The sequence below is a fragment of the Streptomyces sp. NA02950 genome (genome assembly GCF_013364155.1).
Classification (GTDB): domain Bacteria; phylum Actinomycetota; class Actinomycetes; order Streptomycetales; family Streptomycetaceae; genus Streptomyces.
Genome location: NZ_CP054916.1, coordinates 5,702,342 through 5,760,012, shown reverse-complemented (window position 1 = coordinate 5,760,012; position 57,671 = coordinate 5,702,342). Strand labels below are relative to the sequence as shown.

The window sequence follows — 57,671 nt, the reverse complement described above, 5'->3', positions numbered from 1 at the left end:
GGCCAGGAACTCCCGTACCGGTCAGGTGTGGGTGCGCAGCAGCGTCCGCATGGTGCGCATCGCGACCGAGAGATTGGCCAGGTCGAAGGTCTCCGACACCTGGATCTCATCGAGGGTGGTGCGCGCCCGCTGGAGGATCGCCGCGTTCTTCTGCTCCCACGCCTTGAACCGCTGCTCGGGCGTGGAGCCGCCGTTGCCCACCGACAGGACGTCGGAGGTCAGGGCGGCCTGGGCCGCGTACAGGTCCTCGCGGATGGAGACACGGGCCATGGACTGCCACCGGTCCGCGCGCGGCAGTTCGATGATCCGGTCCATCAGCTGGCTGATCCGCAGCCGGTCGGCCAGGTCGTAGTAGACCTCGGCGACCGCCAGCGGCTCCTTGCCGGTGCGGTCCGCGATGGCCACGATGTCCAGCGTCGGGAAGGCCGAGGAGAAGCCGGCCACCCGGATGGCCAGGTCCTCCGGAACCCCGGCGGCGGTCAGCTCGTCCAGGATCCGCTGGTACCACTCGATGTCGGCACCGCGCAGCAGCTTGGGCAGCTGGGCGCGGACCTCGGCCACCCGCTCGCCGAAGAACCCGATGGTCTCGGCCAGCTCCAGCGGCTGCGGCCGGTTGTTGAGCAGCCAGCGGGTGCCGCGCTCGACCAGACGGCGGGAGTGCAGCCGCATCCGGGTCTGGATCTCGGCCGCGACCACCGTGTCCAGCGACTCGACCTCGTCCCAGATCTCGCCCAGTTCGAAGATGGCGCGGGCCGCGGTCTGGGCGCGCACCACCTCTTCGGTGGAGGCCCCGGTCTCCTCCCGCATCCGGTGCAGGAAGGTGCTGCCGGCCGTGTTGACGGTGTCGTTGACCAGCACCGTGGTGATGATCTCCCGGCGCAGCGCATGGCCGTCGATGTGCTCGGGGAACTGCCGGCGCAGTGCCTGCGGGAAGTAGGCGTGCAGCAGCCGCTGGAGGTACGGGTCGTCGGGGAGCCCGGTGGTGATCAGCTCCTCGGCCACCGTGATCTTGATGTAGGCCAGCAGCACGGCCAGTTCGGGCTGGCTCATCCCGCGCCCGGCGGACAGCCGCTCCCGGATCTGGCGGTCGCTGGGCAGGAACTCCAGCGCCCGGTCCAGGCGGCCCTCCCGGGTCAGCCGGCGCATCAGCCGCTGATGGGCGTGGAGCAGACTGGGGGCCTGGGCGACGGAGTTGGCCAGGGCCACGTTCTGCGCGTAGTTGTTGCGCAGCACCAGCGCGCCGACCTCGTCGGTCATCTCGGCGAGGATCTTGTTGCGCTGCTTGAGCGTCAGATCGCCCTCGGTGACCAGCGCGTTGAGCAGGATCTTGATGTTCACCTCGTGGTCGGAGGTGTCCACACCGGCGCTGTTGTCGATGGCGTCGGTGTTGATCTTGCCGGCGTTCCCTGCGAACTCGATCCGGCCCAGCTGGGTCAGCCCCAGGTTGCCGCCCTCACCGACGACCTTGACCCGCAGATCCTGGCCGTCCACCCGGATCGTGTCATTGCCCTTGTCGCCCACCTCGGCGTTGCTCTCGGTGGACGCCTTGACGTAGGTACCGATACCGCCGTTCCACAGCAGGTCGACCGGGGCCTTGAGGATGGCCTTCATCAGATCGGCCGGGGTCATCTTGGCGACCCGGGACTCGATGCCCAGGGCGGCCCGTACCTGCGGGGTGATCGGGATGGCCTTCGCCGACCGGGGGTGGATGCCGCCGCCCGCGGAGAGCAGCTCGGCGTTGTAGTCCTCCCAGGACGAGCGCGGCAGCTCGAACAGCCGGCGGCGCTCGGCGTAGGAGGTGGCCGCGTCCGGGTCCGGGTCGAGGAAGATGTGCCGGTGGTCGAAGGCGGCGATCAGCCGGATGTGCTCACTGAGCAGCATGCCGTTGCCGAACACGTCACCGGACATGTCGCCGACGCCGACGACCGTGAAGTCCTCGGTCTGGGTGTCGTGGCCAAGCTCCCGGAAGTGGCGCTTGACCGACTCCCAGGCGCCGCGGGCGGTGATGCCCATGCCCTTGTGGTCGTAACCGGCCGAACCGCCGGAGGCGAAGGCGTCGCCCAGCCAGAAGCCGTACGCCTGGGCCACCTCGTTGGCGATGTCGGAGAAGGTCGCGGTGCCCTTGTCGGCGGCGACGACCAGGTAGGTGTCGTCCCCGTCGTGGCGGACGACGTCCCGCGGGGGCTCGACCTCACCGGCGACCAGGTTGTCGGTGATGTCCAGCAGACCGGAGATGAAGGTCCTGTAGCACTCGATGCCCTCGGCCAGCCAGGCGTCCCGGTCCACCGAGGGATCCGGCAGCCGCTTGCCGACGAAGCCGCCCTTGGCGCCCACCGGCACGATCACCGTGTTCTTCACCATCTGCGCCTTGACCAGGCCCAGGATCTCGGTGCGGAAGTCCTCGCGCCGGTCGGACCAGCGCAGGCCCCCGCGCGCGACCTTGCCGAACCGCAGGTGCACACCCTCCACCCGCGGGGAGTAGACCCAGATCTCGTACGCCGGGCGGGGCGCGGGCAGATCCGGCACGGCCTGCGGGTCCAGCTTGATGGACAGGTAGTCGTGCGGTGTGTCCTGGCCGTTCTTCTGGAAGTGGTTGGTGCGCAGGGTGGCCTTGATGAGGGTGAGGAAGGAGCGCAGGATGCGGTCCTCGTCCAGCGAGGCCACCTGGTCCAGCGCCGCGTCCAGCTCCTCCAGCAGGGCATCGGTCAGCTCGGTCCCGGCCCGCTGCCGCTCGGGCGACATCCGCGCCTCGAACAGCGACACCAGCAGCCGGGTGGTGTGGACGTTGTTGCGGAGGGTGTCCTCCATGTACGCCTGGCTGAAGGTGGATCCGGCCTGCCGCAGGTACTTGGCGTAGGCGCGCAGCACCATCGCCTGCCGCCAGTCCAGACCGGCGCCCAGCACCAGCTGGTTGAAGTTGTCGCTCTCGGCCTGGCCGGTCCACACCGCGGCGAACGCGTTCTGGAAGCGCTCACGGGCGTCGTCGGCGAGGGCCTCGCCCTCACGCAGGGGCAGCCGCAGCCCGAAGTCGTAGATCCAGGCGGTGGTCTTGTCCGCGCAGCGCAGCTCGTACGGGCGCTCGTCGACCACCTCGACACCGAGGGTGTTGAGCACCGGCAGCACGGCGGACAGCGAGACCTGGGCCCCGGCCCGGTAGATCTTGAACCGGCGCTCGGCGTGGGCCGCGCCGACCGGCTCGTAGAGGGAGAGCGCGAAGTCCTTCTCGCCGGCCTTCAGCCGCTCCACATGCTGGAGGTCGGCGACGGCGCCGCGCGGTGTGTGGTCCGCCTTGTAGCCCTCGGGGAAGGCGTGCTGGTAGCGGCGGAGCAGCTCGGCCGCGCGCTCCTCGCCGACCTCGGAGACCATGGCCTCGGCGAAGCCGTCGGCCCACGAGCGGGCCGCCTCGATCAGCCGGTTCTCGATCCGCTCGACATCGGAGTCGGTGAGGTCGGGCAGCTCGCTGCCGGGCTGCACCCGGACCACGAAGTGCAGCCGGGAGAGAACCGATTCGGTGTGCAGGGCGGTGAAGTCGACCGGCGGGCGGCCGCTCAGCTCCTCCAGCAGGATGTCGGTCAGCCGCAGCCGCACATCGGTGGTGAAGCGGTCACGCGGCAGGTAGACCAGGGCGGAGTAGTAGCGCCTGTACTCGTCCTGACGCAGGAACAGCCGCAGCCGGCGGCGCTCCTGGAGGTAGAGCACGCTGGTCACGATGGAGCGGAGCTGGTCGACCGGGGTCTGGAACAGCTCGTCGCGCGGGTAGGTCTCCAGGATCTGGAGCAGGTCCCGGCCGTCGTGGCTGTTGGGCGCGAAGCCCGCGCCCGCCAGCACCTCGTCGACCTTGCGGCGGATCACCGGGACCCGGCGCACCGACTCGGTGTACGCGGCGGACGAGAACAGCCCCAGGAAGCGGCGCTCGCCGATCACATTGCCCTCGGCGTCGAACTTCTTCACGCCGATGTAGTCGAGGTAGGACGGGCGGTGGACGGTGGCGCGGCTGTTGGCCTTGGTGAGCACCAGCAGCTTGTGCTCACGGGCCTTGGCGCGGGCATCGGCGGGCAGCCGGTTGAAGGAGGGGGACACCGGCGCGGCGTGGGCGCTCTCGCCGTCGTCCTTGTGGGTCGGGTCGGAGCGCAGGATGCCGAGGCCGGTGCCGGGCACCGCGCTCAGCACGTCCTCCTCGCCCCCGGCCTCGGTGGGCGCCTGGGTCAGCTCGTACTCGCGGTAGCCGATGAAGGTGAAGTGGTCGTCGGCGAGCCAGCGCAGCAGCTCACGGGCCTCCTCCACCTCCTGCTCGCGCACCTCGGTGGCCTTGGGCTCCGTCGGCAGCGCCTCGGCCAGACGGAGCGCGGAGTCGCGCATCTTCTCCCAGTCCTCGACCGCCTCGCGGACATCGGACAGGACACGCAGCAGATCGGCGGTGATCTGCTTCAGATCGCCGCGGTCGGTCTCGCGGTCGGTCTCGACATGGATCCAGGACTCCACCACCGCGTCGTGCGGCAGCTCCCGCCCGAGCTTGCGCTCGAAGGAAGCGTCCAGCAGCTCGATCAGCTTGCCGGTGATGTCACGGCGCACGATCACCTGCGGGTGGATCACGACATGAATGCCGCGGCCCTGGCGGGTGAGCTCATTGGTGACCGAGTCGACCAGGAACGGCATGTCGTCGGTGACCACCTCGACGACGGAGTGGCTGCACGTCCAGCCGTGCTCCTCGACGGTCGGGGTGTGCACCCGCACGTTCGCCGTGCCCTGCGGCCGCGACTCGGCGAGCCGGTAGTGGGAGAGCGCCGCGCCGAAGACGTCGACCGGGTCCCGGTCGGCGAGGTCCTCCGGGGGGGTGTGCAGGTAGTAATGCTGGAGGTAGTCGTTCAGGGTCTCCGGTCCTGGGCCCTGAACCGGTGTGTGCCCCCCGGCAGGGCTGTTCTCAGCTACCCGGGCGGCCCGCGTGAGCAACTCGGCCTTGGCTTCGTCCAGCTTGGTCTGCATGTCCTCTGGCTCCTGTCGCGCGCCTTTGCGTGACATCGATGGCGGTGGCATGACGCCGCGACGCGGTGAATCCGGTCTCAGACGACGGTATGCCGGATCGGGGGATGGCCGGGGCGTACTCGGCCGTAAGTGACCAAGACCCCACGCGGCACAGGTCAGCGGCGGCTCTCGCCCGGTGGCGCCCCGGGCTCGGAGCGAGGGCCCCATTGCCCTCTCGGACTATCGCGCTGATCACGCAGTAAGGCTATCGCTCCTCCCCAGGGGCTCGTCATGAGCCGTTCGTGTACAAAACCGGGCCCGGAAGTTTGACGGATTGGACAGCGACGCAGGGGGCGCACGGCCCCATGGCGTGCCCTCTTGGCAAAGGCGCCCCGCCCCGGGCACCGTGACCTGCACGGAGATATGCCTGCAAACTGGAGGTGGGCGGCATGGCCGCGAAGATCCTGCTGGTGACCGGTGACGCGGCCGAGTCGCTGGAGGTGCTCTATCCGTACCAGCGGCTGCGCGAGGAGGGGTACGAGGTCCACATCGCGGCCCCGGCCCGCAAGACGCTGCGCTTCGTGGTCCATGACTTCGAGGAGGGCTTCGACACCTACACCGAGAAGCCGGGCTACAGCTTCCCCGCCGACCTGGCCTTCGCCGAGGTCGACCCGGGCGACTACATCGGTCTGGTGATCCCGGGCGGCCGGGCCCCGGAGTATCTGCGCAACGACGCCGAGCTGCGCAAGATCTGCAAGGCGTTCTTCGACGCGGACAAGCCGGTGGCCCAGATCTGCCACGGCCCGCTGCTGACGGCGGCCGTCGGCGGCCTCAGCGGTCGCCGGGTCACCTCGTATCCGGCGCTGGAGCTGGACATGCAGGCGGCGGGCGCGGAGTACCAGGACACGGAGGTCGTGGTGGACGGCACGCTGGTCTCCTCGCGCGCCTGGCCGGACCACTCGGCGTGGATGCGGGAGTTCCTGTCGGTGCTGCGGGCGAAGTCGCCGGCGATCTGAGGGGCGGTCCGAGGAGTGAGGGGGCGGGCGGGGGCGCGCGAGCGGGCGCACCGAAGCAGAGGGGAGCTCTGGAGGCTCCCCTGCTCAGCCGTCGGACGGGTTGGAAGGGTGAGCCGGTCCGGACGGGTAGGCCCCGTCGGCCCCGTCGGCGAGGAGCTCGGCCTCCCGTACGGCCTCGGCGAGGGTGTCCACGACCGGCACCCCGGCCGTCTGGAGGCTGGCCCGGCTGTGCGAGCCGCCGGTGTAGAGCACGGCGCGGGCGCCCGCGTGCCGGGCCGCCACGGCGTCGTCCAGGGCGTCCCCGATCACCACGACGCGGTGCGGGGGCACCCCCTCGAGCGCGGAGAGATGCCGCACCATCTGCTCGGCCTTGCCGGTGTTGCTCTGCCCGAGCCGGCCGTCGACCCGGGTGAAGTGGCGCTCGATGCCGTGGGTACGCACCAGGGGCATCAGATGCTCATGGGGCGCGAGGGAACACAGTGACTGGGTGAGCCCCGCCTCCTGCCACTCCACCAGCAGCTGCCGGGCGCCGAGCGCGAGCCCCGCGGTCGCGGCGAACGCCCCGTAGTGCCGGTGGAACGCCTCATCCATGACCTCCCACTCCTCGTCGGTGGGCAGGCGTCCCATCAGGCGCTCGTAGAAGCGGGGAACGGGCACGCAGTACAGCTCGCGGTAACGCTCGATGGTGATCGGCGGCAGACCGACCTCCGCGAAGGAGGCGTTCGTCGCCAGGATCACGGCGTCGATGTCGTGGAACAGCGTGCCGTTCCAGTCCCACACGATGTGGGTCACGTGCTTCTTCCCCATCCCACGACCGTACCGGGCGGAGTCAGCCGATGAGATGCGGAATTTCCTGCCGGGCGTACCAGAGCAGCTCATGGTCCTCCGCGCCGTCCACCGTGAACTGGGCGTCGTCGTCACCGAGGTCCGCGGCACCGAGCGCCTCGGCGGCGGCGGTGATGTCCGCCTGGGCCTCATCGGCGTCCATGTGCACCGCGGCGACCTTGGCCAGCGGTACGGCGGTGGCGATCCGCACCTCGCCCAGCGAGGACTGGTCGAGCCCGCGGTCCGGGTCCGCGACCGCCTGCCCGTCGGCCACGTCCACGGCCACCACGACCCGACGCCGGGCCGCCTGCCGGTCGACCGCGAGCGCCCGCAGCGACGCCTGAGCGGCCCGGCTGAGGGCGGCGTACTCCAGCTCCTCGATGTCGTCGGAGACGTACCACTCGCGCAGGGCGGGCGTGACGGCATAGGCGATGACCGGCCCCGGCCCCAGTTCGCCCGCCTTGTACGCCTCGGCGAGACCGGAGAGGGTCAGGGGGACGTAGACGCGCATGGCTGCCGCTTTCGTGAGTGACCGTTCGGGTCCAGCCAGCATACGTTCGCCCCACCCTCCGGGGACGCCCCAAACCCCGACCACGCCCCGGTAACACGCCCCCGGCGCGGCTCGGGGGTCTCGGGGAACGCCCGGCGCGGCTCGGGGGTCTCGGGGAACGCCCGGCGCGGCTCGGGGGGTTTCGGGGAACGCCCGGCGGAGCCCCTGAGATCACCGCGCCGGGCATGCCCCGGCCCGCCGCCGGCCCCGCGGTCCGGGCAGGACGCCTCACGGGTGGGCCCCGCGCCCGCACACGCAGGGCCCCGCCCCGGCAGAACCCCGGGGCGGGCCATCGGTCCGCCCCGCCGGACGATCAGCGGGATGGCGCCCCGAGGGCGGCGGTGGCGCCCGTGACGCCCCGCGCCCCGCGGGCCGCCGCCCATAAGGCCCGCCGCCGTCCCCCGCCGGAGGCCGGGGTGGCGGGCGCGGAGCCTGCCAGGTCCGGGGCCGCCGGACCGCGAGACGGACGGTGCGGATGGACGGTGCGGATGGACGGTTGCCGTACCCCTTTGGAGGTACGGCCGTGACCGCGGGCCGGTCGCGGACGGCCGCGGCTTCCCGCACGCGGCGCGGGTGCGGTGGGGGCCGTCACCCGGATAGGTGAACCGCCACGGCCGCCGCGGAGGCCCCGGCACCGCGTTGCGGGGCGGCAAAACGCGTCGGTAGAAGACTCCCGACGAAGAAGCTACTGCCCGGTATCCACCGGGCCCGGCACGGCGGCGGTGAGGCATATGCGCGAGACCGGAGTCAGCGAGGAGAGCCTGCGACGGCGAGGTGGCGGTGCGGGGCGGAGCGGGCCGCCGGGGCGGCGGGACTCACGTCGGCCCCGCGCCACCGCCGCCGTGTCCCGCACCGCGGCCGCCGCCGCGCAACGCCGGGAGCGGGAACGGCTGCCCCGCTACTGGTTCGCCCATCAGCTGGTGCTCACCCTCAGCGGCCGGCGCCCCGTCCACACCCTCCTCGGGCACACCCTCCCCGCCGCCTACGACCTGCTGGTCGAACTCGCCCCGCGGGCTCCGCTGCGCCCCGCGGACAGCCGTGCCGCGGCGCCCGTCGTACAGCGCTGCGGGGAGTACCGGCCCCGGCACGGGGTGATCGAGGCGTTCGCCCGGATCGCCTCGGGCGACCGGCTCAGCGCGCTCGCGTTCCGGCTGGAGCTCGGCGCCGACGCCCGCTGGCGCTGCGCCGCCATCGACCTCGGCCCGACCGTACCCAGCGCGGCCACGCCTGTATGAGCCCTTACGGGCCCGCTCCGGCCCCGCGAGCCCCCGGCTGGACCCCGCCCGGTACACCGACCGGGTACAACCGGTACCCCGCCCGGTACACCGGGCGGGGTACCGGGCCTACAGCACGCGCTCGGGCCCGCAGCCCGCCCCCAAGGCTCCCCCGGTACCAATCCCCTCCGTCCCGGCACGGGACAGCCCCCCGTACGAGCCCCGCCCAGCACGCCTGGGGGCCGACTGCCCAGGGGCCACACCCCGGCCCCGCCCGCCCCCCAGCGCAGCCCGGTCGCCCGGGAGCCCGCCGTATGAGCCCTGACCGGCCCGCTCCGGCACCGAGGCCCCGCGCCCGGCAGGCCGAGGGGCTCGCCGCGATACCAACCCCATCCGTCCCGGCACGGGACAGCCGGCTGACCACACCCGGTGCAAGCTCCCGGTCCCGGCGGCCCCGGGACGCCCACAGGGGCCCACGCCAGCCGCCGCGGCTCGGGGCCACCGTGCGAACCGCGCCGACACCGGCCGTATGGCCACCCCCGCATACGGCCGGCGGGCCGGGGCCCTGGGCCCCGGCCCGCCGGCCGTCGTCATCACATCCGCGCGCCCGTCACTTCTTGCGGCGGCGGCCGCCCTTGTTGGCCTTGCGGCGCTCGGCGCGGGTCAGGCCGTCCGCCTCGGAGCGCGGCGCCGGAGGCGTGTCACCGTTGGTGAAGTCGCCCTCGACCACGCCGCCCTCGCCGTCCACCGTCGGGGCGGAGAAGTGCAGCCGGTCCGGCCGCTGCGGGGCCTCCAGGCCCTTCGCGCGGATCTCCGGACGCGCCGCCGGGGCGCCGGAGGCCGCACCCGCCGGGACCGCGTCCTGGACGTCCGCGGCGACCTCGGCCCGCGCCGCCTCGTCCTCGACCGGGACCTCCTCGACCTGCTGCTCGACCTGGACCTCCAGGTTGAACAGATAGCCGACGGACTCCTCCTTGATCCCGTCCATCATGGCCTGGAACATGTCGAAGCCCTCGCGCTGGTACTCCACCAGCGGGTCCTTCTGGGCCATCGCGCGCAGCCCGATGCCCTCCTGGAGGTAGTCCATCTCGTAGAGGTGCTCGCGCCACTTGCGGTCCAGGACCGACAGCACGACGCGCCGCTCCAGCTCACGCATGATCTCGGACCCGAGCTGCTCCTCACGGGCCGCGTACTGCTCGTGGATGTCGTTCTTGATGGACTCGGCGATGAACTCGGACGTGATCCCGGCGCGGTCGCCCGCCTCGTCCTCCAGCTCTTCGACGGTCACCGCCACCGGGTAGAGCTGCTTGAACGCGCTCCACAGCCGGTCGAGGTCCCACTCCTCCGCGAAGCCCTCGACGGTCTCCGCCTGGATGTAGGCGTCGATCGTGTCGTTCATGAAGTGACCGACCTGCTCCTGGAGGTCCTCGCCCTCCAGCACCCGGCGGCGCTCGCCGTAGATGACCTCGCGCTGCCGGTTCAGGACCTCGTCGTACTTCAGAACGTTCTTACGGGTCTCGAAGTTCTGCTGCTCGACCTGGGACTGCGCGGAGGCGATGGCACGGGTGACCATCTTGTTCTCGATCGGGACGTCGTCCGGAACGTTCGCCATCGCCATCACGCGCTCGACCATCTGCGCCTTGAACAGCCGCATCAGATCGTCGCCGAGCGAGAGGTAGAAGCGGGACTCGCCGGGGTCGCCCTGACGGCCGGAGCGGCCGCGCAGCTGGTTGTCGATCCGGCGCGACTCATGGCGCTCGGTGCCCAGCACATACAGTCCGCCGAGCTCCTTGACCTCCTCGAACTCGGCCTTGACCGCCGCCTCCGCCTTCTCCAGGGCGGCGGGCAGCGCGGCGGCCCACTCCTCGGAGTGCTCCACCGGGTCCAGACCGCGCTGGCGCAGCTCGGCCTCGGCGAGGTCGTCCGGGTTGCCGCCCAGCTTGATGTCGGTACCGCGGCCCGCCATGTTGGTCGCGACGGTGACGGCGCCCTTGCGGCCCGCCTGGGCGACGATCGTCGCCTCCCGGTCGTGCTGCTTGGCGTTGAGCACCTCGTGCGGCACACCGCGCTTCGCGAGCTGCTGCGAAAGGTACTCGGACTTCTCCACGGAGGTGGTGCCGACCAGGACCGGCTGGCCCTTCTCGTGCTTCTCGACGATGTCCTCGACGACCGCGTCGAACTTGGCCACCTCGGTGCGGTAGATGAGGTCGGACTGGTCGATCCGGGCCACCTCGCGGTGGGTCGGGATCGGCACCACGCCCAGCTTGTAGATCTGGTGAAACTCGGCGGCCTCGGTCATGGCCGTACCGGTCATCCCGGAGAGCTTGCCGTAGAGGCGGAAGAAGTTCTGGAGGGTGATGGTGGCGAGGGTCTGGTTCTCGTCCTTGATGTCCACCCCTTCCTTCGCCTCGATCGCCTGGTGCATGCCCTCGTTGTAGCGGCGGCCCGCAAGGATACGGCCGGTGTGCTCGTCGACGATCATGACTTCGCCGTCCATGACGACGTAGTCCTTGTCCTTCTTGAAGAGTTCCTTGGCCTTGATGGCGTTGTTGAGGTAGCCGACCAGGGGGGTGTTGACGGACTCGTAGAGGTTGTCGATGCCCAGCCAGTCCTCGACCTTGGTGACGCCCGACTCGTGGATGCCGACCGTGCGCTTCTTCTCGTCGACCTCGTAGTCGCCGGTCTCCTCCTGGCCCTTCTGCGGGTTGGCCGCCTCACCCTTGGTCAGCCGGGTGACCAGCTTGGCGAAGTCGCCGTACCACTTGGTGGCCTGGTCCGCCGGACCGGAGATGATCAGCGGCGTACGGGCCTCGTCCACCAGGATCGAGTCGACCTCGTCGACGATCGCGTAGTTGTGGCCGCGCTGCACCAGCTCGTCCTGCGACCACGCCATGTTGTCGCGCAGGTAGTCGAAGCCGAACTCGTTGTTGGTGCCGTAGGTGATGTCGCAGTTGTACTGCTCGCGGCGCTGCGCCGGGGTCATGTTGGCGAGGATGCAGCCGACGTCCAGACCGAGGAACTTGTGCACCCGGCCCATCCACTCGGAGTCGCGCTCGGCCAGGTAGTCATTGACCGTGATCAGGTGGACGCCCTTGCCGGACAGCGCGTTCAGATACGCCGGGAGGGTGCCGACCAGGGTCTTGCCCTCACCGGTGCGCATCTCGGCGACGTAGCCGAGGTGGAGCGCGGCGCCACCCATCAGCTGGACGTCGTAGTGACGCTGGCCGAGCACCCGCTTGGCGGCCTCGCGCACCGTGGCGAACGCCTCCGGCATCAGGTCGTCGAGGCTTTCGCCGTCCGCGTACCGCTGCTTGTACTCGTCGGTGAGGGCGCGCAGCTCGGCGTCGGAGAGGGACAGGAAGTCCTCTTCGATGGAATTGACCTGGTCCGCGATGCGGTGCAGCTTGCGCAGGATCTTTCCTTCGCCTGCACGCATGAGCTTGTTGAGAACGGACACGTAGGCTGGCTCCTTGCCGGTCGGGCCTGGCGGTCGGGTGCGCTTGCGCGGCATTGTCAAGGGGCGCAGGCCCCGCCGCAACGGCCATCGTAAGACAGACCCCGCCACGCCGGGAGGTCCGTCACCACGAGGACCAGGTGTCACCTCACCGGTTCAACGCTCGAGACCTCCTCCAGGTGCCCCGATTCACGAAAACCGCTCGCGGTGAGTGACGGGAGGAACGCAGACTCGGCGGGATGGAGCCTGTCACCCTCATCACAGAGCGCCTTGTGCTGCGCCCCTTCCGCGCCTCCGACGCGGACGCGGTCTTCGCGGCATGTCAGGACCCCGACATCCAGCGCTGGACCCCGGTGCCCTCCCCGTACGAGCGCGGGCACGCGGAGGACTTCACCGGGCGGACCTCCCCGGACAACTGGCGGGGCGATATCGCGTACGACTTCGCGGTGCTCACCAAGGGTGACGGCACGCTGGTGGGAGCCATGGGGCTGGTACGGCTGGAGCGGCTGCACGGCCCGGCGCACCAGGCCGAGCTGGGCTACTGGACGGTGCGGGAGCAGCGGCGGCGCGGCTACACCGGCGAGGCCGCGCGGGCGGTGGCGGAGTGGGCGTTCACCGCGCTGGGGGTGGAGCGCCTGGAGTGGTGCGCCGAGGCCGGGAACGAGGGCTCGCGGGCGGTCGCGCTCGCGGCGGGCTTCCGGATGGAGGGGACGGACCGGGCGCGAATCGTCCACCGGGGGACACGGCGGGACGCGTGGCGGGGCGCGCTGCTGCCCTCGGACCGCGGTCTGCCGTCGGCCACCCCGTATCTCCCCCACCTCCCGGCGCGGCCGTCGGACGAACCGTCGGCGGTCTGAGGCGGGCCGGACGCGGGCCGGGGGCTCTGTCCGCGGGGTGCCTTCTTCGGTGCGCGCGGGGTGCCTTCCACGGGGGCGCTGTCAGTGGTGCCCACTACCGTGACGCGCATGACGAATGCCGCGCCCGGGTCCGGAGCGGACCACAAGCCGGAGACCGCCCTGTCCGCCGACGAGGCGCGCCGGATCGCGCTGCGCGCCCAGGGGCTGCTGGGCGCCCCCGACCGGCGCGGCGGAGTGCGCGGTGTGCTGCGCCACCTGGGCGCGGTGCAGCTGGACACGATCTCGGTCCTGGCCCGCTCGCATGAGCTGATTCCCTACGCACGGCTGGGCGCGGTCGGCCGCGCGGCGGTCGAGTCGGCGTACTGGAGCGGCGCCCACGCCTTCGAGTACTGGTCGCATGCCGCCTGTGTGCTGCCGATCGAGGAGTGGCCGCATTTTGCGTTCCGGCGCCGCGCCTACCGCACCCGTCCGCACTGGCACCACGATCTGCCGGACGGGGCGTACGAGACGGTGGTGAAGCGGCTGCGCGCGGAGGGCCCGCTGACCGCGACCGAGCTGGGCGGCGCCAAGAACGGCGGCCTCTGGTGGGACTGGTCGGCGACCAAGGTCGCGGTGGAGCGGGCGCTGATGTTCGGCGAGGTGGTGTGCGCCGAGCGGCGCGGCTGGAAGCGGGTGTACGACCTGGCCGAGCGCGCGGTGCCGGACGCCCTGCTCCATGACGAACTGGACGACGCGGAGTGTCTGCGGCGGCTGGTACGGCTGGCCGGGCAGTCCCTGGGGGTGGGGACGCGTGCGGACATCGCCGATTACCACCGGCTCAAGGGCGAGCAGGTGGACGCGGTGATCGCGGACTCCGGTCTGGTGCCGGTGGCGGTGGCGGGCTGGGAGAAGGCGGCGTGGGCCGATCCGGAGGCGCTGGCCACCGCACCGCGCGGGCGGCACCGCACCACTCTGCTGTCGCCCTTCGACTCGCTCATATGGGACCGGGCGCGTACCGAGCGGATCTTCGGCTTCACCCACCGGCTGGAGGCGTATGTGCCCAAGCCCAAGCGGATCCACGGCTATTTCGCGATGCCACTGCTGTCGGGCGGGCGGCTGCTGGGCCGGGTGGACCCGGCGCGGGAGGGCCGGACGCTGGTCGCCCGGCAGGTGTCGCTGGAGTCGCCGAAGGCGGTGGCCCCCATGGCGGAGGCGCTGCGGGAGGCGGCCGGATGGGTGGGCTGCGACTCGGTGCGGATCGAGCGCGTCGACCGCCCGGAGCTGGCCGCGCCGCTCACGGCGGCGCTCGGCGACTGACCGCCCCGCCCGGGGCGGTCCGGCTCACCGGATCTCGAGGATCTTCTCCCGCATCGCATAGACCACGGCCTCCATCCTGGAGTGCAGCTGCAACTTCTCCAGGATGTTGCGGACATGGTTCTTCACGGTGTTCTCGCTGATGAACAGCTCCTTGGCGATGTCCCGGTTGTTCATCCCGGTGGCGACCAGCTTGAGCACCTCCAGCTCACGGTCGGTGAGCCTGGGCGCGGGCACCAGCCGCCGCTCGTCGGTGCGCTGGATCATCGACTTGAACTCGGTCAGCAGCTTGGCCGCCATGGACGGGCTGATCTGCGACTGGCCGTCGGCGACCGCCCGGATCGCGGTGGAGACCTCGTCGGTGGAGATCTCCTTGAGCAGATAGCCCGTGGCCCCCGCCTTGATGGCGTCGTAGAGGTCGGCCTCCTCATCGCTGATCGTCAGCATGATGATCTTGGCGCTCGGCGCCACCTCCTTGATGGAGGTACATGCCTCGATCCCGCCCCGCTTGGGCATCCGCACGTCCATCAGGACGATGTCGGGGAGCAGATCCGCCGCCTTGTCCACGGCCTCGGCGCCGTCCCCCGCCTCGCCGACGACCTGGATGTCCTCCTCCTGGGCCAGCACGATCTCCAGCCCACGCCGGAAGAGGGCGTGGTCGTCCACTACGAGGACCCGAATCGGCTCCTTGCGCGACTCGCCGCGCGACTCGTCCCTGTCCGAGGCGATGCCATGATCATCGCCGTCGTCGGAGACGGGCCCGAAGCTGTCCGCCATCGTTCCTCCCCCTGAAGGCCATGGCCCTTGCGGTCTGCACTCTGCGGTGTTCGGTGCGGTACGGCATCAACCAGTCCTCTCGCTACGCCGGTTGGCCGTTCGAGGGGCCATGATTTCATGCCCGGGCGGCGGAATGGTCCCGCCGTGGTCGCACGGAGGAGCCCCGGGGGGCGCATTGGCGCTCCGGGGCATCACATCGTCCACCCCCGTATGCGTCGGCGGCTGAATCCGTGGCGTGTGCACAGCCATGGGTACGTAACTACTGGGCTGTTGCACTCAATTCCGCCGGCCCCGTGTGGTCGGTTGTGCACCCCCCCGTCGGTCGCGCGGGATCGCGCGGCGCCTGCCGCGCGATCCCGGCGTGATGCCTTCGCCCCGAGCGGCAGGTCAGCCGCCGAGGGCGCCACCCGCGCCGCCGGGCTCCTCGCCGACGAACGCCTCCGGCTGAAGATGAATCACCCCGTAGTCATAGCCATGGCGCCGGTAGACGACGCTGGGCCGGTTGGTGTCGGAGTCGACGAACAGATAGAAATCGTGCCCGACCAGCTCCATCTCGTAGAGAGCCTGGTCAAGCGTCATCGGGGCGGCGGCGTGCGTCTTCTCCCGGACCACCAGCGGACCTTCACCCTGCACCTCGAGGGGGCCCATCCGGGTGGTGGGGACGGTGTCCACGGCCGTGCGCTGTGCTGTGATCTCGCCATGCCCGTTGATACGCGCCGCGTTGGGGACGGTCACAGCCACATCGCTGGCCGGGATGCGGCCGTTGCCCCGGCGGGTGTGGCGCTTGTCGTGCTGCTTGCGCATCCGTGCCTCCAGCTTGCCGGCCGCCAGGTCCAGCGCTGCGTACGGATCGGCTGCCGCGGCCTCTGCCCGGATCACCGGACCACGGGAGCGGAGGGTGATCTCCACTCGGTCCGAGCGGTCGGCCTGCCGCGGGTTGTGCTCTTTGGACACCTCGACGTCGAGGCTGATCACCTTGCCGTCGAGCTTCTGGATCTTGTCCAGCTTCAGCTTCTCGGCCACGTGCTTACGGAACCGCTCGGGCACATCTGTTTTCCGGCCCTTGACGACGATGTCCACGCAGAACTCCGTTCCCGGGTGGCTCCGGACTCGGCCGGAGCTCCATCCCTTTGTGCACCAGGCCCCGGCGTCTTCCGGAGCCACCGACTTGGCGGTTTCGACTCCTCCTTCCCACGGGGAAGAACTCCACCCCACTTGATGCACGGCTCATGAGAATGCAGGCAAAACACGCCAAGCGGATTTGTGAGTCATAGCACTAGCCATTCCTCACAACCGAACATAGCTCGCCCGGACGGATGTCGGCACCCCCTACCGGCACGTACCTCCGATCAGGTGCTTTGCTGCCCTCACCACCTGCAACGATGTGGCTTCGTATTCAGTTCCGGTTGCTGCAATCGGGGGGTGCCGCCACCACCGCCGCCCCGACGACCAGGCCATCTGCCGCCGACACCGCCCGCGCCGCCTCCGCGAGCGAGGCGCCGGTCGTCATCAGGTCGTCCACCAGCACGGCCGGGCCCCTGGACAGCAGCCGCCCGCCGCCGGGGACCACCCCCAGCGCACCCGACACATTCACCAGTCGCTGTCGCGCGCCCAGACCCGACTGGTCGCGTACCGTGCGCCGCTGCCGCAGCACCGAGGGAACCCGCACCGAGCACCCCTCACCGCGCAGCACGCCCGCCGCCGCGAGCGCGATCCGCCGCGCCGGGTCATGGCCCCGGGCCCCCACCGCACGCCGCGCCGACGGCACCGGCACCAGCAGCAGCGGCCCCTCAGGGGCCCGCACCGGTCCGGCCCGCACCGATCCGCCCGGAAGGGGTCTCCCCCGTGGTCTCCCCGCCCGGTGGCACACCGTGCGCACCGCGCCCGCCAGCGCCTCGCCCAGCGGCCCCGCCAGCCTCAGCGCACCCCGCTCCTTGTGCGCCAGCAGCACCGCCCGGACCTCGTCCGCGTACTCGGCCGCCGCATGGACCACCGGCAGCCCCGGCGGCACCGGGCTCGGCTCCACCCGCCGCGGCCCGGATCCCCGCAGCACACCCCCGCATCGGTCACACAGAGTGCCGCCCGGCCGACCGCATCCCGCGCAGTCCACCGGCAGCACCAGGTCGGTCATCTCCTGCCACCAGCCCCGCATGGGTCCACTGTCCCGGCGGCCGGGCCGGTGCGCCACCCCCTGTGGACAACCACGCGGATGTGGACAACCGGCCACCCCCGCCCGGTGGACTCGGCTACCCACGGCCGCGTGACCTGCCCCCGCCCACAGGCCCCCGCACCGCCGCCTGGCCCTCTCTAGCCCGGGTAGACCGGGGCCGTACCGTCCTCGTCCACCGTCTTCCAGTCGGCGTTCGGCAGCAGCCGGACGATGCCGTTCTCCCTGGTCTCGGCGATGAGCGGCCGAGTCTGGTCCTCCGAGGCGGTGATCGCCTCCACCCCGTTCGGACCGGGCACCTCCGGAACGTCCGCCGGGGAACCGTCCGTCTCCACGTACTGGAGCTGCTGCACACCCGCCGACTCCCGGCCCGCGACCACCAGCCGGCTGTCACCCGCCCAGGAGACCGTGTCGACGTTCTCCAGCTTGGGCGCCACCGTGTGCACCCCCTGCACCGACAGCTCCGGGGCGTCCGCGGTGCCCCGCCGCTCGATCCGGCCCAGCCGCAGGGTGGTGTGGCCCGCATGCTTGACCAGCATGGCGATCCGGGTGCCGTCCGCCGACACCCGCAGCGCCGTGATCCGGCCACCGCCCAGCTTCGGCAGCCGGACCTCGTCCGCCGGACCGGTGCCGCCGCGCAGCCGCAGCAGCCTCGGCCGCTCGGGATCCCGGTCGGCCACCCACAGACCGCCCAGACCGTCCCAGCTCGGCGCCGACAGCCCGTGCTCCGCGCTGCCACCCTGGCTGTGCAGCCGAGCCTTGCCGCGCTCGGCACCGGACGCCAGCTCCGTCACATACAGCGACCGGCCGTCCGCCGTGACGCCCGCGGCGTCCCGCTCGTCGCGCGAGACCGCCACCGATCCGAGCCCCGCGCCATCGGCGCCGAACGGGCCCGCCACCGGCCGTGGCCGGTCCTCGTCGTCGGACAGCCGCACCATCCGGTGGTCGGCGTCCACGAAGTACTGCTGCTGACGGGGCTGGCCATTGACCCGGTCCGGCGCATAGGCGCGCGCCGCGTCGCTCGACAGCGAGCACAGCTCCGAACCGTTCCGCCGCTCCAGCTTCACCGCGCTGACCTCGGACGATCCCTCGCCCAGATTCTGGACCGTGAACAGCGTCTGCGCCGCCATCCGCACACAGCGGCTCCGGCTGATGTTCGCCGCCCGGTCGTTCAGCCGGACCTTCAGCGCGTTCGAATCGTCCATCGACAGCTTCTCGCCACTCTCCCCGAGGGCCGCACCGGGCGGGAAGGAGGTGCTGACCACCGGATCCAGCCAGCCGGTCGGGCCGTCCAGCAGCGCCTTCACCGTCGAGGTGACCGGATCGATACGCCGCCGCAGATAGACCGGATCGGCCACCAGGACGTCGTCCCCCACCCGCGATTCCTCGGCATCCGGACCCAGCTTGGCGAAGTAGTACTTGTTGACCGAACGGTAGATGCGCTCGAAGTCCGACTCGCCGAGCACCAGCCCCGGCGGCGGCCCGTCGATCCGCCACTCCGAGCCGCGCAGCGTGAGGTGGATGCGCTCCTCGTAACGCGCCTCGTCCGGCTTGTAGGTGTGCGCCGCGTCCACGCTGGCGATCCGCTTGCCCGACAGCACCACCGTCTTGCCGCCGCCGTTCCGGTCGCCCGGGTCGGTCTCCACCCGCACGTCCGGCGCCTGCTCCAGCACCGTGGTGCGCGCGAACGGATCCCAGCTCCTGGCCGCGCCCTTGGTGAGGTACTCCTTCGCCGTGCCGAAGTTCTCCTCGTCGCTCGTCGTGGCTTCCAGGAAGCCGGAGACCAGCTCGGTGGGCTGCTCGCCCTTGCCCGGGCTCACCCCGTACACCCGGACCTGCGAATCGACGTCCGAACGCGGCGAGGAGTCGACCCGCCGCACATCCCCGCTGTCCGGCATGGAGGCACAGCCGGTCAGCAGCAGCGCACCGCAGGAAATCAGGGTGGCCGTGCTCAGGCCCCAGCGGCGACGGACGTGGTGACGGTCGGCACGGTCAGCGCCCACGAGGGCGGCCCTCCCCTTCGTTCGGTGTCGTCGGCCGGACCGCCGACGAGCCCTGCGGCGCCTCCTGCGCACCGCGCACCACCCGTGCGCCGCTCCCCGGCAGCGCCGTCGGGTCGGCGGACGGCGCCGGAGCCTCGACGGGCGGCAGCGGCAGCTCTCCGGAGGGCAGCCCGGAACGCGGCTGGGCGGGCACCGACGCCAGCCGCTCCGCCGCGGGCCGCGCCGGAGCCGCATCGTCCGGACGGCGGTTGCGCCGGGAGTCCTCGGGCTCCAGCGGGATCGGGGAACCACGCAGGGTGTCGCTGGTGGTACGCGGCAGCGTCAGCCGGAACTGCGAACCGCCGCCCGGCTCGCCCCACGCCTGCAGCCAACCGCCGTGCAGCCGCGCGTCCTCCACCGCGATCGACAGCCCGAGACCGGTGCCGCCGGTGGTACGGGCACGGGCCGGATCGGCCCGCCAGAAGCGGTTGAACACCCGGGTCGCCTCGCCGGGCTTGAGCCCGACGCCGTAGTCCCGTACCGCGACCGCCACCGCGCCGCCCGCCGTCGCGAGCCGCACCACCACATCCCGGCCCTCGCCATGCTCCACGGCGTTGACCACCAGATTCCGCAGCACCCGCTCGACCCGGCGGGCGTCCGCCTCGGCGATCACCGGCGCCTCGGCGCCCCGCACCACGATCCGGGTGCCCTTGGCCTCGGCGAGCGGCTCGGCCCCGTCGACCACCCGGTGCACCACATCGCGCAGATCGATCGGCTCGGCCTCCAGGGCCGCCGCTCCGGCGTCGAACCGGCTGATCTCCAGCAGATCGGCGAGCAGCGACTCGAAGCGGTCCAGCTGACCGCGCAGCAACTCCGCCGAACGCGCGGTCGCCGGATCGAAGTCCTCACGCGCCTCATGGATCACATCGGCCGCCATCCGCACCGTGGTCAGCGGGGTACGCAGCTCATGGGAGACATCCGAGACGAAGCGGCGCTGCATCCGGGACAGCTCCTCCAGCTGCTGGATCTTGAGCTGGAGGTTCTGCGCCATCTTGTTGAACGACTCACCGAGGCGGGCGATGTCGTCCTCGCCGGTGACCTTCATCCGCTCCTGGAGCAGCCCGGCCGCCAGCCGCTCGGAAATCCCGGCGGCCATCCGCACCGGGGTGACCACCTGCCGGACCACCACCCAGGCGATGGCGCCGAGCAGCACCACCACGAACACCCCGGCCGTGGCCAGCGTGCCCTTCACCAGGCTGAGCGACTTCTCCTCCTGGGTGAACGGGAAGAGGTAGTACAGCTGGTACGCGTCACCGTGGTTGTCGTCCAGCCGCTTACCGATGATCACCGCGGGCTCGGCCTCGCCCGGCCCGGCGTGCACGATCTTTCCGTACCGCTCGTACGGCGCCGTCCCCTCGTCCACCTGCTTGCGCAGATCGGCGGGGACGCTGTCCGGCCGGACATCGCCGGAAGCACGCGGCCCGCGGCTGGCCACATACGGCGTCTCGCCCGAGTCCGAGCTGAGCGCCACCACGGAGTACGCGCCCTTGCCACCACTGGCGAGCTGCTCCACCAGCGCGTTCAGCCAGGCACCGGAATCCTGGACACCGCGGCCGGAGGCCCCGGCGCCGTCCTGGCCCCGGTCGCTCATGCGGTCGGCCACCTGCTCGGCCACCTCGAACCCACCGGCGGCCTGGCCCTGGGCGGCATGCCGCTTGGCGTCCAGCAGACCGTTGCGCACCTGACCGATGACCACCAGGCCCAGCAGGATCACCACGCCCAGGGACATCAGCAGGGTGGTGGCTACCACGCGCAGCTGGATGTTCCGCCGCCACAGCCGGGCAGCGGGCAGCAGGGGACGGTGCACCCACCGCCCGAACAGCCGGATCAACGGGTGGGCCGGCCCGCCGGACGCCCCGTCGGGCAGCAGATGCCCGCCGCTCCACAACCTTCGGAACAGCGGTATCTCACCCGCCGGGTCGGGGCGCCCCGCACGGGCGCCCTCCGGAACCCCGCCCCCCGGTCCACCGGACTGCGGAGCCGTACCACCACGCGACATCTCAGCTGGGTCCGGCCTTGTAGCCGACACCGCGCACGGTCACCACGATCTCCGGCCGCTCCGGGTCCTTCTCGACCTTCGACCGCAGCCGCTGCACATGCACATTCACCAGCCGGGTATCGGCGGCATGCCGATAGCCCCACACCTGCTCCAGCAGCACCTCACGGGTGAACACCTGCCACGGCTTACGGGCCAGGGCCACCAGGAGATCGAACTCCAGCGGTGTCAGCGCTATCGACTGGCCGTCGCGCTTCACCGAGTGCCCGGCCACGTCGATCACCAGATCGCCGATGGCCAGCTGCTCGGGCGCCGGCTCCTCGGAGCGCCGCAGCCGCGCCCTGATCCGGGCCACCAGCTCCTTCGGCTTGAACGGCTTGACGATGTAGTCGTCCGCGCCGGACTCCAGCCCGACCACCACATCCACGGTGTCGCTCTTGGCCGTGAGCATGACGATCGGCACCCCGGACTCGGCCCGGATCAGCCGGCACACCTCGATACCGTCCCGGCCGGGCAGCATGAGATCGAGCAGCACCAGGTCGGGTTTGGCCTCGCGGAAGGCGGCTAGGGCCTTGTCCCCGTCCGACACGAACGACGGTTCAAAGCCTTCGCCGCGCAGCACGATGCCGAGCATCTCTGCCAGTGCGGTGTCGTCGTCGACGACAAGGACGCGTCCCTTCATATCGACATCATCCCATTACCCGATCGTGACCTGCCGCACAGCTCCGCGATGCCGTCCCCGGTGACCGGCGAGACGACGCCGTCCTCGGTGACGATCGCCGTCACCAACTCCGGTGGTGTGATGTCAAAGGCCGGATTGTGGGCCTGTGTTCCCAGGGGTGCGACCGGCACTCCGGTGCCCGCCTCGGACCCGGCACCCGGAGCATGCGGAATTGTGATGTCTGTCACCTCATAGCCGGGGCGCTGCTCGACCTCGATCGCGGCGCCGTCAGGAGTATCCAGGTCAACGGTGGTGGTCGGGGCTACCACCACAAAGGGCACATGGTGGTAGCGGGCCAGAACGGCCAGCGGATAACTGCCCACTTTGTTGGCCACCGAGCCGTCCGCGGCGATACGGTCCGCGCCTATCACCACCGCGTCCACCTCGCCCGCCGAGAACAGCGAACCCGCCGCGTTATCGCTCAGCAGCGTGTACGCCATGCCCGCCCGGGCCGCCTCGTACGCCGTCAAGCGGGCCCCCTGCAACAGCGGCCGGGTCTCGTCCACCCACAGCCGCCGCAGCTGACCGGACCGGTGCACCGCCTTGACCACCGCCAGGGCGGTCCCCTCGCCCCCGGAGACCAGCGAACCGGAGTTGCAGTGGGTGAGGATCCGGAAGCCCCCGGCGGGCAGCAGTTCATGCAGCAGCGCCTGGCCGTGCTCCGCCATCCGCGCACTGGCCTCGGCGTCCTCCCGGTGCAGCGCACGGGCCTCCGCCAGGGCGGCCGCGGCCGCCCGCTCTCCCTCCGCACCGCTTTTGACCGCCGCGTGATAGGCGGCCGCGGCCCGGCGGACGCCGTAGCCGAGATTGACGGCGGTGGGACGGGCATGGGCGAGGGACTCGGCGGCCTCGTCCACATCGAAGCCACGCGCGGCCGCCAGCGCGACCCCGTACGCACCGGCGATCCCCAGCAGTGGAGCGCCGCGTACGGCCAGTGACCGGATCGCCTCCACCAGGGCCGGAACATCGGTGCAGACCAGATCCACCTCCTCGGCGGGAAGCCTTGTCTGGTCGAGGAGCACCAGAACGGGCCCTTCCGGGGGTTCCTCCCAGCGCAACGCAAAAGCAACGGGGGAAACGGAGCCTTCCGGGGACACCGGATGCTGATCAGCCATCCGCCCAGTCTGCCCTGTACGGCACCGACTATTGAAGTGCTGAGCCACGCACAGCGACCGGTCCACGGTGTGACGCACCGTGGCACGATGGCTGGCAACCGCCCGTCGCCGCATCCGCGACCGGCCGACGAACAACCTACGGAGCGACGATGAACGACTCTCCGGGCCGGATCCCGCCCGGATCGTCCCCTTCCGACGAGCCGGAACACGGCACTCGGCAGCAGGACGAACCCTCCGACCGGCCGGTGCCGGAGCAACCGGCTCCCGAGCAGCCCGTCCGGGGCGCCGGATGGTCCAAACGGCAGCCGCCCGCCGGACGCTGGGCCGCCTCCACCGGCAGCACCCCCACTCCTCCACCCCCGCCCCCGGCCGGACCGCCACAGGGCGGCGGAGGATGGGGCGTCCCGCCACAGGGCGGAGGATGGGGCAGCACCGGCCGGCGGACAGCGCCGCCCGCCCCGCGCCCCGGTGTGATCCCGCTGCGTCCGCTGGCTGTCAGCGAGATCCTCGACGGTGCCATCGCCACCATGCGCGCCCACTGGCGCACGGTGCTCGGCATCTCGCTCGCGGTCTCGATCGTCACCCAGGGCCTGATCACCGCCGCCACCGGACTCTGGTTCCGCAATACCTCCACCAGCACCGATGTGCTCGAGAACCCGGACGCGACGCTGAGTGAGGCGATGCGCGCGGTCGGCACGGCCATGGGGGACAGCGCGGTCACCCTGCTGATCGGCGTCCTCGGCACGATCGTCACCACGGCCCTGCTGACCGTGGTCACCGCACGGGCCGTGCTGGGCCGGTCGGTCTCCACCGGCGAGGCATGGGGCGGCGCCCGGCCCCACCTCCTTCAGCTGTGCGGCCTGCTCTTCCTCATCCCCGTCATCGCCGCGGGGGTGATGGCCGCGGGCATGGCCCCGGGGGTGCTGCTCACCCTGGCGGGAGTGGAGAGCGAGGGCACCACCCTCGCCGCGCTCGGCGGGCTGGCGGGAGCCGGCGCCGCCCTCTGGCTCTGGATCCGCTTCAGCCTGGCCGCCCCCGCGCTGATGCTGGAGAAGCAGGGGATCATCGCGGCCCTGCGCCGCTCCGCCAAGCTGGTGCACGGCTCCTGGGGACGCGTCTTCGGCGTCCAACTCCTGACGATCGTCCTGATCTTCATCGTCGGCACCATCGTCGAGATCCCCACCAGCATGGCCGCCATGGTGATCGGTGGGGACAGCGCGATGGACTGGCTGTCCGGCGAGGCCGTCTCCGTCGGCTGGACCTTCCTGGTCGTCATCGGGATCGGCGGGGTGATCAGCTCGACCATCACCTTCCCGATCAGCGCCGGGGTGACCGCCCTTCTCTACATGGATCAGCGCATCCGGCGCGAGGCCCTCGATGTGGAGCTGGCCCGTGCCGCCGGGGTGCCGGGGTACAAGACGAAGGATCAGGACTCCGACCACGGTGCCGGTCTGACGTCCTGACAGCCCGCTCGGAAGCCTTGAGCGGGACGGTGGAGGGGACAGCGGCTGAAGCGATGTCATCGCGTCATGCACGGTGTGATGCGGTGTCATCGTGCACCCCCTCCTCCCGTCCGGTCCGGCGCCCCTCCGGCCGTCTGGACTCGATTCCCTCCGGCCCCTTCCGGCCGACCAGCCGGACCCGTTGACGACCGGTCAACTGGCCCCCCTTGAACCCACTCTGAGCGGCCTGGACCTCCCCACGCCAGAGCGCAGATGCCTTTTCACCCGATCCGGTGGAACACCCGATCCAGTGGAACCTGAATGTGCGGCAGTGGTTCTGATGGTTCTGAACGCAAAAATGCCTCGGTCCCGGACACATGGTGTCCGGGACCGAGGCTAAAGATTGTTCGGCGGCGTCCTACTCTCCCACAGGGTCCCCCCTGCAGTACCATCGGCGCTGAAAGGCTTAGCTTCCGGGTTCGGAATGTAACCGGGCGTTTCCCTAACGCAATGACCACCGAAACACTATAAAGTTGAACCGGACATGGACACGGTTCATTACTTCAGAACCAACACAGTGGACGCGAGCAACTGAGGACAAGCCCTCGGCCTATTAGTACCAGTCAACTCCACCGGTCACCCGGCTTCCATATCTGGCCTATCAACCCAGTCGTCTACTGGGAGCCTTAACCCATCAAGTGGGTGGGAGCCCTCATCTCGAAGCAGGCTTCCCGCTTAGATGCTTTCAGCGGTTATCCCTCCCGAACGTAGCCAACCAGCCATGCCCTTGGCAGGACAACTGGCACACCAGAGGTTCGTCCGTCCCGGTCCTCTCGTACTAGGGACAGCCCTTCTCAAGACTCCTACGCGCACAGCGGATAGGGACCGAACTGTCTCACGACGTTCTAAACCCAGCTCGCGTACCGCTTTAATGGGCGAACAGCCCAACCCTTGGGACCGACTCCAGCCCCAGGATGCGACGAGCCGACATCGAGGTGCCAAACCATCCCGTCGATATGGACTCTTGGGGAAGATCAGCCTGTTATCCCCGGGGTACCTTTTATCCGTTGAGCGACGGCGCTTCCACAAGCCACCGCCGGATCACTAGTCCCGACTTTCGTCCCTGCTCGACCCGTCAGTCTCACAGTCAAGCTCCCTTGTGCACTTACACTCAACACCTGATTGCCAACCAGGCTGAGGGAACCTTTGGGCGCCTCCGTTACCCTTTAGGAGGCAACCGCCCCAGTTAAACTACCCACCAGACACTGTCCCTGATCCGGATCACGGACCCAGGTTAGACATCCAGCACGACCAGAGTGGTATTTCAACAATGACTCCCCCTGAACTGGCGTCCAGAGTTCACAGTCTCCCACCTATCCTACACAAGCCGAACCGAACACCAATATCAAGCTGTAGTAAAGGTCCCGGGGTCTTTCCGTCCTGCTGCGCGAAACGAGCATCTTTACTCGTAATGCAATTTCACCGGGCCTATGGTTGAGACAGTCGAGAAGTCGTTACGCCATTCGTGCAGGTCGGAACTTACCCGACAAGGAATTTCGCTACCTTAGGATGGTTATAGTTACCACCGCCGTTTACTGGCGCTTAAGTTCTCAGCTTCGCCCCACCGAAATGGAGCTAACCGGTCCCCTTAACGTTCCAGCACCGGGCAGGCGTCAGTCCGTATACATCGCCTTACGGCTTCGCACGGACCTGTGTTTTTAGTAAACAGTCGCTTCTCGCTGGTCTCTGCGGCCACCACCAGCTCACACTGCAAGAGTGATCACCAGCAATGGCCCCCCTTCTCCCGAAGTTACGGGGGCATTTTGCCGAGTTCCTTGACCATAGTTCACCCGAACGCCTCGGTATTCTCTACCTGACCACCTGAGTCGGTTTAGGGTACGGGCCGCCATGAAACTCGCTAGAGGCTTTTCTCGACAGCATAGGATCATCCACTTCACCACAATCGGCTCGGCATCAGGTCTCACCCCTATATGAGGAACGGATTTACCTGCTCCTCGGGCTACACCCTTACCCCGGGACAACCACCGCCCGGGCTGGACTACCTTCCTGCGTCACCCCATCACTCACCTAATACAGGTCTGGTCCGTCGGTTCCACCACTCCCCTTTGCCCGAAGGCTCCAGGGCGGCTTCACGGACTTAGCATCGCCTGGTTCAGCGTTGGCGCTTCAAAGCGGGTACCGGAATATCAACCGGTTGTCCATCGACTACGCCTGTCGGCCTCGCCTTAGGTCCCGACTTACCCTGGGCAGATCAGCTTGACCCAGGAACCCTTAGTCAATCGGCGCACACGTTTCCCACGTGTGTATCGCTACTCATGCCTGCATTCTCACTCGTGAACCATCCACAACTCGCTTACACGGCTGCTTCACCCGGCACACGACGCTCCCCTACCCGTCAACACACCCGTTAGGGCTATATGTATCAACGACACGACTTCGGCGGTACGCTTGAGCCCCGCTACATTGTCGGCGCGGAATCACTTGACCAGTGAGCTATTACGCACTCTTTCAAGGATGGCTGCTTCTAAGCCAACCTCCTGGTTGTCTCTGCGACTCCACATCCTTTCCCACTTAGCGTACGCTTAGGGGCCTTAGTCGATGCTCTGGGCTGTTTCCCTCTCGACCATGGAGCTTATCCCCCACAGTCTCACTGCCGCGCTCTCACTTACCGGCATTCGGAGTTTGGCTAAGGTCAGTAACCCGGTAGGGCCCATCGCCTATCCAGTGCTCTACCTCCGGCAAGAAACACACGACGCTGCACCTAAATGCATTTCGGGGAGAACCAGCTATCACGGAGTTTGATTGGCCTTTCACCCCTAACCACAGGTCATCCCCCAGGTTTTCAACCCTGGTGGGTTCGGTCCTCCACGAAGTCTTACCTCCGCTTCAACCTGCCCATGGCTAGATCACTCCGCTTCGGGTCTTGAGCGTGCTACTCCACCGCCCTCTTCGGACTCGCTTTCGCTACGGCTTCCCCACACGGGTTAACCTCGCAACACACCGCAAACTCGCAGGCTCATTCTTCAAAAGGCACGCAGTCACGACGCAGAGACAAGTCTCTGCGCGACGCTCCCACGGCTTGTAGGCACACGGTTTCAGGTACTATTTCACTCCGCTCCCGCGGTACTTTTCACCATTCCCTCACGGTACTATCCGCTATCGGTCACCAGGGAATATTTAGGCTTAGCGGGTGGTCCCGCCAGATTCACACGGGATTTCTCGGGCCCCGTGCTACTTGGGTGGCTCTCAAGCAAGTTGCTGACATTTCAGCTACGGGGGTCTTACCCTCTACGCCGGGCCTTTCGCATGCCCTTCGCCTACATCAACAATTTCTGACTCACCGACCGGCCGGCAGACCGATCAAGAAAGCTCCCACAACCCCGCATGCGCAACCCCTGCCGGGTATCACACACATACGGTTTGGCCTCATCCAGTTTCGCTCGCCACTACTCCCGGAATCACGGTTGTTTTCTCTTCCTGCGGGTACTGAGATGTTTCACTTCCCCGCGTTCCCTCCACACTGCCTATGTGTTCAGCAGCGGGTGACAGCCCATGACGACTGCCGGGTTTCCCCATTCGGACACCCCCGGATCAAAGCTCGGTTGACAGCTCCCCGGGGCCTATCGCGGCCTCCCACGTCCTTCATCGGTTCCTGGTGCCAAGGCATCCACCGTGCGCCCTTAAAAACTTGGCCACAGATGCTCGCGTCCACTGTGCAGTTCTCAAATAACGACCCGTGACCCGTCACCCACACCCACTGGCATGGTTCACCGGGACCGGCCGAAGGAACAAGCGGAATCCCGCCCATACCCTCAGACACCCAACAGCGTGCCCGACACTCCTCATCGTTTCTCCGCGTTCCACGCCGAAGCAGTACTGACAGGAAACATCCAAGGAAGTGCCGAGTAGTCAACGTTCCACCCATGAGCAACCGTGCAAGACATCTGCTCGCAGTCGGCCATGTGCTCCTTAGAAAGGAGGTGATCCAGCCGCACCTTCCGGTACGGCTACCTTGTTACGACTTCGTCCCAATCGCCAGTCCCACCTTCGACGACTCCCTCCCACAAGGGGTTGGGCCACCGGCTTCGGGTGTTACCGACTTTCGTGACGTGACGGGCGGTGTGTACAAGGCCCGGGAACGTATTCACCGCAGCAATGCTGATCTGCGATTACTAGCGACTCCGACTTCATGGGGTCGAGTTGCAGACCCCAATCCGAACTGAGACCGGCTTTTTGAGATTCGCTCCACCTCGCGGCTTCGCAGCTCATTGTACCGGCCATTGTAGCACGTGTGCAGCCCAAGACATAAGGGGCATGATGACTTGACGTCGTCCCCACCTTCCTCCGAGTTGACCCCGGCAGTCTCCTGTGAGTCCCCGGCATAACCCGCTGGCAACACAGGACAAGGGTTGCGCTCGTTGCGGGACTTAACCCAACATCTCACGACACGAGCTGACGACAGCCATGCACCACCTGTACACCGACCACAAGGGGGACCCTGTCTCCAGGGTTTTCCGGCGTATGTCAAGCCTTGGTAAGGTTCTTCGCGTTGCGTCGAATTAAGCCACATGCTCCGCCGCTTGTGCGGGCCCCCGTCAATTCCTTTGAGTTTTAGCCTTGCGGCCGTACTCCCCAGGCGGGGAACTTAATGCGTTAGCTGCGGCACGGACGACGTGGAATGTCGCCCACACCTAGTTCCCAACGTTTACGGCGTGGACTACCAGGGTATCTAATCCTGTTCGCTCCCCACGCTTTCGCTCCTCAGCGTCAGTATCGGCCCAGAGATCCGCCTTCGCCACCGGTGTTCCTCCTGATATCTGCGCATTTCACCGCTACACCAGGAATTCCGATCTCCCCTACCGAACTCTAGCCTGCCCGTATCGAATGCAGACCCGGGGTTAAGCCCCGGGCTTTCACATCCGACGCGACAAGCCGCCTACGAGCTCTTTACGCCCAATAATTCCGGACAACGCTCGCGCCCTACGTATTACCGCGGCTGCTGGCACGTAGTTAGCCGGCGCTTCTTCTGCAGGTACCGTCACTTGCGCTTCTTCCCTGCTGAAAGAGGTTTACAACCCGAAGGCCGTCATCCCTCACGCGGCGTCGCTGCATCAGGCTTTCGCCCATTGTGCAATATTCCCCACTGCTGCCTCCCGTAGGAGTCTGGGCCGTGTCTCAGTCCCAGTGTGGCCGGTCGCCCTCTCAGGCCGGCTACCCGTCGTCGCCTTGGTAGGCCATCACCCCACCAACAAGCTGATAGGCCGCGGGCTCATCCTGCACCGCCGGAGCTTTCCACCACCAGACCATGCGGTCGGCGGTCATATCCGGTATTAGACCCCGTTTCCAGGGCTTGTCCCAGAGTGCAGGGCAGATTGCCCACGTGTTACTCACCCGTTCGCCACTAATCCCCGGCCGAAACCGGTTCATCGTTCGACTTGCATGTGTTAAGCACGCCGCCAGCGTTCGTCCTGAGCCAGGATCAAACTCTCCGTGAATGCTTCCGGGATATCCCGGTCAACACTGCACGAGAGCGGAACCATCGGAGGAATAGTCCGACGGTTCACAGCGTCCTCGCTGTGTGTGTTTCTTCAAAGGAACCTCGACCACATCGACGATGCGGACGGGGTATCAACATATCTGGCGTTGACTTTTGGCACGCTGTTGAGTTCTCAAGGAACGGACGCTTCCTTCGAAACCGTTTCACCGGCTTCTCCGGGCTTCCCTTCGGTGTTTCCAACCTTACCAGATCCGTTTTCCGGTCCGTTTCCGAACCGCATTCCGATTCTGGTGGCCGCTGGAGGGCCTTTGCCTTTCGGCGCGTTTTGACTTTAGCAGACTCGCTTCGGCCGACCTAATCGGCTCTGCGTTACCTACGGGGTCAAAGGTGCTCGCCGGAATTCCATTCGTGGATATCATGGACGAGCGATTTAGATGCCAACGGCTGCTGGCGAGCATACTCTGCTCGTCGCAACCGTTAAAACCTACCTCCACGTGCCACCCATGTCAACAGGTGTCGGGGAGATGAACACCGTAGCAGCTCAGACGGGCCCGACGCACATCCGGCTGGGCACAGCTCCCGGGGGCACCGCCCGCGTCAGGCCGCGAAGCTCGACGGCGGGCTCTCCAGCTCCTCCAGCTCGATACCAGGGGCGGCCAGCACCACGTCTCCCGCGAGGTGGACGGTGTGCTGTTCGCCGGTGTCCACCTCGCCGACCTGGTATTCGTCCACGGTCAGTGGGCCGGTGTCAGTGGTGTGTGCCGTCCGGTCCGCCAGGGCCCAGGACTGGTCCAGGGTGCGGGGGGCGAGCACCGGATCGGTCAGCGCGACCAGCCGGACGCGGGTCGCGGGAGCCCCGGGGGTGAGCCGCAGCAGCCGGGAGATCGCGACGAGAAAGGCCGGAGAGGCGCCGGTGAAGCCATGGGCGGCGACATTGCCCTCGGTCGCGTGCTCACCCGTGGGGTCCATACGGACCCAGGTCACCCCATCCAGCGCGGCGCCCCGGACCTGCCAGCTCGCGGAGTGCAGCTCCAGCCGGAGCGGCCGGCCCAGCTCGTCGAGGGTGAGATCCACGGAACCGGTGTGATCGCCCGAGGGAGAGGTGCGCTGGGCGACGTAGCGCCATCCGCTGGGGCCCGGTGCGCACTGGAAGTGCTCTTCGCCGAGGGGCGTGTGGTCGTGCGGATCGTGGAGGGAGTAGCGGCCGCGGGGCATGGTGTGGTCCTTGACGAACGAGGGCTGCCGCCCGGTCGCCACGGGGGCGCCGGGCGGACCCCGGGGCCCCCGCCGCACGGGCGGGGGCCGTTGATCAGTACCGATTGATCAGTAGCGGGTGATCAGTAGCGGTAGTGGTCGGGCTTGTACGGGCCTTCGACCGGAACGCCGATGTAGCTGGCCTGCTCCGGACGGAGCGTGGTCAGCTTGGCGCCCAGGGCGTCCAGGTGCAGCCGGGCGACCTTCTCGTCCAGGTGCTTGGGCAGAACGTAGACGTCGGTCGGGTAGGACTCCGGCTTGGTGAACAGTTCGATCTGCGCGATCGTCTGGTTCGCGAAGGAGTTGGACATCACGAACGACGGGTGGCCCGTGGCGTTGCCCAGGTTCAGCAGCCGGCCCTCGGACAGCACGATGAGCTTCTTGCCCTCGGGGAAGGTCCAGGTGTGGACCTGCGGCTTGACCTCGTCCCTGACGATGCCCGGGATGGCGGCGAGACCGGCCATGTCGATCTCGTTGTCGAAGTGGCCGATGTTCCCGACGATCGCCTGGTGCTTCATCCTGGCCATGTCGGAGGCCAGGATGATGTCCTTGTTGCCGGTCGTGGTGATGAAGATGTCGGCCGTCTCCACCACGTCCTCCAGGGTGGCGACCTGGTAGCCGTCCATCGCCGCCTGGAGCGCGCAGATCGGGTCGATCTCGGTGATGATCACCCGCGCGCCCTGGCCGCGGAGCGACTCGGCGCAGCCCTTGCCCACGTCGCCGTAGCCGCAGACGACCGCGACCTTGCCGCCGATCAGCACATCGGTGGCGCGGTTGATGCCGTCGATCAGGGAGTGGCGGCAGCCGTACTTGTTGTCGAACTTCGACTTGGTGACCGCGTCGTTGACGTTGATCGCCGGGAAGAGCAGCGAGCCGTCGCGCTGCATCTCGTAGAGGCGGTGGACGCCGGTGGTGGTCTCCTCGGTGACACCACGGATCTCGGAGGCCAGCTGGGTCCACTTCTGCGGGCTCTCGGCGATGGTGCGGTTGAGCAGCTCGAGGATGACCCGGTGCTCCTCGTTCTCCGCCGTGGAGACGTCCGGGGCGGCACCGGCCTTCTCGTACTCGACGCCCTTGTGCACCAGGAGGGTGGCGTCACCGCCGTCGTCCAGGATCATGTTGGGGCCGCCGGTGGGAGTGCCCGGCCAGGTCAGCGCCTGCTCGGTGCACCACCAGTACTCCTCCAGCGTCTCGCCCTTCCAGGCGAACACCGGGATGCCCCGCGGGTTCTCCGGGGTGCCGTCCGGACCGACGGCGATCGCGGCGGCCGCGTGGTCCTGGGTGGAGAAGATGTTGCAGGAGGCCCACCGGACCTCGGCGCCGAGGGAGACGAGCGTCTCGATCAGGACCGCGGTCTGCACCGTCATGTGCAGCGAGCCGGTGATCCGCGCGCCCGCCAGCGGCTGGGAGGCGGCGTACTCCTTGCGGATCGCCATCAGGCCGGGCATCTCGTGCTCGGCGAGGGTGATCTCCTTACGGCCGAAGGCGGCCAAGGACAGGTCGGCGACCTTGAAGTCCTGACCGGAGACGGCTGTCGTCATAGTTGCTGCTCCTCATCGAAATCGATCGGCTGCGAGCGAGAGTGTTCGGCTGGGCATGCGGGTCGGCGGACAGGGGGTGTCGGCAACACGGCGAGACACACCTGTCCCCTGGATTCGCACTGCGCAGTCCGTCGGAGGCCCTCTCTCCCTCGGCCGGTCCGCGGAACGGACCGCCCGACCGCCATCAGCAGCGACGTCTGGCTCGGTCACGAATCTACACCGATCGGCGCAGTGATCCCCAGCCCGTACGGGCGCTCTTCGGCCGCGAATCCAGGGCGGGCGGTGTACCCGTCCGGACGACCGGCCTCTTTGATCCCGTCCACATGTATTGCAGGATGCCGCGAGCGCGGGGACGCTTGCACACTCCCGCGCCCGCTCGAACGCCGTAAGGAGAACGACGTGACCAGTCCAGCCGAACCCCCGGGCGGTGCCGGGGCCAGAGGTCCAGGGCTCAAGCTGCTCGCGGTGACAGCCTGCCCGACGGGCATCGCCCACACCTATATGGCCGCTGAAAAACTGGCCCAGGCCGCGGAATCGCTCGGCCACAGCATGAAGGTGGAGACCCAAGGGTCCATCGGGGCCGAGAACGTACTGTCTGACAACGATGTCACAGAGGCGGACGGCATCATCATCGCGGCCGACAAGGACGTCGACCGCAGCCGGTTCACCGGCAAGCGGGTGCTGGTCGTCGGAGTCGCCGAGGGCATCCACCACCCCGAGCGGCTGATCGAGCGGGTACGCAGCGCGCCGGTCCACCAGGGGGACGGCGGGGGCGCGGCCGGTACGACGGGCCAGGCGTCCGGCGGCTCCGGTGACTCCGGTGGCGGCAAGGGGCGCAGCCTCACCTACAAGGCGCTCATGAACGGCGTCTCGTACATGATTCCGTTTGTCGTGGTCGGCGGACTGCTGATCGCGGTCTCGCTCGCGCTGGGCGGTGACACGACGTCCAAGGGCATCGTCATCCCCGACGACTCCTTCTGGAAGGCGGTCAACGACATCGGCGTCATCGGCTTCCAGCTGATGATCCCGATCCTGTCCGGCTATATCGCCTACGCGATCGCCGACCGGCCCGCGCTGGTGCCCGGCATGGTCGGCGGATGGATCGCCGCCCATGGCGAGCTGTACGACAGCGAGGCGGGCGCCGGGTTCATCGGAGCGATCGTCACCGGCTTCCTGGCCGGCTATCTGGTGCGGTGGATCAAGAAGGTCAAGGTCCCCACGTTCGTCCAGCCGATCATGCCGATCATCGTGATCCCGATCGTGGCGACCTCGGTGCTCGGTCTCTTCTTCGTCTATGTGCTCGGCGAGCCGATCGCCTGGGTCTTCGAGCACCTCACCGACTGGCTGGGCGGACTGACCGGCACCAGCGCGGCGCTGCTCGGCATCATCCTCGGGCTGATGATCGCGTTCGACATGGGCGGTCCGGTCAACAAGACGGCGTTCCTCTTCGGTGCCGGGCTGGTCTCCAAGAACCCTGAGGTCATGGGTATGTGCGCGGCGGCCATTCCGGTTCCGCCGCTGGGCCAGGGGCTGGCCACGCTCATCCGTCGCCGGATGTTCGACGACCAGGAGCGGGAGACCGGGCTCGCGGCGCTGTTCATGGGCTTCTTCGGGATCACCGAGGGCGCGATTCCGTTCGCGGCGGCGCGTCCGGCACGGGTCATTCCGGCGAACATGCTCGGCGGCGCGGTGGCCGGTGCCATAGCGGGACTGGCGTCGGTCGAGGACAACGTGCCGCACGGCGGGCCGATCGTGGCGGTGCTGGGCGCGGTCAACGGGGTGCCGATGTTCTTCGTCGCAGTGATCGTCGGTACGGCGGTCACCGGGCTGGTGACGATCGCGCTGATGTCCCTGGGCCAGGGCCAGCGCGGCGCGAACGGCGGGAGCACGGCGGCGGTCGCCGGGGCGGGCGGCCTCGTCCCGGCGCCCGCGGCTGCCCCCGAGCCGGTTCCGGCCGGGGTGGCGAGCGGCGGCGGGAGCGGGGGCGGTACGGGTGCCGCGAAGGCCAGCGCCGCCCCGGACCGTACGACCGTGCCCGTCGCAGCGGATGCGGCCGCCACCGCCGTCGGCCCCGCGTCACCGTCCACCTCGGACACGGATGCGGACGCGGACGCGGATGCGGACGCGGATGGCGGTGCCCCGGCGCTGTCCGGCTATCTGACCGAGCGGACGGTCGCGGAGCAGCTGACCGCCGACGGCAAGGACGCCGCGATCCGTGCGATGGCCGCCCTGCTCGCCACCACCGGCAAGGTCGCCGACGCCGACGAGCTGGTGCGCGCCGCGCTCGCCCGGGAGGAGCAGGGCACCACCGGTCTCGGCGAGGAGATCGCGATTCCGCACGCCAAGACGGACGCGGTGACCGCTCCCCTGGTCGGCTTCGCCCGGTCCGACGAGGGCATCGAATGGGGGGCGCCGGACGGGACCAGGGCCCGGCTGATCTTCATGATCTCGGTGCCGGAGGCCGCCGCGGGCGATGAGCATCTGCGGATCCTGGCGCTGCTGTCGCGGAAGCTGATGTCCGCGGAGTTCCGGGAGCGGCTGCTGACCGCTCCGGACAAGGCGGCGATCCTGCGGGTCCTGGGCGAGATCGAGTAGCGCCCTCCCAGAACCCGGAGACGGGAGAAACGGCATCGGCCTTCCGGACCGCGTGACCGCGTGGGCCCGGAAGGCCGATGGCCGTCTCCGACGAGACCGATCAGGCAGCGGTCCGGAGGATGTCCGGCTCCAGGTAGATCACCCGGGCGATGGGCACCGCCTCGCGGACCCGCGCCTCCGCCGCGTCGATCGCGCGGGCCACCTCCGCCGCCGTGTCGTCGTGCTGCACCGCGACCTTGGCGGCGACCAGCAGTTCCTCGGGGCCGAGGTGGAGCGTCCGCATGTGGATCAGGCCGGTGACGGTCTCGCCGTCGACCAGCGCGGCACGGATCTTCGCGACCTGTTCGGCGTCGGCCGCCTCGCCCAGCAGCAGCGACTTCGTCTCCGCCGCGAGCACCAGGGCGATCAGCACCAGCAGCACGCCGATGCAGATGGTGCCGATGCCGTCCCAGACGGCGTCGCCGGTCAGCAGCGTGAGCCCGACGCCGCCGAGCGCGAGGAGCAGACCGACCAGCGCGCCGAGGTCCTCCAGGAGGACGACGGGCAGCTCGGGCGCCTTGGCCCGGCGGACGAACTGCGACCAGGTGAGCTTGCCGCGGACCTCGTTGGACTCCTTTATGGCCGTACGGAACGAGAAGCCCTCCGCGATGATCGCGAACAGCAGCACCCCGACCGGCCAGTACCAGTGCTCCAGCTCATGCGGGTGCTGGATCTTCTCGTAGCCCTCGTACAGGGCGAAGACACCACCGATGGTGAACAGCACGATGGAGACGAGGAAGCCGTAGATGTAGCGCTCTCGGCCGTAGCCGAAGGGGTGCTCGGGGGTGGCCTCGCGCTTGGCCTTCTTGCCGCCGAGCAGCAGCAGCCCCTGGTTGCCCGAGTCGGCCAGCGAGTGCACGCCTTCGGCGAGCATCGACGACGAGCCGCTGAAGGCGAACGCCACGAACTTGGCTGCGGCGATGGCCAGGTTTGCGCCCAGCGCGGCAACGATCGCCTTGGTTCCGCCAGATGCACTCATATGTGCCGAATGTCCCTTCCGCCTAAAGGCAGTTTTGCCTGTGCTTTACTGCGTCGGCGGGCCATTGTTCCAGCCGCTCGGCCGAGCCGTACGTCAGGCAACCAATGTGGCCCGGAACACAGTGCCCTCGCCGGTCAGCGCGACCTCCTCGCCCGCCGGGACGAACGCCGACTCCCCGCGTGCCAGGCGCAGTTCACCGCCATCGCTCCCCTCCGCACCCTCCGCACCGCCGCGCAGGGTGACCGCGCCCGCGGCACACAGCAGGATCTGCGGGGTGGCGGCGGGCAGCGCACGCGGCTCGGCGCCCTCGGCGAGGACGTAGCGCGACAGCCGGAACTCGTCGATCGGTGTCGCGTACAGCTCCTCGCCGGACGAGTCGGCCTCCGGGCGCAGGACACCGGCGGTGTCGCTCTCGAAGCGGACCACCCGCAGCAGCTCGGGGACGTCGACGTGCTTGGGCGTCAGGCCGCACCGCAGCACATTGTCGGAGTTGGCCATGATCTCGACGCCCATCCCGTCGAGGTAGGCGTGCGGAACGCCCGCGCCGAGGTAGAGCGCCTCGCCGGGCTGGAGCCGGACGAAGTTGAGCAGCATGGACGCGATCACACCGGGGTCGCCCGGGAAGTGGCGGGCGAGGGAGGCGTACGCCGCGTACGCCGGGGCGTGCGGGCCGCCGAGCGCGCCGAGCCGTTCCGCGGCGACGGCGGCCTGGTGCACGGTGTCCGCCATGGCCTCCGGGTCGGCGGTCAGTACGGCGGTGAGCACCTCGCGCAGTGCGTTTGACTCCGGGTGGGCGTGCAGGATGTCGACGTACGGCTTGAGCGAGTCGACCTCGAGGGCTGCCAGCAGCTCGGCGGTCTCATCCGGGTCACGGAAGCCGCACAGCCCGTCGAACGGCGTCAGAGCGCATATCAACTCGGGCTTGTGGTTGGCGTCCTTGTAGTTGCGGTGCGGGGCGTCGATCGGAACGCCGCGCTCCTCCTCGGCCGCGAAACCCTCCTTCGCCTGCGCCAGATCCGGGTGCACCTGGAGGGAGAGCGGGGAGGCGGCGGCGAGCACCTTCAGCAGGAACGGCAGCCGCGGCCCGAAGTGGCCGACGGCGGCGGCGCCCAGTTCGCCGTCCGGGTCGGCGGCGATCACCTCGGAGAGCGCGACCGAGCCCGCGCCCCGGTCGACCCGGGACGGTGCCCCGGGGTGCGCCCCCATCCACAGCTCGGCCTGCGGCTCACCGGTCGGCCGGACGCCCAGCAGCTCCGGGATCGCGGTGGTGGAGCCCCAGGCGTAGGGGCGCACGGTGTTGACGAGGCGGTCCATGTGGTGTGATTCCTGACTGCTGCGAAGGGATCCGGTGCGGACGGGACGGAGCCGGGTGGTGTGCGGCGGGCCGCGCCCCGTGCGCGGGTTACGGCCTCATGATCTGTCCGCCGAAGCGAGCGCGAGGTAAACGGCGGCGAAATCCGTGATGGCGAGAAGTTCCGCCGCGCTCTCCAGCAGGTTGCTGCCCTCGGCGGGCTCGAGCTCGCTGAACGCCGTGTCGTGGGCGAGGGCCAGCTCCCGCGCGTTCGGCACGGCCGAGACGCGGCCCACCGGCTCCTCGTGGAGCAGCACGATCCGGGCCCGCAGCGCCTCGGGCTCCTCGACCCGGTCGCGGAAGAAGTCATCGGGGTCGGCGCCGCCCGCGAACGCCCCGGCCAGCAGCGTGCCGTGCGCGGCCAGCGCCCCGGGCAGCTCGGCCACCAGCGCGGGCCGCCCGGCGAGTGCCGCGAGCAGCCCGGAGAAGCGCCGTCCGGCCGCGGCCGCGAGCGGGCCCTCGGTCCACAGCAGGGGAAGCGCCCCGGCCAGCTCGGCCGCGAGCGTCTTGGCGGGGTTGGTGTACGTGGCGATGGCCGGACCGCAGCGCTCGGCGACCTTGTCGAGCCGGTCGGCCACCTGCTGGAGCGCGGTGGACGGCGCGGACACCAGGCCGATCCGGTCCACGAGCACCAGCAGCGGGGTGAGCAGGGCCCAGAGCGTGCCGGGCAGGGCGGGGCCGGTCACCTCGTCGGGCGCGGTGCCCGGCGGTTCGGTGTGCTGGTGCTGCGGGGTGGCGGCGGTGTCGTGCGGCGGGGGCTCACCGATGGCGCCCTCGGCGGGGGCGCCCTCCGGCCGCGGGGGCTGCGGGGCGGCGCCGTGCTCGGCGTTCGCGTACCGGCTCGTGGTGGCCGGGCCGGTGGCGTAGGGGCTGGTGGTGTACGGGGCCGAGGAGTTGGCGCTCGCGGCCAGCGGCACCGTCAGACCGCGCGCCTGCGCGACCGCGTCCGCCAGCGGTGAGTGGCCCGGTGCGACGGCGACCAGTGCACAGCCCCGCCGGTACGCCTGCTCGACCAGGAGCGGCAGCCCCGGTTCCGTACCGTCCGGTGTCGCGATCACCAGCAGATCGAGCGGGCCCGCCCAGCCGGGCAGCGTCCAGTGCAGCGCGCCCGGCGCGGGTGCGACTCCGGTGGGGGCGATCAGGCTGACCGGGCAGTTGCCGCCGCTGAGCGCGCCGAGGAGGCCGGCGGTGCAGCTTCCGGCTCCCCCCGGCCCGGCGACCAGGACCGCGCGCGGTCGCCCGTCCGGTTTGAGATCCCCCACCCCCGCCTCGGCGGCGTGCCGGACGGCGGTACGGACCCGGGCCCCGGATTCAGCGGCTCCGCGCAACAGGCCGCGGGTGTCGGCCCGTGCGAGGGCCTCCGGGGCGTCGAGGAGGGATTCGTCGAGCATGGTGCTTCGGCCTCCGATCGCCGTGGCGGGGCGTTACGCGCGGGAGTGCGGGTGCGGCGCGGCGGTACCGGGGCCCGGCTGCGGCGGGACCCGGACGCCGTCCGACCGGCCGTCAGGCCGGGCGGCGTGCCTCGTCGACGAGCAGCACGGGGATCCCGTCCCGGACGGGGTACGCGAGTCCGCACCCCTCGCCCGTGCACACCAGCTCGGGGGTCTCCGTGGTCTGTTCCTCGCGCAGCGGGGCGTGGCACGCCGGGCAGGCGAGGATCTCCAGCAGACCGGCTTCGAGCGGCATGGGGCGTCCCTTCGGTGTGCGTCCTGCCGGATACGACTCCGGCGTGGTCAGCGTACCGCCGGGCAGGCCCCCGGCGGGGACGGCGGGCCCCGCCGGGGCCCGGTGCGGGGTTCCGGGCAATGCCCGGACTCTCGGTCGGCCCGGCCCGGCGCCGCCGGTCACCGCCGACCGGCCGGCGGCGGCCCCGGGCCGGGCGAACGGGCCGGGCCTTCGCCATCCGCCGCCGGAGGGTGGAGCCGGTGGCCCGTCCCACGTCTGAGGCGGACTTACCGCCAGGCCGTCCTGCCAGGATCGGTGAGGCCCCAAGGCGGGGCGGGCCTGCCTCGAGCCGCTCTCGAGGCGGTCCGGTGCCGCACCGGCCGCCCCCGAAGACGGGCTGCCGACCGGCGGCGGGACCCGGCGGCACCGGAGAACGAACCGGACTTCCGCCGTCCGACGACCAAAGACCGGGTCGGATGCCTGAGCCAAAGGCAGACCCACGGACCCCCCGCCGGACCGGCGAGGACCTGGTGCCGCGACGGGCCGCACCGGCCGCCCCCGAGGACCACACCCGACCGGCAGGGCCCGGCGGCACCGGAGAACGAACCGGACTTCCGCGTCCGACGCCAAGCACCGGAGTCGGATGCCCCCGACGCCAGAGGCGGACCCCAGACGGACCGCCCGCCGGACCGGCGAGGGCCCCCTGCCGCGAGGGGGCCGCACCAGTCGCAGCCGAAGACGGCGCCCGACCGGCAGGGCCCGGCGGCACCGGAGGACGCACCAGGGCCTCCGCCCTCCGGTGCCCGAGCGGGCGGCCGTCCTCACGACGGGCGCCCGGCGGCTGCCCCGCCTCCGGCGGGCCGCGGGGCCGTGAGGGCGAGCGGGGCCGGAGGGCGAGGGCCCGACCGGTGAGGCCGGTCCGTCAGGCGCGGACCAGGGAGAGGACCTCCTCGCGGACGCGGGTGACCGTTTCGGCGTCGCGGGCCTCGACGTTGAGCCGCAGCAGGGGCTCGGTGTTGGAGGGGCGGAGGTTGAACCACCAGTCGGCGGCGGTGACCGTCAGCCCGTCCAACTCGTCGAGCTCGACGCCCTCGCGGCCCTCGTACGCCGCCTTGACCGCCTCGGCGCGGGCGGTCTGGTCGGTGACGGTGCTGTTGATCTCCCCGGAGGCCGCGTAGCGGTCGTACTGCTCGACCAGCTGGGACAGCGGGCCGTCCTGGCCGCCGAGCGCGGCCAGCACGTGGAGCGCGGCGAGCATGCCGGTGTCGGCGTTCCAGAAGTCGCGGAAGTAGTAGTGCGCGGAGTGCTCTCCGCCGAAGATCGCGCCGGTGCGGGCCATCTCGGCCTTGATGAAGGAGTGGCCCACGCGGGTGCGGACGGGAGTGCCGCCGTTCTCCCCGACGACCTCGGGGACCGACCAGGAGGTGATGCAGTTGTGGATGATCGTTCCGCCCGGGTGCTTGGCCAGCTCCCTCGAGGCGACCAGGGCGGTGATGGCGGAGGGCGACACCGGCTCGCCGCGCTCGTCGACGACGAAGCAGCGGTCGGCGTCGCCGTCGAAGGCGAGGCCGATGTCGGCGCCGGTCTCCCGGACCCGGGCCTGGAGGTCGACGATGTTCTTGGGGTCGAGGGGGTTGGCCTCGTGGTGGGGGAAGGTGCCGTCCAGTTCGAAGTAGAGGGCGTCCAGGTCGAGCGGGAGGCCGTCGAAGACGGTCGGCACGGTGTGGCCGCCCATGCCGTTGCCCGCGTCCACGACGACCTTCAGCGGCCGGATGGCGGTGAGGTCGACCAGCGAGCGCAGATGGGCGGCGTAGTCGGCGAGCACGTCCCGCTGGGTGATGGTGCCGGGCGCGGCGGCGGGCTCGGGCGCCCCGGTGGCGGCCCACTCCTCGGTCAGCGAGCGGATCTCGGCGAGTCCGGAGTCCTGGCCGACGGGCGCGGCGCCCGCCCGGCACATCTTGATGCCGTTGTACTGCGCGGGGTTGTGGCTGGCGGTGAACATCGCGCCGGGCAGGTCGAGATGGCCGCTGGCGAAGTAGAGCTGGTCGGTCGAGCAGAGCCCGATCTCGGTCACGTCCACACCGAGGGAGGCGGCGCCGCGGGCGAAGGCCCGCGACAGACCGGGCGAGGAGGGGCGCATGTCATGGCCGACGACGATCGCGCTCGCACCGGTCACCCGGGCGAAGGCCGCGCCGAAGAGTTCGGAGAGTGGCTCGTCCCACTGGTCCGGGACCACACCGCGCACGTCATACGCCTTCACGATCTGCGACAAGTCGGGCACAGCCAACCCCTTCTCGAGGTCTTCTTGGAGGTCTCCACGGACCTCAAAACCTACCCGGAGGACTCATGCGCCCACTACGAGGCCGATCGTGCGGCGCGGCACACGGCGGCGGTCGGTGAACCGGGGGAACGGCCGCGTGCTGACGTGGTGACAGCTTCGCGTCCGGGAACGAGCGGGAACGTCCAGGCGTCCGGGAGTCCGGCCGCGCGGCAAGCGCGTGTCAGGAATCGGGGGAGCGCAGCACCCGCAGATGGCCCCGGCGCGGCACCTCGCGCGGATCGCCCTCGCGGCCGCTCTGTCCGCCGCCGCCCGCTCCGGACGGCCCGGAGCCGCCGCCCGCGCCCGCCGCGCGCTCGTGCGGCCGGGCGGCTTCGCGCACCGCGTTGGCCAGGGCCTCGAGATCGTCGCTGCTGGGGCGGGCCGGGCCGGTGTCGACGGCGAGCCGGACGACCTCCCAGCCGCGCGGCGCGGTGAGCCGCTCCGAGTGCTCCGAGCACAGGTCGTAGCAGTGGGGTTCGGCGTAGGTGGCCAGCGGTCCCAGAACGGCGGTCGAGTCCGCGTAGACGTACGTCAGCGTCGCGACGGCGGGGCGGCCGCAGGCGGTGCGCGAACAGCGACGTACAGGGCTCACGACGTTGGACGGTACCGCACTCTTGAGCGGGCCGCGACGACTCTCCACCAGCTCACTCCGCCGTGTCGTCCTGGTTCGCCCCGTGCACCCCATACGTGAACTTACTGGCTGACCAGCGGCTCCTTCCGGCGGAGCGGAACCCGCCGCCGAAGATTCCGGTCAGCACTCGTACGGAGAGGGGTCAGTCTGAGCCAAAGAAGCGAATCAAGAGTCGTCCGTTTATGGACGCAACCATGGCCGGAATGCTCATTTGGCGACATCGGTCATGGCTGTCCGGTAAGCGCATGCCGGTCGCCCGGCGGCGGCTACCCTCAGGAGTAATGACCAGGTCCGTACCTCCCCACCAGTCCGAGCCGCGCCCGCGCCGCCGCGATCGGCACGGTAGGGGTATGCGCGGGCCGATCGCGCCGCCCCAGGTGCCGCTTTCGGTCAGCCGCGCCGAGTCCTTCGTCGATCTTGTCCAGGACTCCGCCGATCGGCTGGAGAGACGCTGGCCACAGCTGTCGGGTGTGGACTTCACCGTGTTGGACGTGCCCACGTCGGGCAACGGCGGCGGTACCGACCCCGGCGGACCGGGCGGCTCCGACGGATGGGACGGCGAGTCCGTACCGCTCGGGCGCTTCATCGCGGCCCGCGGGGACACACCGGACCGGATCGTGATCTACCGCCGTCCGGTCGAGATCCGGGCGAAGAACCGGGACGAGCGGGCGCTGCTGGTCCACGAGGTCGTCGTCGAGCAGGTCGCGGAGCTGCTGGGGCTGGCGCCGGAGTCGGTGGACCCGCGGTACGGGCAGGAGTAGCCCCGCCCCCGGCCGTCTCCCGCGGCTACCGGGCGCTCTCGTCGTTCAGCACCGACAGGTCCTGCCGGGCCCCGGGGACCACCACCGTCCCGCCGTCGTCCGGCATCCCCTGGATCGTGAACATCGGCACGCCGTCCTGCGGCAGCGCGAGCATCCGGGAGGCGTGCACCGGACCGCCCGAGATCCGCTCGACCGTCACCGCGTAGCCGCCCTTGCCCGAGGCCGGGCGGGGCGGGGCGACGGAGGTGGTGGTGCCGCCCTTGACCGTGAAGGTCTTGCTGACGGGGCTGCCGCCGCCGCTCGCCGCCGACGCGGTCACCCGAACCCGCGCGGTGGCGCCCGGTGCCACCAGGGAGAGCGTCGAGCCCTTGGCGCGGTTGTCGGCCGCGGTGGCGGTCCGGTCGATCCGGGCGGTGGCCGGGATGAAGGCCGTCTCCTGGGCGCTGCCCTTGCCGCGGGTGACCCGCAGCGCGGCGACCACCGGGGTGGCCGCGCCCTCGCCGCCCTCGGGAGTGAGCAGCAGCGAGCCCGGCTCGCCCTTGGTCACGTCGCCGAGGTCGATCGCCGCCGTCATCCCGCTCTTGACGTGCAGGGACTCATGTCCGGCCGGAGTGATCGAACCGGTGCGCCCGGCCAGCCGCACCTTCAGGTCCGCGTCGTCGGACCCGGGCGCGAAGACGACCAGGCGGACCGAGGTCGCGTCGGCCGGGATGCCGGGGAGCGCCACGCTGGTGGCGGCCTCGGCGGAGGCCGGTAGCCAGTCGCCGCCCGCCTTCTGGTCGGCCGACTGCACGGAGGCGCCGACCCGGCCGGTGCGGGAGGTCACCCGGAGTGACACATCGGCGGCCCGCTGGTCGGTGAGGGTGGACAGCAGTACCGGGACCGTGGAGCGGCCCGGCACGGTGATCGACTCGTCGGTCGAGGGCTTGAGACGGCCGCCCGGGCCGTACAGCTTGAGGTCCACCTCGGCCGCGGCCTCGTCCGGGTTGGTCAGGTGGACGAAGTCCTGGCGGTCGCGTGCGGTGCTGGCGCCGGGGAACCAGAAGTCGGTGTCGGGCGCGGTGCAGGCGGTGCCCATCAGCCCGCGTCCGCTGCCCGCGGCGATCGTGGTGGTCTGCTGGACGGTCCAGCCGGGGGCGAAGCGGCCGTCGGCGGTGCCGATGAGGGCGGGCGCGTCCGAGCGGTCGGTGTCGGTGGTGACCGGTTTGCCGGGCTGCTTCAGTGGCAGGACCGGCTTGCCGCCGCCCGTCGCAGCGTCCCGCTGGCGCTGTTCGCCCTTGTCCTTTCCGCCCTTCCCGCCGTCGTCGCCCGCGCCCGGGTCCGTCACCTCGTCGGACGGGCTCCGCGCGGGCAGCAGCGCGGCCTCGCCGCCCCCGGCGCCCTCGGCGGCCACGTCCTTCCGCCGGGGGGTGTAGGCGGTGTAGGTGGTGCTGCCCACCTCCGAGGAGGTCGGCGTCGGGCACAGCAGGGTGGAGCGCTCGACGGGCATCCGGCTCGCCGCCTCCGCCGAGCGGTCCGGACCGTCCGACGAGCCGCCGGTGAGGGTGGCGACACCGGTGACGGCGGCCAGCGCGGTGGCGACGCCGATCAGGGACAGGGTGGTGCGGTTCATCGCTGCTGATCGCTCCCGTCGCGGCGGTCCTCGGGCTCGGCGCCGCCGTACGTCGTGTCGCCCTGCTGGGGGTACGTGCCGTCGGCGTAGGGCTGCTGCTGGTCGTAGCCGTACGGATCGGCGTACTGGCCGTGCGCGTACGGGTCCGCCGGGTACTGGCCCTCGGGGTACGGGGCGCCCTCCTGGTAACCGGCCGGATAGCCGGTGCCCTGGTAGCCGGCCTGATAGCCCTCGCCCTGGTACTCGCCCTGGTACGGGTCGCCCGGGTAGGCGCCGCCGGGGTACTCGCCGCCCTGCTGGTACGGCTCGCCCTGGTACTGGCCGCCCGGGTAGGTGCCGTATCCGGCGTCGGCGTACGTCTGGCCGTCCCACTGCTGCCCGTAACCCTGCTGGTGCGGCACCGCGTACGGCTCGCCCCCCGCGGGTGCCTGGCCGGCGTACGGATCACCGGCGGGCGGCGGCACGGTCGGGGGCGCGGGCGGCGGCACGGTCGGGGGCGCGGGGATGTCCGCGGCCTCGCCCGCGGCCACCGCGGCCTCGTCCGGCTGCCCGTGCTGGGGGCCGGGCTGCCCGGCCGGATCCGCCGGTCCCGCCTGCGCGGCCTGCGCCTCGGCGGCGGCCCGCAGCCGCCGCGCCCGTCGCCCGTCGCCCGCCAGATCCTCGGCGGTCACGGTCGTCGCGGCCACCGTGCCGTCCGCCTCCGGCAGGTCGTCGTCGACCCGGCGGCGGCGCCCCGGCAGCGCGAGGACCAGCAGGACGACCGCCAGCAGCCCCTGCGCCCAGAGCCAGGCGCTGTGGGTCATCGGTGTGTCGTAGCTGAGGTCCAGCCGGCCGCCGGTCGCGGGGAGTTCGAAGCCCTGCGCCCAGCCGTCGACGGTCTTCGCCGTCAGCGGCTTGCCGTCCAGCGTGGCCCGCCACTCCGGCGCGGCCTTGTCGGCGATCCGCAGCACCCGTCCCGCCGCGCCGTCGGGCACGGTGGTGTGCGCCTCGACCGGGCCGGAGGCGACATGCACCGGTGCGGCCGCCGAACCGGGCGCCGCCGCGGCCCCCTTCGCGGACTCCGCCGGGACGATGGAGACCCGCGAGACCCGCTGGTCGACCCGCCACAGCACACCGCCGCCCGCCTTGCTGAGCTGGGTGAGCCCCGGGGTCGCGTTCAGCACCCGCGTCATCTCGGGCGGCGCGCCCTTCTGGACGTACACATAACGGACCGCGTAGCCGCCGAGCTGACGGGTCTGGTCGGCGCCGGAGCCCGCGATCAGATGGGCCACCACACCGTCGAGCCGGGTGTCGGAGCCGCCCTGCGCCGCGAGTTCGGCGTCACCGAGCCGGGCACCGGAGCCGCGCACCAGGACGTAGTCGGCGTGTGCCGTACCGCCGCGGCCGCTGAGCACCAGGGTGCGGGCCTGGTCCTTGGTGGCACTCTCGGCCGCCACGAACGCCGGGACCTGCGAGGTGCCGTGCCGCCCGACCGGACCGTCCGCACCGCCGGTCATCCAGGCGACGGCGGCGAGCAGCGGGGCGGCGGCCGAGGCGACGGCGATGAGCAGCGCCACCGGCTGGCGCCAGCCGAAGCTCTGCGCCGCCACGCGCTCCCGCGCGCCCTCGGCGCCGACCACGGCGGCCGTCAGCAGCGCCAGGCCGTAGACGAGGGTCGCGGGTCCGGCCCAGGCCGAGCCGTTGGTGAGGGCCGCGAAGAGGAAGCCGGTGAGCGCCACGGCCCAGGCCGTGCGCACCACGAGCTGCCGCTCACCGCGCATCAGGGCGGCCAGCGCGGCCAGCACGAAGCCGATCAGCAGCAGACTGCCGCCGCCGTTGGGGCCGCCAGGGCTGAGCGAGAGCAGGTCCAGGGCGGAGGCGGAGCCGCCCGCACTGTCGAGTCCGGCCTCCTGGAAGAACCGGCCGGGGTCCGTGAACAGACCGAGCGACCAGGGAGCGAGCACCACGACCGGGGTGGCCACCGCGACCAGGAAGCGCAGTCCGTACGGCAGCAGCAGGTCGGGGTTCTCCAGGGCGCGCAGGACGACCACCCCGATGCCCAGGACCAGTGCGATCGGCCAGACGACCGGGGTGAACGCCATGGTGAAGGCGAGCAGCAGCGCATGGGCCCACGCCGCCCGCCAGCTCGGCAGCCGTCCGCCCGCGCCGCCCGCGCGGAGCCCGGCGGCGGCCGCGGCGGCCCGCGCCATCAGCGGCAGCAGTACGGCCAGTACGGCGGTGCCCAGCCGGCCCCCGGCCAGCGCACCGGTGGCGGCCGGGAGGAAGGCGTACGCGACACTGCCCCAGGCGCGCAGCAGCCGGGACTCGACCAGCGGCCGGGAGGCGAAGTACGCGATGAACCCGGCCAGCGGCACCGAGCACACCAGCAGCAGGGTCAGGGTGAAGCCGGTTGAGCCAAGGAACAGCGTCGCGAGCGCGGCCAGCGCGGCGAGGTACGGGGGTGCGGTCTGGCTGCCGCCGGTGCCGACCGGATGCCAGCCTTCCGCGTAACTGGCCCACAGACCGGAGACGCCCTCGGGCGCCGGGAGCAGTACGCCGCCGGACAGGGCGCCGCCGCCGAACAGATCCCGGCACGCGACCAGCGAGACCACCAGCAGCACCACGAAGAGCATCGGCCCCGGTTTGCGGGCGATCCGCTTGAGCCGCGCGAACTGCTCGACCTCCAGGAAGTCGGCGTCGTCGTCGCCCGGTCCGGATTCGACGGCGCCGTGCCGTCCACCGGAGGACAGCTCGGGCTCCGCCCGTCCGCCGAAGTTGCTGGCGACCTGTTCCACGGTTGCCCGTACGGTCGCGCCGGGCGGCGGGAACAGCGGCCGCAGTTCGCTCTTCTCCAGCGCGGAGCGGCCTCTGCGCTTGCGCGCGGCGAGGATCCGCTCCGGCCGCAGCAGGACGCCGAACAGCCCCGCGACCTCGTCCAGCGCCTGCCCCGGCACCTTGCCCACCAGATAGGCCAGGGTGCGCAGCAGGGTGCCGAACAGCAGCCGCAGCATCACGTACGGCAGCAGCGCGCCGCGGGTGTTGACCAGCAGCGTGTAGACGGCACCGGCCTTGTCGACGCGGTGCGGTGACGAACCGCGCGACGCGAAGCGTCTCCGTGCGGGGTGGTGGTCGGGCGACGGGCGGGCCGAACGCCCCACGCAGTCGATCGGCCGCCGCTCGCGCGCCGACGCCTCGGCGTGGCGCAGTACCGCGTCCGGCGCGATCAGCACCTGGTGACCGGTCTCATGGGCGCGCCAGCACAGGTCGACGTCGTCGCGCATCAGCGGCAGCTTGGGGTCGAAGCCGCCCAGCCGCTCCCACAGGTCGCGGCGCACCAGCATGCCCGCGCTCGACACCGACAGCACCGGCCGCACCTGGTCGTGCTGGCCCTGGTCCTGTTCGCGCCGCTCCAGCCCGGTCCAGCGGCGGCCGCTGCGGGCGATGCTGACGCCGACTTCGAGCAGTTGTCTGCGGTCGTACCAGCCGCGCAGCTTGGGGCCGATGATCGCGGGCTGCCGGTTGGCGGTCAGCTCGGCGTCGGCGACCTTCAGCAGTTCGGCCAGCGCGTCGGGGGCCGGGGCGCAGTCGTCGTGCAGCAGCCACAGCCACTGGACGGGCTCGCCGTGGGGCAGCTCCGGCATGTCGTAGGCGTCGTCCCGCCAGGTGCGGTTGACGGGGTCCCAGCCGCTGGGTCGCTTGAGATACGTCAGCTCCTCGGGGCCGAGTACCGGGGCGGTGCGGACCGCCTCGGCGACGGCCGTGCCGAAGCCGCTGCGGCGCGCGAGGTGCAGCACCCGCTCCTCGCCGAGGGCCTCGGTGAGCAGCCGGGCGGAGTCGTCCGCGCTGCCGGTGTCGGCGGCGATGACGCTCTGCACCGGGCGCTCCTGGCCGAGCAGGCCGGACAGCGCGTCGGGCAGCCATCGGGCGCCGTCGTGGGCGACCAGCACGGCGGTGACGACATGACGCGGGTACGCCGGTGCCTCGGCGGAAGCGGACGCGGCGGTGGCGGCCGGGTATTGGGCCGCCGGATGGCTGTGCACGGACATCGAGGTACGGGCCCCGGTTCGCTGGACTGCGGTGGACGCGCGCGCCCCGTGGGAACGTTGGCGCGTCTCGGACGGGCCCCCACACTAACGGCTGTGCAAGCAGGCGGTCCGCCGCCCGTCGCCGAGGCGCGGGAGGCGGACCGTCGTCCTGCGGCCGCTTCGTCCAAGCGGTGTGGATATGTCAGACAGCGGCCTTCTTCAGCCGGCGGCGCTCCCGTTCGGACAGGCCGCCCCAGATGCCGAAGCGCTCGTCATTGGCGAGGGCGTACTCGAGGCACTCGGAGCGGACCTCGCACGCGAGGCAGACCTTCTTGGCCTCACGCGTGGATCCGCCTTTTTCCGGGAAGAACGATTCGGGATCGGTCTGGGCGCACAGCGCGCGCTCCTGCCAACCGAGCTCCTCGTCCGCCTCTTCGACCAGCAGTTGCTGGAACAACTCGGTCATGTGCGCCCCTCGTCTGTTTTTGCGTCCCCATGTCCGTTGCCGTCGTGAAGCGGCAGAACGACACGAGTGAAATTACAAGTGTGCCGATCCAGGCCAGTCAAGCCGAGATCTGCTATTGGGCCTCTTATTCACTCTGCGGAACCAAGGCTGCGCGGAAAGTGTTCAAATCGGCCTAAACAAGACACTTCCCCGATTGCCGCCCCGGGCCGCTCTCCCTGACTCATCAGAGAGGACGTCCCGGACGCCGATCCCGTTGCATGCCACGGGCGGGTGCTGCGCCACTTCTCGGCATAACGCATGCACAAACCTTTCTGCCCGCAGCGCTACCGAAAGAGGTGAAAGATTGCGCCAAACGAGAGATCAAGTTGACAGGACGGCGCGGAACCCGCTCTCCTTGTCCCCATGTCAGTGACCCACGCGCCCCTCGCGACCCGTGCCCACGGGTTCCGCTGCGCTGTGCAGGCTCGCTGTCGCTGTTCCAGCTGTTGATGCCCCGAGCTCCAGCTATCTCTGCGCCCTTCCCGCATCTTTTGCCCGCTGAGGAACTCCGCACATGAACAGCGACGTCCAGATCGCCGGTGACCCGCTCGCCCTTCCGCATCTGCTGCCGCCCGTACCCGCCCACCCCTCCACCGTCTCCGCCTTCGCCGGGCTCGCCCGCACCATCGCCGCCGACCGCGACAGCTGGGCGCCGCTCATCCGGTACGACGCCACCAGCCGCTGGTACCACCGGCTGCGCACCGGCCCCGGCTATGAGATCTGGCTGCTCAGCTGGGTGCCCGGGCAGGGCAGCGGCGCCCATGACCACGGCCGTTCCTCCGGAGTGCTCACCGTTCTCCAGGGCGAGCTGACCGAACGCGTCGGCCACCACGGCGAACGCCACACCCTCAACCCCGGCGCCCAGCGCGTCTTCGCGCCCGGCTATGTCCACAACGTCGTCAACGACTCCCTCGAACCCGCCGTCAGCCTCCATGTCTACTTCCCCGGACTGACCGAAATGCCACTGCACCCCACCCAGAGCGCCGGCTCCACCGCCGCACCCGCGCTCGACGGCGTCAACGCGCTGGACGCCCTCGGCGGCTGAGCCACCACCCTCCGACCTCCGCCGACCGCCCCGAACCTCCCCGGCGCTCCGGGCGACTGCAAGACTGTCCCCCATGCGCATTGTGGTTCTGGCAGGTGGCATCGGCGGCGCCCGTTTCCTCCGCGGTCTGAAGTCGGCGGCCCCCGACGCCGACATCACCGTCATCGGGAACACCGGGGACGACATCCACCTCTTCGGGCTCAAGGTCTGCCCCGACCTCGACACCGTGATGTACACGCTCGGCGGCGGCATCCATGAGGAGCAGGGCTGGGGCCGGGCCGACGAGTCCTTCGCGGTCAAGGAGGAGTTGGCGGCCTACGGTGTGGGACCCGAGTGGTTCGGCCTCGGCGACCGCGACTTCGCGACCCATATCGTCCGTACGCAGATGATGGCCGCGGGCTATTCGCTGAGCGCCGTCACCGAGGCGCTGTGCGCGCGGTGGCAGCCGGGGGTGCGGCTGCTGCCGATGACCGACGACCGCGTCGAGACTCACGTCCTCATCGACACGGCGGACATCAGCGGCTCCGCCGCGGGCGAAGGCGACGGCCGCAAGGCCGTCCACTTCCAGGAGTACTGGGTGCGGCTGCGCGCCTCCGTACCCGCCCACGCCGTCGTCCCCGTCGGCGCCGACCAGGCCAAGCCCGCGCCCGGTGTCCTCGAGGCCATCGCCGAGTCCGACGTTGTCCTCTTCCCGCCGTCCAACCCCGTCGTCAGCGTCGGCACCATCCTCGCCGTGCCCGGTGTGCGCGAGGCCATCGCCGACGCCGGGGTGCCGGTCGTCGGCCTCTCGCCCATCGTCGGCGACGCGCCCGTGCGCGGCATGGCCGACAAGGTGCTCGCCGCCGTCGGCGTCGAGTCCACCGCCGCCGCCGTCGCCGAGCACTACGGCTCCGGGCTGCTCGACGGCTGGCTCGTCGACACCGTCGACGCGGGCACGGTCGACGATGTCGAGGGCGCCGGGATCCGCTGCAAGGCCGTCCCGCTGATGATGACCGACACCGAGGCCACCGCCCGGATGGCCGCGGAGGCGCTGGCGCTGGCCGAGGAGGTGCGGGCATGAGCGACTCCCCTCGGCCCGGCGAGGCACCGTCGTACCGGGTGTGGGCCCTCCCCGGGATCCCCGAGGTACGGCACGGCGACGACCTCGCCAAGCTCATCGCCGACGCCGCGACCTCCGACGGCCTGCCCGGGCTCGCCGACGGCGATGTCCTGGCCGTCACCTCGAAGATCGTCAGCAAGGCCGAGGGGCGCGTGGTCGAGGCCGACGACCGCGAGGCGGCCATAGACACCGAGACGGTACGCGTCGTCGCCCGGCGCGGAGCCACCCGCATCGTCGAGACCCGGCACGGTCTGGTCATGGCCGCCGCCGGGGTCGACGCCTCCAACACCCCCGCCGGAACCGTGCTGTTGCTCCCCGAGGACCCCGACGCCTCCGCGCGCGCCCTGCGGGACGGACTGCGGGACGCGCTCGGTGTCGAGCTCGGCATCATCGTCACCGACACCTTCGGGCGGCCCTGGCGCACCGGGGTCACCGACGTCGCCATCGGCGCGGCCGGGGTTCACGTCCTGGACGATCTGCGGGGCGGCTCCGACACCCACGGCAACCCGCTGAGCGCCACCGTCGTCGCCACCGCCGACGAGCTGGCCGCCGCCGGTGAGCTGGTCAAGGGCAAGGCGGGCGGACTGCCGGTGGCCGTGGTGCGGGGGCTGCCGCACGTCGTCGCGGACCGGGAGGACCCGGGCCCGGACCCCGGTGCGCGGGCGCTGGTGCGCAATGCCGCCGACGACATGTTCCGGCTGGGCACCTCCGAGGCCGTACGGGAGGCCGTCGCCCTGCGGCGTACGGTGCGCGAGTTCACCGACGAGCCGGTGGATGGCGCGGCGGTACGGCGCGCCGTGGCCGCCGCCGTGACGGCGCCCGCGCCGCACCACACGACGCCATGGCGGTTTGTGCTGCTGGAGTCGGAGGAATCGCGGCTCCGGTTGCTCGACGCGATGCGGGACGCGTGGATCGGGGACCTGCGCGGCGACGGCTTCTCCGAGGAGAGCATCGCCAAGCGGGTACGGCGCGGGGATGTGCTCCGCAAGGCTCCGTACCTGGTGGTGCCGTGCCTGGTCGCGGACGGGGCGCATGCGTACCCGGACGCGCGGCGCAACGCGGCCGAGCGCGAGATGTTCGTGGTGGCGGCGGGGGCCGGGGTGCAGAACCTGCTGGTCGCGCTGGCGGGCGAGCGGCTGGGGTCGGCATGGGTGTCGTCGACGATGTTCTGCCGCCCGGTGGTGCGGGAGGTGCTGGACCTGCCGGAGGACTGGGACCCGATGGGCGCGGTAGCGGTCGGCCACGCGGCCGCCCCGCCGAAGGAACGGCCGGAGCGGGACGCGGCGGGGTTCATGGTCGTGCGGTAGGTGACTGCCGTTCCCGGGGGCGCACGACTGCGGTGCGCACGCGGTGGGCGGGGGCGCGCGTTGTGCGGAGGGGGTCGCGGGGGCGGTGGTTGTGGGCCGGACTCACGCCGCGCCCTTGCCGCGCACGGGTGGCCCCCGCATCGCCCGGCCACCTTCGGCTGTCCTGGGGGAGTCGTAGGGTGGCGGCGTGTCTGTCAGTCGTACCTGGACCCCCTCGGGGCCCTATGACCTCGCGCGCAGTCTGTGCGTGCTCCAGCGGGGGCCGGGGGATCCGGCGTTCCGGGCGGACGGGGCGTTCTGGCGGGCGAGCCGGACCCCGGAGGGGCCCGGCACCATCCGTATCGCGCGCCGCGGCGGCGACATCGAGGCCCACGCCTGGGGGCCGGGAGCGCAGTGGCTGCTCGACGGGCTTCCCGCGCTCCTCGGCGCGGACGACGACCCCTCCGGCTTCACCCCGCGCCACCGCCTCGTCCACGAGGCACACCGCCGCCACCCCGGTCTGCGCCTCATCCGCACCGGGCTGGTCCTCGAGTCGCTGATCCCCTCGATCCTCGAGCAGAAGGTCACCAGCGACGAGGCGTACCGCGCCTGGCGGTTGCTGCTCCAGCGGCACGGCGAGCCCGCGCCGGGTCCGGCCGAGCGGATGCGGGTGATGCCCGATCCGCGCGCCTGGTCGCTGATCCCGTCCTGGGAGTGGCACAAGGCGGGCGTCGACTCCAAGCGCTCGGCGACGATCCTGCGGGCCGTCCGGGTCGCCCGGCGGCTGGAGGAGGCCGCGGCCATGGATCTCGCCGCCGCCTCCGCCCGCCTCCAGCTGATACCGGGCATCGGGCCCTGGACGGCGGCCGAGACCCTTCAGCGCAGCAACGGCACCCCGGACGCGATCACGGTCGGCGACCTTCACCTGCCGCGCATCGTCGGCTACGCGCTCACCGGGCAGCGCGGTACGGACGACGCGGCGATGCTCGAACTGCTGGCCCCCTACGCGGGCCAGCGCCACCGGGCGGCCCGGTTGATCCTGCTGTCCGGCCGCACCCCTCCGCGCCGTGCACCGCGCTTCGCGGTCAGGGACTTCCGCGCCATGTAGTCGGGGAGGCCGGCGACGAGACGGGAGGGGCGGGGGCGCAGGGGTGGGTCCTGGACGCTGCGGGGTCCCCCATGCCGAAGGCCAGGGGCGTATGTGTGGCGCCTCATCTCCGGCCCACCCGACGTCTCCGGGCACCGGCGCCAGAAATACACGGTCCAGGGCCCGCCCCGGAGGCCCCGCACCCGCACCCGACCACCCAGCACCCCCGCCCCACGCACCCGGGTACGCCGCGCGGCTCAGCCGACCGACGGTACGCGCTTCGCGCGGCCGCGTGACACCACGTCGAACCCCGCGTCCAGCACCGCGTCCGGAAGCATCCGGGCAAGCAGGTTGGTGGCTCGTGCGTCAGAGCCCACGCTGTAGCGTGTCCTGGGCCGCACGGCCGTGAGCGCCCGCGTCACGGCCTTGGAGAAGTTCTCCGGACGCGTGGAGCTGGTCAGGGCCCGGTTCTCGTTCATCTCGAGAAACCGCAGGAACGGTTCGCGGTACAGATCCGCGATGTCACGCGAGGATGCGCTGAGGACGTCCTGGCCGACCTGGGAGACCTTCCCCCAGATCGGTGTGTTGATCGCGCCTGGCTGTATCACCGCGACATCGACGCCAGTCGGTTTGAGTTCACGGCGGAGTGCGTCGCTGAGTCCTTCCTTCGCGAACTGCGATGAGGCGTAGGCACCCAGAAACGGACTGGATATCCGCCCGAGTCCGGAACTGACGTTCACAATCCGCCCACGTGCCGCCCGCAGCTGGGGAAGGAGTGCCTGCGTCACGGCGAGGTGACCGACGAGATTGGTTTCCAGTTGCCAACGCATCTGCGCGGGCGTGACGCACTCCAGCGGTGCCGACACACAGATTCCCGCATTGTTGACAAGGCCCCACAGGCCCTTCCCGTCCACCGCGTCCGCGACCACCTCGGCCGCCGTGCCGATCGAGTCCTCACAGGTCACATCCAGCATCAGGGGGTAGAGCGCGCCGGACTGCGAAGCGACGGCGAGCTCCTCGGCGTCACTCGTCCTCCGCACCCCGGCGAAAACCTGGAAGCCGAGCCGGTCCAGGTGGAGTGCGCATGCCCTGCCGAGCCCGGATGAGGCCCCTGTGACCACGACGGTCCGGCCTCGCGGAGAGATCCTTTTCGAGCTTGCGAACATCAGGCGTCTGCCCTTCTCAGGTGTTTCCAGGATGAGTACGGAGTTCCGCGGTCTGCTTCACGCCTCAGGCGTGAACAGCGGACATCAGCGTGTTCAGGCATCCGGCGGCGAGCTTCTCCGCACGGGCTTTCGGCACAATGCCGTCGACATAAGTGAAGTTGCAAAAGAGGTGACCGTGAGTCGTGTTGACCGTGGCCACGAAGTAGCCGGAGACCGAGATGCCCGCGATGAACTGCGCGTCAGAGATCCGCCAGGGTCCCACGGCGCTGGGAAATTCATGGCGACCGAGGTTGGACAGGCACAGATTGCCCGGGCCCTGTGCCTCCACGCGCCGGAGGAACGACGCGCTCGTCTCCGGTGTGCGCGGCCCTGCCCACCGCAACAGATTGATCATGGAGAGGTGTTCGCCGCGCTGCCTGCGCCGGGCCAGATCCCGGCCGATGGCGCGGGCCATGGGCCACATCGGCGCACCGGGCCGGTAGTGGGCGAACGACGGGAGGGTCGCCACATAGGCACCGACGGCGTTACGGGGCACCGGCGGCACGAGTTCGCCGCGGAAGTCGACGGGGGATCCGATCGTGAAGTGGCCCGGTCCGTCCTCGCCCGTGTCGCACGCGGCGGCGGTGACCATCGCCGCGCTGAGCGCCGCGTGCACCGTCACGCCCTCCTGGCGGCACCTGCGGACGAGCCGGTCGAGCTCAGCAGGACGCAGCGACCGGTGCAGGAGCCGGGTGCGCCGCTGGGCGAACGGCACCTGCTGCGTGGGCATCATCCTCCTCGGGCGGTAGCGCAACCGTGCTCCCTGATCACTGAGTTGGTGCCGCAGGGTGGCAGCGGCACCGGCCGGCCCCCGGTGCCGGAGCGGGAACATGTCCTCGGGCGCCGGGAGGAAGGGCGCCTCGACGACGGACAGCTCCGGGTGGCCGGGCGCGGGCGGTGAGCCCGAGCGGAGCCGGGCGGCGAGCCCGATCCACTCCCGCAGCAGCGAAAGGGCCGTCGTCCCGTCCGCGATGCAGTGGGAGAGCGTGAGCAGCAGGTCGTGGACATCGTCCGATGTCCCGTCAGCCCCCTCTTGGGTGAGGACGACCGCGCGCGCCAGCGGACCGGTGCGCACATCGATCCGCGACGGGAGCTCCCGCTCGTCGACCTCCCGCTCCCAGGGCGCGGGTTCCCGGTCCGCCGCGATGGCCCGGGCGTGACGCAGCGGAATGGCGCTCCTGGGACAGGGCACGAACACGGGCCGTCCCCGCGCGCCGTCCGCGGCGATGGCCACGCGCAGCAACGGATGCCGGGCCTGCAGCGCGTCGAGCGCACGCCGCAGCAGCGGCTCCGGCAGCGTTCCCCGCACCCGGGTCCGGCCGATGACGTTGAGGGGCGAGGTCTGGTCGGCGATCCAGTACCAGCGCTCCAGGGGGCTCAGCGGCCGGCCCTGTTCCCCGGGCGCGCTCATCCGTCCCGGCCCTGCGTGCGCTGGAAACGCCTGGGATTGAGGGCGCGCAGGACCTCCATCGCGGCCTGCTCCCGGAAGGTGCCCAGGAGGGCGCCGACGTCGTGGGGCACCTTTACGCTGCTGATGTCGGCCGGTGGGTCGGGCAGTATCTCGGGGAAGAGCGGGCCGCCCATGGGATCGCCCTTGGACAGCCCGTGTTTGCGCAGCAGCGGCATGGTGTGGGGGCGGGGGTCGTAGCGGGCGTCGTCACCGGTGAACCGGAGGGCGACGGCCCGGCGCCCCCGGGTCAGGGAGGCTCCGCCCGCGCCGTGGACGATCTTCGGCCCGAAGACGAGCACGTCGCCGGGCTCCATGTCCCACCGGATGATGTCGTACTCATCCCGGTTGGCTTCGACGTCCGGGCACCAGTCGAGGTCCGCGGCGAGCAGGTTCGCGTTGTACTCGGCCGTCTCGACGCGGTACTTCTTGCCCCATCGATGGGAGCCCCGCACGAATTCCAGGGCGCCGTTCTCCTTGGTGACGCGGTCGGCCGTGACCCACACGTTGATGATGTGCTCACCCGACACCGGCCATGCCGCGGCGTCCTGGTGCCAGGGCGTGGGCAGGGTGCTGCCCGGGAACTTGCAGAAGACCTCGTCGTAGAAGAGATTGACGCGCCGGGAACCCATGGCCTGCGCCGCGATGTCCGCGAGAGGCGAGCGGAACCACAACTCCCGGATCACCCGGTTCTTCAGCCATACGAAATGGTCGTGGTAGAGCCCCTCCTTCCGCCGCGAGATGTAGCGGCCGATCCACGTCGGATCCGCGGCCGCCTGATCGAGCGCGTCCCGGACCCGCTGGACCCATACGGCGTCAAGGGCTCCGCGGAGGCAGATGACACCGTCCTGGTCCAGCGCCTTGGACTCCTCGCCGGTGAGGGCACGGCCGGCAACCGTGCCCGGGTGATGCTTCATGACTCACTCCAGTCTTCGAGAATGCGGCAGGTTTCGTTGAGGACACGTGCGGCGAGGGCACCGTCGAGCGCGGCGTGATCGAACGCGAGGACCAGTTCCATCACCGGGCGGATCAGCACGTGCCCGTCCCGGGCCACGGGCGTGTCCACCGTCGCCGCGCCGACGAAACTGAGGGTGTTGACGGTCTGGGGGTAGGCGGCGGTGATCCGCGGATCGCCGAGCCTGGTGACGGCGAATCCGCCCTCGATCGCTCCACGCCTCTTGGGGTCCCTGGTGACGAGGTGGTGGACGATGCGACCGAGCCACAGGGGAAGCCGGTGCAGGGCTCGTAGTCCACGGAGCTCTTCGAGCTGCTCGTACGGGGTCTTCCGATGATGGT

General features: G+C 70.6%; 37 protein-coding genes and 3 rRNA genes (1 of these 40 cut by a window edge). 11 read left to right on the top strand and 29 right to left on the bottom strand.

The genetic code is table 11. The features are described from left to right. Window positions 1–21: 21 nt before the first annotated feature. Window positions 22–4,983 carry an NAD-glutamate dehydrogenase gene (locus HUT19_RS25155; RefSeq protein ID WP_176182631.1) on the bottom strand — a complete coding sequence of 1,654 codons (4,962 nt, stop codon included), beginning with the start codon at window positions 4,981–4,983 and terminating at the stop codon, window positions 22–24. A gap of 428 nt (window positions 4,984–5,411) precedes the next feature. On the opposite strand from HUT19_RS25155, the gene HUT19_RS25150 reads away from it, so the two are divergent. Then, window positions 5,412–5,978 (top strand): DJ-1/PfpI family protein, encoded by a 567-nt coding sequence (locus tag HUT19_RS25150; RefSeq protein ID WP_176182629.1) that lies wholly within the window; start codon window positions 5,412–5,414, stop codon window positions 5,976–5,978. An 84-nt stretch (window positions 5,979–6,062) separates the two neighbouring features. Here the strand turns inward: HUT19_RS25150 and HUT19_RS25145 are convergent, their stop codons facing one another. Next, window positions 6,063–6,785 carry an HAD family hydrolase gene (locus tag HUT19_RS25145; RefSeq protein WP_176182628.1) on the bottom strand — a complete coding sequence of 241 codons (723 nt, stop codon included), beginning with the start codon at window positions 6,783–6,785 and terminating at the stop codon, window positions 6,063–6,065. A 22-nt stretch (window positions 6,786–6,807) separates the two neighbouring features. Continuing rightward, on the bottom strand, window positions 6,808–7,314 hold the full coding sequence (locus HUT19_RS25140) for a hypothetical protein (RefSeq protein WP_176182624.1): 507 nt from the start codon (window positions 7,312–7,314) through the stop codon (window positions 6,808–6,810). A gap of 770 nt (window positions 7,315–8,084) precedes the next feature. Between HUT19_RS25140 and HUT19_RS25135 the strand changes: the two genes are divergently transcribed. Then, window positions 8,085–8,588, top strand: a complete 504-nt coding sequence (locus HUT19_RS25135; RefSeq protein ID WP_254885772.1) for an Rv3235 family protein — start codon at window positions 8,085–8,087, stop codon at window positions 8,586–8,588. A gap of 589 nt (window positions 8,589–9,177) precedes the next feature. On the opposite strand, the gene secA is transcribed toward HUT19_RS25135, so the two are convergent. Further along, window positions 9,178–12,024, bottom strand: coding sequence for a preprotein translocase subunit SecA (gene secA, locus HUT19_RS25130; RefSeq protein ID WP_176182623.1), 2,847 nt, complete (start codon window positions 12,022–12,024; stop codon window positions 9,178–9,180). A 236-nt stretch (window positions 12,025–12,260) separates the two neighbouring features. On the opposite strand from secA, the gene HUT19_RS25125 reads away from it, so the two are divergent. Both HUT19_RS25125 and HUT19_RS25120 read left to right on the top strand, forming a co-directional pair. Next, complete coding sequence (locus tag HUT19_RS25125; RefSeq protein WP_176182622.1) at window positions 12,261–12,878, top strand: GNAT family N-acetyltransferase; 618 nt, start codon at window positions 12,261–12,263, stop codon at window positions 12,876–12,878. Between the two features lie 108 nt (window positions 12,879–12,986). Continuing rightward, entirely contained in the window at window positions 12,987–14,174 is a 1,188-nt protein-coding gene (locus tag HUT19_RS25120) for a winged helix-turn-helix domain-containing protein (protein WP_176182621.1), read from the top strand. Window positions 14,175–14,198: 24 nt separating this feature from the next. Here the strand turns inward: HUT19_RS25120 and HUT19_RS25115 are convergent, their stop codons facing one another. From HUT19_RS25115 to mtnA, 7 genes are all read right to left on the bottom strand, one after another. Further along, window positions 14,199–14,948 carry a response regulator transcription factor gene (locus tag HUT19_RS25115; protein ID WP_176182620.1) on the bottom strand — a complete coding sequence of 250 codons (750 nt, stop codon included), beginning with the start codon at window positions 14,946–14,948 and terminating at the stop codon, window positions 14,199–14,201. A 387-nt stretch (window positions 14,949–15,335) separates the two neighbouring features. Further along, window positions 15,336–16,028, bottom strand: a complete 693-nt coding sequence (gene raiA / locus HUT19_RS25110; protein WP_176182619.1) for a ribosome-associated translation inhibitor RaiA — start codon at window positions 16,026–16,028, stop codon at window positions 15,336–15,338. A 316-nt stretch (window positions 16,029–16,344) separates the two neighbouring features. Continuing rightward, window positions 16,345–17,100, bottom strand: coding sequence for a ComF family protein (locus HUT19_RS25105; RefSeq protein WP_176182618.1), 756 nt, complete (start codon window positions 17,098–17,100; stop codon window positions 16,345–16,347). A 155-nt stretch (window positions 17,101–17,255) separates the two neighbouring features. Next, window positions 17,256–19,118 (bottom strand): LpqB family beta-propeller domain-containing protein, encoded by a 1,863-nt coding sequence (locus tag HUT19_RS25100; protein ID WP_176182617.1) that lies wholly within the window; start codon window positions 19,116–19,118, stop codon window positions 17,256–17,258. Beyond that, entirely contained in the window at window positions 19,108–21,156 is a 2,049-nt protein-coding gene (gene mtrB, locus HUT19_RS25095) for an MtrAB system histidine kinase MtrB (protein WP_254885771.1), read from the bottom strand. Before mtrB ends, HUT19_RS25100 begins: the two co-directional genes overlap by 11 nt. 1 nt (window position 21,157) lies before the next feature. Next, window positions 21,158–21,835 carry a two-component system response regulator MtrA gene (mtrA, locus tag HUT19_RS25090; protein WP_030250475.1) on the bottom strand — a complete coding sequence of 226 codons (678 nt, stop codon included), beginning with the start codon at window positions 21,833–21,835 and terminating at the stop codon, window positions 21,158–21,160. After that, entirely contained in the window at window positions 21,832–22,989 is a 1,158-nt protein-coding gene (gene mtnA / locus HUT19_RS25085; protein ID WP_176182616.1) for an S-methyl-5-thioribose-1-phosphate isomerase, read from the bottom strand. The genes mtrA and mtnA overlap by 4 nt, the downstream gene beginning before the upstream one ends. 149 nt (window positions 22,990–23,138) lie before the next feature. Between mtnA and HUT19_RS25080 the strand changes: the two genes are divergently transcribed. Then, window positions 23,139–24,452, top strand: coding sequence for a hypothetical protein (locus HUT19_RS25080; protein WP_176182615.1), 1,314 nt, complete (start codon window positions 23,139–23,141; stop codon window positions 24,450–24,452). Between the two features lie 384 nt (window positions 24,453–24,836). Here the strand turns inward: HUT19_RS25080 and rrf are convergent. The 5 genes from rrf to ahcY form a co-directional block, all read right to left on the bottom strand. Continuing rightward, a 5S ribosomal RNA gene (gene rrf, locus HUT19_RS25075) occupies window positions 24,837–24,953 on the bottom strand. A gap of 71 nt (window positions 24,954–25,024) precedes the next feature. Beyond that, window positions 25,025–28,146, bottom strand: a 23S ribosomal RNA gene (locus tag HUT19_RS25070). A 279-nt stretch (window positions 28,147–28,425) separates the two neighbouring features. Next, window positions 28,426–29,947: ribosomal RNA gene (locus HUT19_RS25065) — 16S ribosomal RNA — on the bottom strand. Together the 16S, 23S and 5S rRNA genes form the textbook arrangement of a ribosomal RNA operon. Before the next feature lie 599 nt (window positions 29,948–30,546). Beyond that, a complete protein-coding gene (locus tag HUT19_RS25060) occupies window positions 30,547–31,164 on the bottom strand; it encodes a hypothetical protein (RefSeq protein ID WP_176187274.1) in 618 nt (205 codons plus the stop codon). A gap of 122 nt (window positions 31,165–31,286) precedes the next feature. Then, on the bottom strand, window positions 31,287–32,744 hold the full coding sequence (gene ahcY / locus HUT19_RS25055; protein WP_176182614.1) for an adenosylhomocysteinase: 1,458 nt from the start codon (window positions 32,742–32,744) through the stop codon (window positions 31,287–31,289). A 399-nt stretch (window positions 32,745–33,143) separates the two neighbouring features. On the opposite strand from ahcY, the gene HUT19_RS25050 reads away from it, so the two are divergent. After that, window positions 33,144–35,339, top strand: coding sequence for a fructose-specific PTS transporter subunit EIIC (locus tag HUT19_RS25050; protein WP_176182613.1), 2,196 nt, complete (start codon window positions 33,144–33,146; stop codon window positions 35,337–35,339). 100 nt (window positions 35,340–35,439) lie between these two features. Here HUT19_RS25050 and HUT19_RS25045 read toward each other — a convergent pair whose 3' ends face one another. The 6 genes from HUT19_RS25045 to HUT19_RS25020 all read right to left on the bottom strand — a co-directional run bounded on the left by HUT19_RS25045 (window position 35,440) and on the right by HUT19_RS25020 (window position 42,333). After that, the gene (locus HUT19_RS25045) at window positions 35,440–36,357 is read right to left on the bottom strand and encodes a cation diffusion facilitator family transporter (protein WP_176182612.1); all 918 of its coding nucleotides are present in this window, start codon (window positions 36,355–36,357) and stop codon (window positions 35,440–35,442) included. Window positions 36,358–36,450: 93 nt separating this feature from the next. Then, the gene (gene manA, locus HUT19_RS25040; protein ID WP_176182611.1) at window positions 36,451–37,671 is read right to left on the bottom strand and encodes a mannose-6-phosphate isomerase, class I; all 1,221 of its coding nucleotides are present in this window, start codon (window positions 37,669–37,671) and stop codon (window positions 36,451–36,453) included. Window positions 37,672–37,767: 96 nt separating this feature from the next. After that, on the bottom strand, window positions 37,768–39,099 hold the full coding sequence (locus HUT19_RS25035; RefSeq protein ID WP_176182610.1) for an SIS domain-containing protein: 1,332 nt from the start codon (window positions 39,097–39,099) through the stop codon (window positions 37,768–37,770). 112 nt (window positions 39,100–39,211) lie between these two features. Continuing rightward, window positions 39,212–39,394: a Trm112 family protein gene (locus HUT19_RS25030; protein ID WP_176182609.1), complete on the bottom strand. Its 183-nt coding sequence runs from the start codon at window positions 39,392–39,394 to the stop codon at window positions 39,212–39,214. Window positions 39,395–40,295: 901 nt separating this feature from the next. Beyond that, complete coding sequence (locus HUT19_RS25025; protein WP_176182608.1) at window positions 40,296–41,654, bottom strand: phosphomannomutase/phosphoglucomutase; 1,359 nt, start codon at window positions 41,652–41,654, stop codon at window positions 40,296–40,298. Between the two features lie 220 nt (window positions 41,655–41,874). Then, on the bottom strand, window positions 41,875–42,333 hold the full coding sequence (locus HUT19_RS25020; RefSeq protein ID WP_176182607.1) for a DUF3499 domain-containing protein: 459 nt from the start codon (window positions 42,331–42,333) through the stop codon (window positions 41,875–41,877). A 341-nt stretch (window positions 42,334–42,674) separates the two neighbouring features. Between HUT19_RS25020 and HUT19_RS25015 the strand changes: the two genes are divergently transcribed. Continuing rightward, window positions 42,675–43,085, top strand: coding sequence for a metallopeptidase family protein (locus HUT19_RS25015; RefSeq protein WP_176182606.1), 411 nt, complete (start codon window positions 42,675–42,677; stop codon window positions 43,083–43,085). A gap of 25 nt (window positions 43,086–43,110) precedes the next feature. Here HUT19_RS25015 and HUT19_RS25010 read toward each other — a convergent pair whose 3' ends face one another. The 3 genes from HUT19_RS25010 to HUT19_RS25000 all read right to left on the bottom strand — a co-directional run bounded on the left by HUT19_RS25010 (window position 43,111) and on the right by HUT19_RS25000 (window position 49,167). Continuing rightward, window positions 43,111–44,697, bottom strand: coding sequence for a DUF5719 family protein (locus HUT19_RS25010; protein ID WP_176182605.1), 1,587 nt, complete (start codon window positions 44,695–44,697; stop codon window positions 43,111–43,113). Beyond that, window positions 44,694–48,722, bottom strand: a complete 4,029-nt coding sequence (locus HUT19_RS25005; RefSeq protein ID WP_176182604.1) for a glycosyltransferase family 2 protein — start codon at window positions 48,720–48,722, stop codon at window positions 44,694–44,696. The genes HUT19_RS25010 and HUT19_RS25005 overlap by 4 nt, the downstream gene beginning before the upstream one ends. A gap of 181 nt (window positions 48,723–48,903) precedes the next feature. After that, window positions 48,904–49,167 carry a WhiB family transcriptional regulator gene (locus HUT19_RS25000; RefSeq protein WP_004952403.1) on the bottom strand — a complete coding sequence of 88 codons (264 nt, stop codon included), beginning with the start codon at window positions 49,165–49,167 and terminating at the stop codon, window positions 48,904–48,906. Between the two features lie 553 nt (window positions 49,168–49,720). Between HUT19_RS25000 and HUT19_RS24995 the strand changes: the two genes are divergently transcribed. The 4 genes from HUT19_RS24995 (at window position 49,721) to HUT19_RS24980 (ending at window position 53,744) form a co-directional block, all read left to right on the top strand. Continuing rightward, a complete protein-coding gene (locus HUT19_RS24995) occupies window positions 49,721–50,251 on the top strand; it encodes a cysteine dioxygenase family protein (RefSeq protein ID WP_176182603.1) in 531 nt (176 codons plus the stop codon). A 73-nt stretch (window positions 50,252–50,324) separates the two neighbouring features. Then, complete coding sequence (cofD, locus tag HUT19_RS24990; RefSeq protein WP_176182602.1) at window positions 50,325–51,311, top strand: 2-phospho-L-lactate transferase; 987 nt, start codon at window positions 50,325–50,327, stop codon at window positions 51,309–51,311. Beyond that, a complete protein-coding gene (locus HUT19_RS24985; protein WP_176182601.1) occupies window positions 51,308–52,657 on the top strand; it encodes a coenzyme F420-0:L-glutamate ligase in 1,350 nt (449 codons plus the stop codon). The genes cofD and HUT19_RS24985 overlap by 4 nt, the downstream gene beginning before the upstream one ends. 187 nt (window positions 52,658–52,844) lie before the next feature. Further along, window positions 52,845–53,744 carry a DNA-3-methyladenine glycosylase gene (locus HUT19_RS24980; protein ID WP_176182600.1) on the top strand — a complete coding sequence of 300 codons (900 nt, stop codon included), beginning with the start codon at window positions 52,845–52,847 and terminating at the stop codon, window positions 53,742–53,744. Window positions 53,745–53,980: 236 nt separating this feature from the next. Here HUT19_RS24980 and HUT19_RS24975 read toward each other — a convergent pair whose 3' ends face one another. The 4 genes from HUT19_RS24975 to HUT19_RS24960 all read right to left on the bottom strand — a co-directional run. Next, complete coding sequence (locus tag HUT19_RS24975) at window positions 53,981–54,889, bottom strand: SDR family oxidoreductase (RefSeq protein WP_176182599.1); 909 nt, start codon at window positions 54,887–54,889, stop codon at window positions 53,981–53,983. 64 nt (window positions 54,890–54,953) lie between these two features. After that, window positions 54,954–56,339: a hypothetical protein gene (locus tag HUT19_RS24970; RefSeq protein WP_176182598.1), complete on the bottom strand. Its 1,386-nt coding sequence runs from the start codon at window positions 56,337–56,339 to the stop codon at window positions 54,954–54,956. Continuing rightward, complete coding sequence (locus tag HUT19_RS24965) at window positions 56,336–57,292, bottom strand: phytanoyl-CoA dioxygenase family protein (RefSeq protein WP_176182597.1); 957 nt, start codon at window positions 57,290–57,292, stop codon at window positions 56,336–56,338. The genes HUT19_RS24970 and HUT19_RS24965 overlap by 4 nt, the downstream gene beginning before the upstream one ends. After that, on the bottom strand, window positions 57,289–57,671 hold the 3' portion of the coding sequence (locus HUT19_RS24960; RefSeq protein ID WP_176182596.1) for a 2-oxo acid dehydrogenase subunit E2. The gene runs 406 nt beyond the window's last position; only the last 383 of its 789 coding nucleotides appear in the window; its start codon lies off the right edge, out of view; it ends in the stop codon at window positions 57,289–57,291. The genes HUT19_RS24965 and HUT19_RS24960 overlap by 4 nt, the downstream gene beginning before the upstream one ends.

Excerpts from the sequence above, each read along its gene's own strand:
- HUT19_RS25155 (WP_176182631.1), bottom strand. The coding sequence starts at position 4,983 with ATGCAGACCAAGCTGGACGAAGCCAAGGCCGAGTTGCTCACGCGGGCC.
- HUT19_RS25150 (WP_176182629.1), top strand. The coding sequence starts at position 5,412 with ATGGCCGCGAAGATCCTGCTGGTGACCGGTGACGCGGCCGAGTCGCTG.
- HUT19_RS25145 (WP_176182628.1), bottom strand. The coding sequence starts at position 6,785 with ATGGGGAAGAAGCACGTGACCCACATCGTGTGGGACTGGAACGGCACG.
- HUT19_RS25140 (WP_176182624.1), bottom strand. The coding sequence starts at position 7,314 with ATGCGCGTCTACGTCCCCCTGACCCTCTCCGGTCTCGCCGAGGCGTAC.
- HUT19_RS25135 (WP_254885772.1), top strand. The coding sequence starts at position 8,085 with ATGCGCGAGACCGGAGTCAGCGAGGAGAGCCTGCGACGGCGAGGTGGC.
- HUT19_RS25125 (WP_176182622.1), top strand. The coding sequence starts at position 12,261 with ATGGAGCCTGTCACCCTCATCACAGAGCGCCTTGTGCTGCGCCCCTTC.
- HUT19_RS25120 (WP_176182621.1), top strand. The coding sequence starts at position 12,987 with ATGACGAATGCCGCGCCCGGGTCCGGAGCGGACCACAAGCCGGAGACC.
- HUT19_RS25115 (WP_176182620.1), bottom strand. The coding sequence starts at position 14,948 with ATGGCGGACAGCTTCGGGCCCGTCTCCGACGACGGCGATGATCATGGC.
- HUT19_RS25105 (WP_176182618.1), bottom strand. The coding sequence starts at position 17,100 with ATGCGGGGCTGGTGGCAGGAGATGACCGACCTGGTGCTGCCGGTGGAC.
- mtrB (WP_254885771.1), bottom strand. The coding sequence starts at position 21,156 with ATGTCGCGTGGTGGTACGGCTCCGCAGTCCGGTGGACCGGGGGGCGGG.
- mtrA (WP_030250475.1), bottom strand. The coding sequence starts at position 21,835 with ATGAAGGGACGCGTCCTTGTCGTCGACGACGACACCGCACTGGCAGAG.
- mtnA (WP_176182616.1), bottom strand. The coding sequence starts at position 22,989 with ATGGCTGATCAGCATCCGGTGTCCCCGGAAGGCTCCGTTTCCCCCGTT.
- HUT19_RS25080 (WP_176182615.1), top strand. The coding sequence starts at position 23,139 with ATGAACGACTCTCCGGGCCGGATCCCGCCCGGATCGTCCCCTTCCGAC.
- HUT19_RS25060 (WP_176187274.1), bottom strand. The coding sequence starts at position 31,164 with ATGCCCCGCGGCCGCTACTCCCTCCACGATCCGCACGACCACACGCCC.
- ahcY (WP_176182614.1), bottom strand. The coding sequence starts at position 32,744 with ATGACGACAGCCGTCTCCGGTCAGGACTTCAAGGTCGCCGACCTGTCC.
- HUT19_RS25045 (WP_176182612.1), bottom strand. The coding sequence starts at position 36,357 with ATGAGTGCATCTGGCGGAACCAAGGCGATCGTTGCCGCGCTGGGCGCA.
- manA (WP_176182611.1), bottom strand. The coding sequence starts at position 37,671 with ATGGACCGCCTCGTCAACACCGTGCGCCCCTACGCCTGGGGCTCCACC.
- HUT19_RS25035 (WP_176182610.1), bottom strand. The coding sequence starts at position 39,099 with ATGCTCGACGAATCCCTCCTCGACGCCCCGGAGGCCCTCGCACGGGCC.
- HUT19_RS25030 (WP_176182609.1), bottom strand. The coding sequence starts at position 39,394 with ATGCCGCTCGAAGCCGGTCTGCTGGAGATCCTCGCCTGCCCGGCGTGC.
- HUT19_RS25015 (WP_176182606.1), top strand. The coding sequence starts at position 42,675 with ATGCGCGGGCCGATCGCGCCGCCCCAGGTGCCGCTTTCGGTCAGCCGC.
- HUT19_RS25010 (WP_176182605.1), bottom strand. The coding sequence starts at position 44,697 with ATGAACCGCACCACCCTGTCCCTGATCGGCGTCGCCACCGCGCTGGCC.
- HUT19_RS25005 (WP_176182604.1), bottom strand. The coding sequence starts at position 48,722 with ATGTCCGTGCACAGCCATCCGGCGGCCCAATACCCGGCCGCCACCGCC.
- HUT19_RS25000 (WP_004952403.1), bottom strand. The coding sequence starts at position 49,167 with ATGACCGAGTTGTTCCAGCAACTGCTGGTCGAAGAGGCGGACGAGGAG.
- HUT19_RS24995 (WP_176182603.1), top strand. The coding sequence starts at position 49,721 with ATGAACAGCGACGTCCAGATCGCCGGTGACCCGCTCGCCCTTCCGCAT.
- cofD (WP_176182602.1), top strand. The coding sequence starts at position 50,325 with ATGCGCATTGTGGTTCTGGCAGGTGGCATCGGCGGCGCCCGTTTCCTC.
- HUT19_RS24985 (WP_176182601.1), top strand. The coding sequence starts at position 51,308 with ATGAGCGACTCCCCTCGGCCCGGCGAGGCACCGTCGTACCGGGTGTGG.
- HUT19_RS24975 (WP_176182599.1), bottom strand. The coding sequence starts at position 54,889 with ATGTTCGCAAGCTCGAAAAGGATCTCTCCGCGAGGCCGGACCGTCGTG.
- HUT19_RS24970 (WP_176182598.1), bottom strand. The coding sequence starts at position 56,339 with ATGAGCGCGCCCGGGGAACAGGGCCGGCCGCTGAGCCCCCTGGAGCGC.
- HUT19_RS24965 (WP_176182597.1), bottom strand. The coding sequence starts at position 57,292 with ATGAAGCATCACCCGGGCACGGTTGCCGGCCGTGCCCTCACCGGCGAG.